Genomic DNA, 50331 nt, shown 5'->3' with positions numbered 1-50331 from the left:
GAACACGGAGGCGGGGGGCACGCGCAACACGCCCTGCCACATCGACATCCCGCTGCGCCGCTGCACCGTGCGCCTCGACGGCACCCCCGTGACCCGGGACGGCAAGGTTCTTGATGAGGCCCCATTGGCAGCCGAATGAACACGGGAACCGGGCCCCGGCAGGCGCCGGGGCCATGGTTTTCTTCCCCACCCAGAAGGCCTGAACCGGAACTTCCATGCATCGTCCACTTCGCGTCGGGATCATCGGCGGCGGCATCGGCGGACTGGCCCTTGCGGCTTCCCTTCGGCAGCAGGGGAGCGAGGTGCGCATCTTCGAGCGCGCCCCCGCCTTCGGCGAGGTCGGGGCGGGCATCCAGATGACGCCGAACGCCGTGAAGGTCATGCGCGCCCTCGGGTTGTTCGATGAGCTGAGGTCGGTCAGCTTCCTGCCGCAGAACATCATCGGGCGGAACTGGCGCAGCGGGCGGGTGATGTGGCGCACGCCGCTGGCGGAGGATTGCCCGCGCCTCTACGGCGCTCCCTTCTTCCACGTCCATCGCGCCGACCTGCACCGCATCCTCGCCTCGCAGGTCCGGGACGGCGAGGCCACCCTCGCCAGCCCCTGCACCGGAATCCGCCAGGCCGGGAGGACGGCCATGGCAAGCTTCGCCGACGGCAGCGAGTACGAGGCGGATGTCATCGTCGGCGCCGACGGCATCCACTCCACCGTGCGGCGCGAGCTCTTCGGGGACGAGCCGCCGCGCTACACCGGCAACATGTGCTGGCGCGCGGTGGTGCCTTTCGAGACGCAGCCGCTGGACTTCGTCAGCCCGGACAGCAGCTTCTGGCTCGGCCCGAACGGGCATGTGGTGACCTACTACGTCTCCGGCGGGCGGGCCGTGAACATCGTGGCCGTGCTGGAGCACAAGGAGTGGGTGGCCGAATCCTGGACCACCCCGAGCACGCGCGAGGAGCTGATGGCCGGCTATGCCGGCTGGCATCCGAACCTGCAGAAGCTCTTCTCCAACGTCACCGAGACCTACAAGTGGGGGTTGTTCGACCGCGACCCCATGCCGGCCTGGACGAGGGGCCGTGTCACCCTGCTGGGCGATGCGGCACATCCCATGCTGCCCTTCCTCTCCCAGGGCGCGGCCATGGCGATCGAGGACGGCTTCGTGCTGGCCCGCAGCCTGGCCGAGGAGGCCACGCCGGAGGTCGGGCTCGCCCGCTACGAGGCGCGCCGCCGCCCGCGCACCAGCCGCGTGCAGCTGGAGGCCCGCGAGCGCGGCAAGACCTATCACCTCTCCTCCCGCCTCGCGCAGATCAAGCGGGACGTGAAGTACTTCGTCCGCAGCGTCATCAACCCGCAGACCACCGGCCTCGGCGCCAACTGGGTCTATGAGTACGACGCGACGGCGAAGAGCCTGGATCCGCAGCCCGCCTGATGGCCGTGCCTCAGCCCCCGACGAGGCGCGGCGCGGCCCTGGACCGGGCGGGGGAAGGCTTGCGCGCTGGCTGCGAGGGGCGTGACACGGCCTCGAAGCCGCCCGTCAGGAAGGCAACGGTCTCGGCCATGAGATCGGCGCCGCCGACGACGGTGCCGGACTCGTCGGACAGTTCGTTCAGCCGGTTGGTGTCGGAAACCGCGTAGAGATAGGCGCCGACCATGAGCACGAAGCGGGTATAGGCCTGCGCCTCCGTCAGCCCCGGGACGCAGCGCCGGATTTCCTGCACATAGGCGTGGCTCGAGCGGTCGTAGCTGTCGCGCCGCAGGCGAAGCGCCGTGCGGCCCGTCTCGATGTTCAGCCGCGCCTGCAGGCGGATGAAGGCGCGCCCTGCAGGCGAGCCGCGCAGGGCCATGATGCCGGCGATGAAGGCCTCGATCAGCTCCGGCAGGGTCGGCGGCGTCTCGCGCGCCCGCAGCGCCTCTAGACGCCGCAGGCGATCCTGGCCGATCAGCTCCGCGCGCCGGGTATAGGCCTCCTCGAACAGGTTCTGCTTGGAGTGGAAGTAGTAGTTCACCAGCGCCTGGGTGACGCCGACCTCCCCCGCGATGTCGCGCAGCGAGGCGCCTTCGAAGCCCAGCGTGCCGAACTTCCTCTCGGCTGCGTCGAGGATGCGGTCCCGCAGGTCGCTCGGGCCTTCCGGGCGCCCGGGCCCGACCCGCCGGCGGACCGGCCGCTTCCGCGGTTCCGTCATGCGGACACCGGATCGCCGGACCGGATCGCCGGGCCGCGCGCCCCGATGGCCTCACCGCCGGCGAGAAGGGCGCCCTTCCGGTAGCGGGGACCGACGATCTCGTTCAGCGCCGGGACGACCGCATCCAGCCGCGCGAGGGCGCCGGCCGTCACATTCCCGGCCGAGGCGTCGCGCCGGCGGGCGAGGACGACGATTTCGGCGGCGGAAAGGCGCCAGAACTCCATGGACCAGATTCCCCCAGAGGGAGGAGGCGATAACAGGAAAGATGCGCGGCGTGAACGCCGGGCCGGGGGAATTTCAGGAGGGGCAATCTCTCCGCACAGGGGAAGGGCAAGGTGCCTCCGGCGCAATCGGTCCTTGACCGCATCCGGCTCCTGTCAATTAATTGGCCGACCAAATACAGAATTGCCCGCCATGGCATCTGGCTTGCTTTCCAACGGGCAGATGCCGGCCTCCATGGCGAGGAAGGTGCGGCCATCACCATCCAGCGGTTCACCGCGTCGCGGACGCAAGGAGAATTGGGAATGTTGAACCTTCGTCGACTCCTCGCCGGGCTCGCGCTCCTGGGTGCCACGGGCGCCACGGCGGTCGCGCAGCCGCAGCCCGTCCGCATCGGCCTGATCGAGCCGCAGACCGGGCCCGTGGCCTTCGACGGCACCAGCGTCATCCGCGGCGCGCGCCTGGCGGCGGAGGAAATCAACAAGGCCGGCGGCGTGCTGGGCCGCCCGCTGGAGCTGGTGATCGCCGACGGTGCCTGCCGCCCGGCCGATTCCGTCGCCGCCGCCGAGCGCCTGATCACCGCCGAGAAGGTCTCGGTGCTGATGGGCGCCTTCTGCAGCGGCGCCACCCAGGCCGTGATGCCGATCGCCGAGCGCAACCGCCTGCCGCTCGTCACCGGCGTCTCCTCGCTGCCCACGCTGACCGAGGCCGGCAACCGCTGGTTCTTCCGCAACGCTGAGACGGACGCGATGATCGCGGCCGCCTTCGCCCATGGTCTGGTCGAGCAGACGAAGGCCAAGACCGTCGCCTTCCTCGCCGTGAACGACGACTGGGGCCGGGGCACCGTTGCCTCCTTCCGCGGCGTTTTCGACAAGATGAACGTGACGACCTCGGTTTCCGAGTTCTTCGACCACAGCGCGAGCGACTTCTACACGCCGCTCACCCGCCTCCGCAGCGCGCGGCCCGACCTGATCATCGTGGTGGCTGAGACGCAGGCGGCCGCGACGTTGGTGAAGCAGGCGCGGGAGCTTCGCATCCCCTCCCGGATCTTCGGCGTCGGTGCCTGGACGACGCCCACCTTCCTGAACCTGGTAGGCCCCGCCGCCAATGGATTGCTGGCCGGCGTCGCCTATACCGCCGCCGCCCCGGGCGACCGCAACGCCGCCTTCGTGCGCGACTTCCGCGCCATGCACAACGAGGACCCTGGCAAGTACTCGGCCTCCGGCTACACCACGATGAATATCATCGCGCAGGCGATCCAGCGCGCCGGCTCCACTGACGCCGCCGCGATCCAGGCCGCGCTGGAGCAGACGGACTTCACTGGCCCGACCGGCAACCTGCGCTTCGACAACAAGCACCAGATCTACGGCCTGCAGCTCTACGTGGTCGAGATCGGGAATGGCCGGGCCGAGGTGCGCGGCACGGCCACCCTCGAGCGCAACGACTGACCGCAGGGAGGGGGAAAGGATCATGTTGCTCAGCGACTTCCTGCAATTCGCGCTGAACGGCTTGGTGACGGGGTGCTTCTACGCCCTGACGGCGCTGGGCCTTTCCCTCGTCTTCGGCCTGATGAACATCGTGAACTTCGCCCATGGCGCGCTCTTCGTGCTCGGCGGCATGCTGGCCAGCGTGGCGACCGAGCGGCTGGGCCTGCCCCTCTGGGCCGCCATCCCCGCCGTGCTGGCGATCATGTGGGGCCTGGGCGTGGTGATCGAGGCCGGGCTGCTCGCCCGCATGCGGGACGCCCACATCCTGCCCGTCACCCTCGTCACGATCGGGCTCTCGGTCTTTCTCGTGAACACCATGCTGATGCTGTTCGGCACGGAGCCAAAGAACGTGAAGACCGGGCTTGAGGGGGCGCCGATCTTCCTGGGCGATGTCATCATCTCCCAGTCCCGCATTCTGGCGATCGGCGTCTCCGTCGTCGCCATCATCGCCACCTGGCTGCTCATCTCCCATACCCGCGCCGGCCGGGCCATGCGGGCCGTGTTCCAGCAGCCCGAGGCGGCGGCGCTGGCGGGCATCCCGATCGCCCGCATCCACAGCTTCACCTTCGCCCTGGGAACCACGCTTGCCGGGCTGGCCGGCATCCTTCTCGGCGCCGTCTTCGTGGTGGACCCCAGCCGGGCGGAGCCGGCGGCGGTGAAGGCCTTCGTCGTCATCATCCTCGGCGGCATCGGCAGCCTGCCCGGCGCGGTGCTGGGCGGCCTCTTGCTCGGCCTGGCCGAAAGCCTCTGGGGCGGCTTCGTCTCCACGGGCTACATGGACGCGGTCGGCTTCGTCCTCGTGATCGCCATCCTCCTCTTCCGCCCGAGCGGCCTGCTCGGCGCCCCGGCCTCGCGGGTGGGCTGAGCATGACAGAGAACCGGATCGTCCTCCTCCTGCTCGCGCTCGCCGCGGTCCTGCCGGCCTTCGTCGGCGATCAGTACGTGATGCACCTGCTGATCATGACCTTCTTCTACGCCATGCTCTCGACCAGCCTGAACCTGATCGTGGGCTATGTCGGGGAGCTGTCGCTGGGTCACGCGGCCTTCCTCGGGCTTGGCGCCTATACCTCCGCCGTGCTCTCCACCGAGGCGGGGTTGCCCTTCTGGCTCTGCTTGCCCGCGGCCGGGATCGTCGCCGGTACCGCCGCCCTCGCGGTTGGCGCGATCACCTTGCGGCTGGAAGGGCACTTCTTCGTCCTCATCTCCCTCGCCTTCGCCGAGGTGCTCCGCTACGTCGTCATGAACTCGGTGGAGCTGCTGCGCGGGCCGCTGGGCTATCCCAACATCCCGGCCCCGAGCCTCTCCTTCGGCGGCACGGTCCTCGCCGACTTCGCCTCCAAGGCGCATTTCTACTATCTCGGCCTGGCTCTCCTGGCTGCCACCCTCTACGCCGCCTGGCGCTTTGCCCGCTCCAGCTTCGGCTTGGGCGCCCTGGCCGTCCGGGAGAACCGGCGGCTGGCCCGCGCCGTCGGCATCGATCCCTTCCGCCACGCCCTCGTCGCCTTCGTCGCAGGCGGCGTGCTGGCCGGGATCGCCGGGTCCTTCTACGCGCACTACCTCACCTTCGTGGGGCCGGAGGTGCTGGGCTTCAGCTTCACCCTCTCGGCCCTGATGATGGTGGTGATCGGCGGCCGCGGCACGCTGCTCGGGCCGCTGCTCGGCGCCGCCGTCGTCGGGATCACGCTGGAGCTGCTGCGCTCGGTGAACGAGGCGCGGTTGAGCATCTTCGGCATTCTCCTCGTCCTCGCGGTGATGTTCCTGCCGGACGGGCTTGTCAGCCTGCGCTGGCGGCGCCGGCCGGAGCCGGCGGAGGAGAGCCCCACAGAAGCCCTTGATTCCCCCTTGCGGTCCTGAACCATGGCGATGCTCGAGATCGACGGCGTTTCCAAGCGCTACGGCGGCCTGCAGGCCGTCAAGGACGTCACCCTCCGTGTCGGCAAAGGCGAGATCGTCAGCCTCATCGGCCCGAACGGGGCGGGCAAGACGACGCTGTTCAACCTCATCACCGGCTTCGCCCGACCGGATAGCGGCCGGGTGCGGCTGGAGGGCGAGGACGTGACGGGTCTGAGCCCCGAGGCGGTCGCGCGGCACGGCATGGTCCGCAGCTTCCAGATCACCAACGTCTTCGCGAACATGCCGGTGATCGAGAACCTGCGGCTGGCCAGCTACCTGCGGATGCGCAGCCCCCTCCTCAGCGATGTCTTCGGCCTCCGCAGCGCGCGGGACCGTGCCGCCCGGACCATGAAGGAGGCGAACGGCATCCTCGACCTCGTGGGGTTGGCGCGCTTTCGAGACACCCCGGCGAAGCGCCTCGCCTATGGACAGCTCCGCCTGCTGGAGATCGCCATCGCCCTTTGCGTCCGCCCGCGCCTGCTGCTGCTGGATGAGCCCGCGGCAGGGTTGAACAGCCGAGAGGGCGAGAAGCTGACGGAGCTGCTGCGCCGCCTGCGCGACGGGCGCGGCCTCACGGTCCTGCTGGTGGAGCACGACATGGACCTCGTCATGTCCGTCTCCGACCGCGTCGTCGTCCTCAACTTCGGCGAGAAGATCGCCGAGGGCACGCCCGCCGAGGTGAAGGAGAACCCGCAGGTGATCGAGGCCTATCTCGGCACCCCCTTCGAGGAGGAAGCGGCCTGATGCTCGAACTTCAGGGCGTGCGGAGCGGCTACGGCGCCGTCAACATCCTCCAGGGCGTCTCGCTCAAGGTCGGGGAGGGGGAGGTGGTGGCCCTCCTCGGCCCTAATGGCGCGGGCAAGACCACGACGCTCCGCACCATTTCCGCCCTGCTGCGCCCGCAGGCCGGCAGCATCACCTTCCAGGGCCAGGCGATCGGCCGCGCGCGGCCGGAGGGGGTGGTGCGCCAGGGCATCGCCCACTGCCCGGAGGAGCGAAAGGTCTGGCCGCGCATGACGGTGGCGGAGAACCTGGAGCTGGGCGCCTACACCGTCTCCGACCGCGCCATGATCCGGGCCCGGATGGAGGAGGTGTTCGAGAGCTTCCCCGTCCTGCGGGAACGCCGCACCGAGTATGCCGGCCGCCTCAGCGGCGGGCAGCAGCAGATGCTTGCCGTCGGGCGCGCGCTCATGTCCGCGCCGAAGCTCCTGCTGCTGGACGAGCCCTCGCTCGGCCTCAGCCCCGTGCTGATGCAGCAGGTGGCCGGGATCATCCGCGCCGTTCACGCGCGCGGCGTCTCCGTGCTGCTGGTGGAGCAGAACATCAGCCTCGCCCTCAGCCTCGCCTCGCGCGCCTACGTCCTGTCCTCCGGGCGGGTGGTGGCGGACAGCCCGACGCGGGCGCTGAAGGCCGACAAGGCGTTGCTGCAGGCCTATCTCGGGGGCTGAATCCCTCCTCACGCGCGGTGCCCGAAGGCGCCGGGAAGGACTTCTCATGCCACGTCCCGCCAGGGTCGTCGTCATCGGTGCCGGCATCGGGGGCCTCGCCGCCGCCTGTGCGCTCCGCCGTGCGGGTGCCGAAGTCTCGGTTCATGAGCAGGCACCCGCCATCCGCGAGGTGGGCGCGGGCATCCAGATCACGCCCAACGGCGTGAAGGCCCTGCGCGGCCTGGGGCTAGAGGAGGGCATCCTCCGGCTCGGCTTCCGCCCCAAGGCCATCTGGGGACTGGACGGGATCAGCGGCCGCGAGATGTTCCGCACGCCGCTGGAGGACAGCCCCCGCCTCTACGGCGCGCCCTACCTGCAGGTGCACCGCGCCGACCTGCAGGCGCTGCTGATGCAGGGCGCGGCGGGGGGGGCGATCAGCCTCGGGCAGCGCTGCGCGGGCATCCGCACGGAGGGCGCCGTGGCGGTTGCCCGCTTCGATGACGGCACCGAGGTGGAGGCGGACCTGGTGGTCGGAGCGGACGGCATCCACTCGGCCGTGCGCCGTGCCACGTTCGGCAACGAGCCCGCGCGCTACACCGGGACCATGTGCTGGCGCGGCATCGTGCCTTTCGAGCGGCCGGACTACGACCTCGTCGCACCCTGCACGACCGTGTGGAACGGCCCTCACGGCCATGTCGTCACCTACTGGATCCGCGGCGGGACGGGCGTGAACATCGTGGCGGTGCACGAGACGGCTGCCTGGCAGGACGAGAGCTGGAGCGCCCGCTCGACGCGGGAGGAGATGATGGCCGCCTATCCCGGCTGGAATCCGCGCATGCTCGCCCTGCTCGACAAGGCCGAGGACATCTTCAAGTGGGGCCTGTTCGACCGAGAGCCCATGCCGCGCTGGAGCAAGGGCCGGGTCACGCTGCTGGGCGACGCGGCCCACGCCATGCTCCCCTTCCTTTCCCAGGGTGCCGCCATGGCATTGGAGGACGGCTACGTCCTCGGCCGCGAGATCGGCCGCGCCGGCACCGAGGGGGTGGAGGCGGCCCTCGCGGCCTATGAGGCGGCGCGTGTTCCGCGCACCAGCCAAGTGCTGCTCCGTGCCCGTGCGCAGGGCCGCAAGAACCATCTCACCTCGCCGTCTGCCCGGCTCTGGCGCGACGCGGTCTATTTCATCAAGGGCGTGCTCAACCCGCAGAAGACGGGGCTCGGGGGCGATTGGCTTTACGAGCACGACGTCACCGCACATTCGTGAAGGCCTGCTGCTGCGACAGGTGAGCGAGGTGGACCCGCGCCATGCGGCTTCCTCAACGCCGACCTGGCCGAGTACGTGCTCCCAGTGCACGCGGTTATCGGCACGATTGAGATGGATGTTATGGACAAGCCCGACCCGCGGCTGAACGGCGCGGGCCTCGCGTGAAGCGCGGTGACGACGGAAGGATTTTCAGCGCGTCACGGGTCGGTGCACCGCGGCGCCCGCAAAGGATCTCCCTCCCGCAGCGGGAACCGGCCGCGGAACGCCTCCGTCAGCCACTCAGCGCCCGCGCGGCTTCCATGGCCAGCGGCGCCATGCGTTTGCGGAACGCCTCCACCTCCCACTCGGACAGGGATGCCGCGATATGGATGGCGGCCACTGGCCTGCCCCCTCCATCCGTGACCGCGGCGGCCAGCACGATCTCGCCGAGGAACCACTCCTCGATCGCGAGGGCATAGCCGAGCGCGCGCGCCTCCGTGACCTTCGCGCGAAGGCCGGGCAGATCCACCACGGTCTTTGGCGTCATGGCCCGCCGGTCGGACCGCCCGAGGATGCTCTCAACCTCTTCGTCGCTTCGATAGGCCAGCATGGCCCGGCCACCGGATGAGGCGAAGGCCGGGAGGCGGCGCCCGACGAGCGTGGCGGCAAAGGTCTCGCGCTTGCTCTGCAGGCGCACCGCATAGATGATCGAGAGGTCGTCCGGCAGGCTCAGGTCCACGCGCTCCTGCGTCGTCCGCCGCAGGTCCATCAGGGGACTTGTGGCGCGCTGCACCAGCGGGTGCATCCGCAGAAAGTCGTAGGACCGGTCCATCAGGCGCAGGCCCGGGACATGGCCACGCCCGTGCTCGTCGAGCGCGAGGTAGCCAAGGCGGCGCAGCGTGTAGCACATGCGCTGCGCGCCGCTCTTGTCCATCCCGGAGGCCTCCGCGATCTCCGCGAGGGAGAGCGGCCGTTGCAGCGTGCCGAAGACCTCCAGCACGCGGAACGCCTTCTCGACGGCTTGCACGTAGAGCCGTGGGTCGGCGTAGTCGGCCGCGGCCGATGCCGGCGGATTTCCCTTTGACACCGCGCCCCTCCCGTCCTTAGCATTCGTCTACAATTCGGTCGTATCGATGGTCAATACTTTATGGGTATTGGAGGGTAGATGCCCCGGCACGCCGCGTCTCATGAGAGCTGACCGCTTCACCGGCCGGGTGGCCGTGGTGACGGGCGCCGCCTCCGGCCTCGGCCGGGTGGCGGCGGAGGGATTGTCGGCGGAGGGCGCGCGCGTCCTCCTCTTCGACCGGGACGGGGCGGGACTGGCCGATACGGCGCGGAACTGTCCTGGGGCCGTCACCGTGACAGGCGACGTGACGAGCGCGGCCGACCAGGCGCGCCTGGCCGAGGAGGCCCGCCGCCTCGGTCCAGTGACCCTGCTGGCGACGGCCGCCGGAACCATCGGCGCCACCGTGCCGCTGACGGAGATGGCTGAGGAGGACTGGGACCGCCTCTTCGACATCAACGTGAAGGGCACCTGGCTGACGCTGCGCGCCGTGCTGCCGCTGCTGCGGGAGGCAGGCGGCGGCGCGGTCGTCACCTTCGCCTCGGCCGCAGGCCTCACCGGCTCCCCCGCGCTGCCGGCCTATTCGGCGAGCAAAGCGGCGGTAGTGATGATGAGCCGCAGCCTGGCGCGGGTGCACGCGCCGGAGGGCATCCGCGTGAACTGCGTCTGCCCGGGATCGATTGAGACGCCGATGCTGGAGGAGACCTTCGCTTCCGCCCCCAGCCCGGAAGCGCGGGCGCAGCGGGAAGCGGAGTTCCGCGCCCGCCACCCGCTCGGGCGCTTCGGCAAGGCAGGCGAGGTTGCCGCCTCCGTTCTCTTCCTTCTCAGCGATGACGCCGCCTTCACCACGGGCGTCGCACTTCCCGTCGATGGAGGCCGGCTTGCCTGATCTTCGCCTGGAGGGGCGCGCGGCGATCGTCACCGGCGCGGCGCGCGGGATCGGCGCCGCCACCGCCCGCCGCCTTGTCTCGGAGGGCGCGAGGGTGCTGCTGGCCGACCGCATCCCGGAGGTTGCGGCGACGGCGGCGGGGATCGGGGCGCCCTTCCTGGAACTGGACATCGCCGCCAAGGGCGCCGGCGAGGCGTTGGCACGCGCGGCGCTCGCCGCCTTCGGACGCATCGACATCCTCGTGAACAATGCGGGGATCGGAGGCTCCAGGTCGCTGGCGGAGTCGGATGATGATCTGATCGACCGATTCATCGACACCAACCTAAAGGCCGTGCTGAGGGTCACGCGCGGCGTTGCGCCGCACCTGTCCCGTCCCGGCGGGCGGATCATCAATCTCTCCTCCACCCTGGCCCTGTCCGGCTATCCCGGCACCACCGCCTACGCCGTGGCAAAAGCGGGGGTGGCGCAGTTCACGCGGCAGCTCGCCTCGGAGCTCGGGCCGGAAGGCATTCTCGTGAACGCCGTCGCGCCCGGCGTCATCGAGACGGCGATGACCGAGAAGCACCTGACGAAGCCGTACTACATCAAGGCCATCGTGGAGCCGACGCCGCTGCGGCGCGCGGGCAAGCCGGAGGAGATCGCCTCGGTCATCGCCTTCCTGGCCTCCGACGACGCCTCTTTCGTGGCGGGCCAGGTCATCGCCGTCGATGGCGGCTGGACCACGGCTCGCAACCCGCCGCGCGCCCCCGGAGAGGACACCATGGGATGATCGACAAGAGTGTGAACTGGCCCGGCGGCGCGCGCATCGCCGTCATGCTGACCTTCGACTTCGACGCGGAGACCCTCTGGACCTCCCGCGACCCCTCCAACGCCCGCCGGCCCGGCATCCTCAGCCAGGGCGTCTACGGAGCGAAGGTCGGCGTGCCGAAGATCCTGGAGACCCTGGCAGAGGAGGAGCTGAAGGCCACCTTCTTCGTCCCGGGCTGGACGGCGGAACACCACCCGCAGCGCACGGAGATGATCGTGGCTGGCGGGCACGAGGTGGCGCATCACAGCTACTCCCACAACTGGATCGATCCCGACTTCCCGGACAAGGAAGTGGAGGAGATGGAGAAGGGCCTGGACGCCCTGAAGCGCGTGGTGGGCGTGGTGCCGCGTGGTTATCGTTCCCCCGCCGGTGAATCCAGCGACAGCATGATCCGGCTGCTGCACAAGCACGGCTTCCTCTACGACAGTTCGCTCCTGGACGACGTGGTGCCCTACCGGCTGAAGCTGCCCGATGGCACCAAGGGGCCGGTGGAGCTGCCCTGGCACTGGAGCACGGACGACGCGCCGCACGCGCTGTTCTCCGTGAAGTCGCCGCGCCCGATCTTCCCCAACAGCCACATCCTCGAGATCTTCCAGGACGAGTTCCGGGAGATCTATCGCTGGGGCGGCCTCTACAACCTCGTCATGCACCCGCAGGTGATCGGGCGGCCCAGCCGCATCGCGCTGCTGCGGGAGATGATCGGCTTCATCAAGTCCTTCCCGAACGTCTGGTTCGCCACCGGCACCGAAGTGGCCGAAGCCTGGAGCGCCGCCCATGACGCCTGACACCCACATGACGGGTGCGGCCCGCGCCACGGGCTACGACCCCGCCACCTTCCGCCCGCTGACCTTCCACGACGCCGTGCCGCGCTTCCAGGATGGCACGGACACGCCCCGCGCCTATCTGGAGCGCTGCCTGGAGGTGATCGCGGCGCGAGAGCCGGTGGTGCGCGCCTGGGTGACGCTGAACCAGGCCGGTGCGCGGGAGGCGGCCGATACGGCCACGGCCCGCTACAAGGCCGGGCGCGCGCTCTCGGCCATCGACGGCATGCCGATCGGCATCAAGGACATGCTGCAGACGAAGGACATGCCGACAGAGCAGGGAACTCCCCTGTTCAAGGGCGCGCAGACAAAGATGGACAGCGCGAGCGTGCTGGCACTGCGCCAGGCCGGCGCGGTCATCCTCGGCAAGACCGTGACGACAGAGCTGGGCATGTCCCATCCCGGCCCCACCACCAACCCCTTTAACCCCGACCACACGCCCGGTGGCTCCTCCTCCGGCTCCGCCGCCGTGATCGGGGCGGGGATGGTGCCGGCGGCGCTGGGCACGCAGGTGGTGGGCTCCATCATCCGCCCGGCGGGCTTCTGCGCGAACACCGCGATCAAGCCGAGCTTCGGCGCCATCCATCGCGGCGAGCGGCTGGCCTTCAGCCAGAGCCATATCGGCGTGCACGCGGGCGACCTGACGGATATGTGGCAGGTTCTCTACGAGATGGGCAGCCGCTCCGGCGGCGATCCCGGCCAGCCCGGGCTCTACGGGGAAGTGACGCCGCGCCCGGCGACGAAGCCCGGCCGCCTGATCGTGATGGAGAGCGAGGGCTGGGCGGTGACGGACCCGGCCACGGCTGCCGCCTTCGACCGGCTCCTCGGCCAGCTGCGCGACGCGGGCGTGATGTTGCTGCGCCGCGGCGACAACCCGCTGATCGAGAACTTCGAGCGTGCCATCGGCGACAGCCTGGCGATCTGCCGCGATGTTTGTGGCTATGAGTTGCGCTGGACGCTGGAGAACCTCGTCGAGCGTTTTCCCACCGGGCTCAGCGAGAGCATGATGTCGCGCCTCGGCCTCGCCCGCAGCATGACGCTCCAGGACTACCGCCTGGTCCTGATGCAGCGGGAGGCCGCGCGCCGCGCCTTCGAGGCGATCGGGCCGCTGGCCGATGGGCTGATCAGCCTCTCCTCCGTCGGCCCCGCGCCACTTATCGAGAACAAGGCCAAGGACTCCGGCGTGACACACACGACGGGCCTGCCCGCCTACAATGCCGCCACTTCCGTGCTCGGCTCGCCCGCCATCACCCTGCCGCTCCTTTCCGTCGCCGGAATGCCGCTGGGCGTGCAGGTGATCGGCCAGCTTCACACGGACGCCGCCCTGGCCGGGCTGGCGCGCTGGGTGGTGGACAGCGTGAAGCCGGTCGTCGCGTGATGGCCGGCGCGGCGCCCCCCAACGCGGCCCGGCGGCGGAACCCGCTGCTCGGCGGCAACCGGATGAAGCTCGGCATCTTCGGGACGAACGGGAAGGGCGCCGCGCAGACCCTGGTGCCGGAGGCCTACCGCCCGAGCTGGAAGGCCTCCGTCGAGACCGCGCAACTCGCCGACGCGCTGGGATTCGAGGCCGTGCTCGCCTACGCAAGGTGGAAGGGCTACATCAAGGGCGAGCCGGCGCATCCGAGCGGCGTTACCCTCGATCCCTTCACCTGGTGCGCTGGGATCGCGCAGGCCACGCGCCACATGGCCGTCATCGCCACCTCCCACGCGCCCACGCTGCACCCCGTCACGGCCGCGAAGCAGTGCGCGACGATCGACATCATCGCGGATGGCCGCTTTGCCCTGAACGTGGTGGGCGGGTGGAACAAGCCGGAGTTGGAGATGTTCGGCGCTGCCATGGCGGAGCATGACGCGCGCTACGACCACCTCGAGGAATGGCTGGATATCATCCAGCGCCTCTGGCGGGAGGAGGCGGAGTTCGACCACGAGGGGCGGTTCTTCCGCATCCTCCGCGGCTCCTCTATGCCCAAGCCGCTGCAGCAGCCCGGGCCGCCGATCGTCAATGCGGGCGGGTCCGACCGGGGGCAGCGCTTTGCTTGCGAGCACGCGGATATCTGCTTCCTCATCCTCCGTTCCGAGGACACCGCCGAGATCGCCGCGCAGATCGCCGTCTATAAGGACATGGCCCGGCGCGATTACGGGCGGGAGGTGCAGGTCTGGACCTATGCCTACTGCGTGCAGCGGGGGACGCGGGCGGAGGCCGAGGACTACCTGGAGCATTTCGCGGTGCGCCAGGAGGACGGGCCGAGCCTGGATGCCTGGAGCGCGGGCGTGGGATCGCAGACGAAGATTCTGCAGTCGGCCGAGGCCGTGCGCGCCTTCCGCAAGCGCTTCGCGGCAGGGGCGGGCGGTTCCGGCCTCGTCGGCACGGCCGGTGACATCGCCCTGCGGCTGGAACAGCTCTCGGATGCGGGCCTCGACGGCGTCCTCCTGACCTGGGTGGACTTCGCGGACGGCCTCCGCCGCTTCGAGGAGGCGATGCCCCTACTGGAAGGCCGGGGCCTGCGGGACCGCTTCAGACCGGCGGAACGGGTGCCGGCCTGCTGACAGCCATCGGCCGGGCGCTCGGCCCGGCAAAGGGCGGCCCCGGCGGGGCGCGCCAGTGATCACACGGTGTCTCTCGGAAAAGGACGACGTCGATGGGAATCAGGACAGGATTGCGCAACGCCATGGCGGCCGCCCTGCTCGCGGCCGCGCCGCTTACGGCGCCGGCAGTGGCGCAGGAGCGGCCGCTGCGGCTGGTGCTGAATGTCGGGCTGCAGACGCTGGACCCGATCGCGGGTCCCTCCTTCGTCACGCGCAACTTCTCCTACATGGTCTTCGATACGCTGATCGCCATGGACAGCAAGGGCGAGTACCGCCCGCAGATGCTGGAGGGCTGGAAGGTCAGCGAGGACGGGCTGACCTATACCTTCACCCTGCGTGACGGGTTGGAGTTCAGCGATGGCGCGCCGGTCACGGCGGAGGACTGCGTCGCGTCGCTGAAGCGCTGGGGCCTGCGGGACTCCCTGGGGCGCCGGCTGATGGCGGCGACGAAGGAGCTGCGCAGCACCGATGCCAAGACCTTTACCCTGGAGCTGTCCCGCCCCTTCGGCCTGGTGATCGAGGCGCTGGGCAAACCGAGCGTGCAGGTGCCCTTCATCATGCCCGCGCGCCTGGCCGCCAACACGCCCCCGACGACGCCGGTGGCCGAGGTGGTGGGCTCCGGCCCTTTCCTGTTCCTGCGGGACCAGTGGATCCCCGGCGAGCGCACGGTCTTCGCCCGCAATCCCCGCTACCGGCCGCGCAGCGAGCCGGCGGACGGGCTGGCCGGCGGCAAGGTGGCCAGGGTGGAGCGCGTCGAGTTCGTCAACATGGGCGATCCCGGCCTGCGCGCCGCGGCGGTCCAGCGGGGCGAGGTCGACTACCTGGAATACGCGCCGATCGACTACATCCGCACCATGCAGCGCGACCGCAACCTGGTGCTGGCCCGCGCCCGCGGCTACGCCGAGATCGTTGGCGGCATCAGCATCAACCATCACCAGCCGCCCTTCGACAACGTGCTGGTGCGCCGCGCCGTGCAGCAGATCATGGACCGGCGCGAGATCATCGCGGCGGAAGGCGTGCCGGAAAACCTTTCCCAGCCCGACTGCCTCAGCCTCTATGCCTGCGGCACCTTCTACGCCGGCCCGGCGGGCACGGAGCCGGTCCGGGAGACGGGCATCGCCCGCGCGCGGGAGCTGCTCCAGCAGGCCGGCTACAAGGGGGAGCGCGTGGTGTTCCTGCAGCCCGCGGATTCGGCGCTGATCAATCCCATCGGCCTGGTGATGCTGGACCGGCTGAAGCAGGCCGGCATGAACCTGGATGTCCAAACCTCCGACTGGTCCTCCCACGCGCAGCGCTGGATCCAGCGCCAGCCGCTGGACCAGGGCGGGTGGAGCCTGCTGCCGGTGATCTATACGGGCTTCGACCTGGCAAACCCTCTCAGCAACCCCGGCATCGGCTACAACTGCACGAACAACCAGCCCTGGGGCTACTGCGACGCCGCCATGACCCCGGTGATCGAGCGCTTCGAGGCCGAGGGCGATCCGGCAAAGCGGCGCGAGATCGCGGGCGAGCTGCAGCGCCTTTCCATTCAGGGCGCTAACTTTCCGCTGGCCGGGCAGTTCGCCAGCCCAGCCGTATGGCGGGCTGAGCTCAAGGGGGTCATCGACTTCGGCTTCCCGATCCTCTGGAACATCGAGCGGGGCGGCCGCTGAACCGGAGAGGTGCGGCGATGCCGATGGTCCGCATCGCCGCCCTGACCTCCGAACCTGACGCATGCGCGGCGAGGGAGGATCGCTGAGGCCCATCGGACTGTCCTGTTGCACCGCTCAATATAAAATGCATTATCTCCCAATCCTGTCGGCTGTCGTGCCGTAGGCAAGAAGGAAGGGGAGGGACGGGCAGCATGGCCTTCGCCGCGGATCGGCCCGGCGCCGCAAGCCGAAGGACGCTCATGCTGGCCGCGGCGGCAGGGCTCCTCCCCGCGGCTGCCGCGCGTGCCGGCATCCAGGAATCCGGCCAAGCCTATCCGAACCGCCCCATCCGGCTCGTCGTGCCCTATGGCGCGGGAACGAGCACCGACACGATGGCCCGGCTCGTCGCCCCGGCCATGGCCCGGACCCTCGGGCAGCCCATCGTCGTGGAGAACCGGCCCGGGGCTAGCGGTGCCGTCGGCAGCGAAGTCATCTCGCGATCCCCGCCCGACGGCTACTCACTTCTCATGGGGGCCGTCGCGTCCCACGCGGTCCTGCCCTCCCTGATGCCTCGGCTGCCCTATGATCCCGTGCGGGACTTCACGCAGATCTCCCTCGTCACCAACGCTCCGAACCTGCTGGTGGTGAACCCGAGCGTTCCCGCGACGACGCTGCCGCAATTCCTGGAATGGGCCCGGCGCCAGCCCAATAAGGTGGCCTATGCCTCCGCCGGCAACGGCACCTCCAGCCATCTGGCGGGGGAGCTGCTCGTCCTGAGAACGGGGGCGCCGCTGGAGCACGTTCCCTACGGCAGCGGCGCCCAGGCCGTGACGGACGTGATGTCGGGCACGGTGCCGATGCTGGTGTACCAGGTCACGGCGGTCCTGCCCTTCATCCGCGACGGCAAGCTCCGCGCGCTGGCCACCACCTCCAACACGCGGCTGAGCTGGACGCCCGACGTGCCCACCGTGGAGGAGGCGGGGATCCCCGACTTCGACGTGGCGGCCTGGCACGGGCTGTTCGGCCCGGCCGGCCTTCCGGCGCCGATCGTCACGGCCCTCTACGCGGCACTCCAGGCCGCGCTCGGCGACGCGGCGCTGCGGCCGAGAATCCAGGATCTCGGCCTTGTGCCGGTCGGGATGCCGCCCGTGGAGTTCAGCGCTTTCCTCAAAACGGACATCCTTCGGTGGCGGGAGGTGATCCAGGCCGCCAACATCCGGGCGGACTGAAGGGGGCACCGGATTCGTCAGGAACCCCGGGGCATTTTATAAACTTGGCCCTTCGCCGCCGAGCGGCCAGGCCAGAAGGGATCACGACACCCGTGGAGTATCGCACCAAAGAGGAGCAGGTCGCCGACTATCTGCGCGAGGCCATCCTTGCCGGTCACTTTCCACGCGGCACCCGCCTGAAGCAGGCCGAGATCGCGAAGACCCTCCAGATCAGCATCACGCCTGTCCGGGAAGCCCTGAAGCTGCTGGAGGCCGAGGGCTACATTAGCGGCAGCTCCTACAAGGGTGCCGTCGTGGCGCCGCTCGACGTCGCCGCCTCGGTCGAGACGCTGAATCTGCGCATTCTCCTCGAGGGCCAACTCATTCGCCACGCCGTCGAGAAGGCGACGACTGACGACCTGCGCCTCATCCGCCGCTCCGCCGATGAGTTCGCCGAGGCGGTCAACAAGCGCGACAGTGCCGAGGCAAGGGCTGCCAACTACCGCTTCCACAAGCAGATGTATGTGGCCGCCGACCTGCCGCAGACACTTCACTTCGTGCAGATCCTCTGGGCCCGCTACCCGTTCGACGTGATCAATCGCGTCGAGGGGCGCGCCTTCCAGGCGGTCGAGGAGCACGAGGCGCTCCTGCGGCCGATGATCGAGGGCGACCTCACCGGAGCGATGCTCGCCCTGCGGCGGCATATCGAGGCCGGATGGGCCACCGTGAACGAGGCGATGGAGCGAAAGCCCGCTGCGCCCGCGGATCCCGGCGCCCAACCCAGGCGCAAATCAAACAAGGAAACCGGGCAAGATGAGCGAAGCCGTGCTGCTGGTCATGGACATGATGAACGACCTGATCCACCCGGAGGGACCGAACGCCAAGACCTACGCACCGATCATCGAAAGCCGCGGCGTGGTCGCGCGGACACGCGCACTGATCGCTAAGGCACGCGCCGCGGGATGCCGCGTCGGCTTCGTGCGGGTCGGCTTCTCCCCCGACTACGTGCAGTGCCCGCCGAACTCGCCGGTCTTCTCGGCGGCACGGGAAAGGGGACTCTTCAAGCTCGGTGGATGGGGCACCGAGGTCTACGCCCCGCTGGAACCCAGGCCGGATGATCTCGACATCGTCAAGCACCGGGTCAGCCCCTTCTACGGAACCTCGCTCCAGCCGACGCTGAGCGCACTCGGCACCAAGCGCCTGTTCCTGACGGGCGTCTCGACCAACGGCGTGGTGCATACGGGCGTGAGGGAAGGGCACGATCGCGACTACGCCTGCGTCGTCGTCGAGGATTGCTGCGCCGGCGCCTCCGAGGAGGAGCACCGGAACGCGATCTTCTGCATGCAGCGCTTCGCCAAGATTCAGACGGTGGACGAGGTCAGCTTCGCCGACTGAGGGCGCGTCCGGTCTGAGCCTGTCCCAATCTTTCACCGGCGGTCTGTCCCGGGGAGAGGAAGAAGGAATTCTTCCTCTCCCCAGACCCCTCACCATCATCTTCTTCTAGGCTTTGGGACTCCCCGGCTGACGGTGCGCCTCGGCTCGTGGAGCCGAGGCGACTGCAGGGGCAGGATCGAGCCCGATCGTAGAGTGCTGACAGATCAGGTCAGTTCCGCGGCAGCCCGATGCAGGTCCAGGGTTGGACCTTAGGTCCAACCAGGCTCCCGGCTCGGGACAAACGCTTCGCGTTTGCCCGGGCGTGCCAGGGGGCGGCGCCCCCTAGTCCCGGACAGGCCAGATTGAAATTCCTGTCGTTCCCGGCCTTCCGGGGATTTTGTGCAGCCACCAGCTTGCCCCCTGCTAAAGAATGCATTATGCATCCGTTTAAGAGGGAGGGGAGTGCTCGATGTGCCTGGTGCGGCTCTACCGCGACCCGGCGCCTCGTGCGGGGGACCGGGAACCGGTGCCCCTTCCTGGCCGGGCGCGGCCGGGCGGAAGGTGTTCCGGCCGCGGCGGCCCCATTCGCGGTCCGCTTCCCAGGCGGACGCAAGGCGAAGTCGGAGGATGACCATGACGGTCACACATCGCCGGAACCCTTTCCTGGAGACGCAGCCATGAACATCATCACGCGGCAGCTCACTGCCCAGCCCATCGCTGGCGCGCTCGGGGCCGAGATCCACGGGACCGGCCCGCTCGCCCAGGCCTCGGATGCCCTCATCGCGGAAATCCGCGATCTGTGGCTGGAGCACTCCGTGATCTTCTTCCGCGATCAGCCGCTGGAGCCGAAGGATTTCGTCGCCTTCGCGCGCCGCTTCGGGGACGTCGTGCACTATCCCTTCCTCAAGGGGCTGGAGGAGGCGCCGGAGGTCATCACCGTCGCCAAGCGGGAGGACGAGCGGGTGAATTTCGGTGGCCTCTGGCACACCGACACCGCCTATCTCGAGCAGCCGCCGATGGCGACGATCCTGGTGGCACGGGAGATCCCGCCCTATGGCGGCGACACGCTCTTCGCCAGTGGCTACGCGGCCTACGAGGCGCTGTCGGATGGCATGAAGCGAATGCTGGAACCGCTGCGCGCCGTGAACAGCTCCGCCAAGGCGGAGAAGACGCGGACGCGCGAGGATCGCAAGGCCGGCGAGGAGCGCAAGGTGCTCGAGGCGTCGCACCCGGTGGTGCGGACGCATCCGGAGACCGGGCGCAAGGCCCTCTACGTCAACGGCGGCCACACGCTCCGCTTCGAGGGCATGTCGGAGGAGGAGAGCACGGGGCTGCTGGAATTCCTGTTCCAGCACCAGGTCCGGCCGGAGTTCACCTGCCGCTTCCGCTGGGAACCGGGTTCCATCGCCTTCTGGGACAATCGCTGCGCGCTGCACAACCCGGTCAACGATTACCACGGTTTCCGGCGGATCATGCACCGCGTGACCCTGGCCGGGGATCGCCCGGCGTGAGCTCCGCCGTCCGGGCGTCGCGGCGTGGGGCGCTGGCAGGGCTCCTCTCCCTGCCGGCGCTCGCACGGGCTCAGTCGCCCTGGTCCGCATCGCGACCCATCTCGCTCGTCGTGCCCTTCGCGGCGGGCGGCACGACGGACGTGATGGCTCGGATCCTGGCGGAACCCATGGGCGCGCGGCTCGGGCAATCCGTGGTGGTGGAGAACGTCACCGGCGCCGGCGGCAATATCGGGGCGGAGCGCGTGGCCCGCGCGGCGGGGGACGGCCACGCCGCGCTCTTCGCCCATGTCGGGGTCTTCTCGGTCAACGGCCACCTCTACCGCCGCCCTGGCTTCGATGCCGCCCGGGACTTCGCGCCCGTCGGGCTGGTTTGCACGAACCCGATGGTGCTGCTGGCCTCGGCCCGGTCCGGCATCGCCGACGTGGAGGAGCTGGTGAGCCGGGCCCGGCGCGGCGATCTGCGGATCGCCACCTCCGGCGCCGGCTCGACGATGCACCTTGCGGCACTGCAGTTCCTGGACGCCGCGCATGGGCGCGCGGACCTCATCCCCTACCGCGGCGGGGCACCGGCGGTGAACGACCTGCTGGCCGGGCAGGTGGACGTGCTGGTCGAGCAGGCCTTCAGCGCCGTGCCGAATTCGCGTGGCGGCCTGGCAAGGGCGCTTCTCGTCACGGGCGGGCGGCGTCTTCCCGTGCTGCCGGACGTACCGACCGCGGCGGAGGTGGGGCTGGGCGGCCTGGACCTGGAGATCTGGAACGCCCTGGCGCTGCCCGTCGCCGCGCCCGCGCCCGTGCGGGCCGCTTGGGAGGCGGCGCTGGCCGCCGGGCTGCAGGACCCGGAGGTGCAGCGCCGTTACGAGGGGCTGATGGGCCGCATCCCGGCCGGCGACGAGGCCACGGCCGCGCACCTGGGCCGGCTGATCGAGACAGATGCCCGGCGATGGGGCGAGTTGCTGCGCCACAGCAGCGCGGCGAGGATGGAATGAGCGGCATGCGGATCCTGGTTCTCCCGGGCGATGGGGTCGGCCCCGAGATCACCGCGGCCACCCTGGCCGTGCTGGAGGCGGCGCGGGGCCGCTTTTCCCTCCCCCTGGACCTGCGGCACGACGTGGTGGGGCGGGAGAGCCACCGCCTGCACGGCAGCACGGCACGGGGCGAGCTGCTGGAGGCGGCGCGCGGGGTGGACGGGGTGATCCTCGGCCCGGCGGATATCCTGGAGAGCGATGACGAGCGGCGGGGGGAGATCAACCCCTCCAAGTTCTTCCGCAAGGGCCTGGACCTCTTCGCGAACATCCGTCCGTGCCGGACCTATGCGGGGCTTCCCGGAAAGGTGGGCGAGTTCGACCTCGTCGTGGTGCGGGAGAACACGGAGGGCTTCTACGCCGACCGCAACATGGAGGCGGGGAACGGCGAGATCCTGGTGACCCCGGAGGTGGCCATTTCCTTGAGGCGGATCACCCGCGCCTGCAGCCTCCGCATCGCGGAGGCGGCCTGTGAACTGGCCATGCGCCGTGGCCGCCGGCTGACGGTGGTGCACAAGGCGAACGTGCTGAAGGTGACCGACGGGCTCTTCCTCGGCGCGTGCCGCGATGTGGTCGCCGGCTTTCCGGAGATCGCGATGGAAACCGTGCTGGTCGATTCCATGATGGCCCATGTCGTGCGCGATCCCCGCCGCTTCGATGTGGTGGTGACCACGAACATGTTCGGCGACATCCTTTCCGACCTTACGGCGGAGCTGTCGGGCAGCCTCGGGCTCGGCGGGTCGCTCAATGCGGGGAAGGAGCACGCGATGGCGCAGGCCGCGCACGGCTCCGCGCCGGATATCGCCGGAAAGGATGTGGCCAATCCCTTCTCGCTGGTGCTCTCGGCGGCGCTCCTCCTCTCCTGGCACGGGCGCCGGACCAGGCAGGCGGCCTTCGCGGCCGCCGGGGCAGCCATCGAGGACGCCGTCTCCGATGCCATCGGCGCGGGAGAGGCGACGCGGGATATCGGCGGCCGGCTCGGAACCGTGGCGACGGCGGAGGCTTTGGCGGCCCGGATCCGCGCGGGCTGAGCTGTCCTGCGTCCGGCGGCGGGATGAAATCCGCACCACATATTGATGCATGATGCATTATTCGTTGACGATGGCCTGCGAGGCCGGGATGATCTGAACAAAGCTTGCCCGGCCTCGAAACGGCGCCGGGCGGATAGAGGGATCGGCCGCCGCCAGAATGCGGCCACCGGAGGAACCGAGACCATGACGCTCAGCAGAGCCCAGTTCCTGTCCGCCGTGGCCGCCGCGGCTGTGGCACCCCTGGCGCGGCCCGCCCTGGCCCAGGGCGCCGCGCCGGGGATCGATGCCGCCTCGAAGACGATCACCGTCGGCGCCTTCACGCCCGTAACCGGCCCGGTGCCCTTCTACGCCATCCTCACCCGGGCGGCCGACGCCTTCTTCAAATACAAGAATGAGAATGGCGGGATCCGCGGCTGGCAGGTGCGCTACGCCACGATGGATGACGGCTACGAGCCGTCGCGCAGCGTCGCCGTGACCCGCCGGCTGGTGGAGGAGCAGGGCATCTTCGCCCTCGTCGCGCCGGTCGGCACCGCGACGAGCGTCGCGGTCATCCCCTACGCGCGGGAACAGGGCCTGCCGATGATCGGGCCGATCGGCGGCGCCTCGGCCTTCTTCACGGAGAAGCACGTCTTCCCGCTACTGCCGGATTACGGCTGGTCGGCGGCCGCCAATGCCGAGTACGCGCTGGACGGGTTGAAGCTCCAGCGCGTGGCGCTGCTCTGGGAGAATGACGAACTCGGCCGCTCGGCCAGGCGCGGCTTCGACAAGTACCTTGCCTCCCGCAAGATGGAGCCGGCGGAGTCGCAGTCCTTCGACGTGCGGGCCACCGACTTCACCCCGCAGATCCGCCGCCTGATCAGCGCACGGGCGGACGGGGTGGTGATGTTCGGCTCCAATGCGAACCTCGCCGCCGCCCTGCGCTCCGCCAATCGCGGGGGCTACAACGCCACCTGGTTCGCGCCCTTCTTCACCGCCGATCCCTCCACCTACCGTCTCGCCTCGGACCTGCTGGACGGGACCTATTTCTCCTCCTGGCTGCTCCCCGTCGGCGGGTCGGAGCCGGAGGTGGAGGCCTACCGGCAATCCGTCGGGAAATACGCGCCGAACGACCCGGTCGGCGTCTTCGGGCTGAACGGCTGGAGCAACGCCGCCCTCTTCGCCTCCGGCTTCGAGCGCCTGCTGGACAGCGGCAAGCCGCTGACGCGCGAGAACCTGATCGAGGCGATGGAAGGGCTGACCAATGCCGCCGTCGGCGGCGCGCGCAACGTGAGCTTCCAGCCGGGTGACCATCGCGGCACGCGGCAGGAAGGCATCATTCAGGCGAAGGGCGGGGCCTTCAACCTGGTCCGAGAATTCCGCCCCTATCCCGCCGCCGCCTTCGACCTGCCGACCTGAACTGCGCCGGCTTCCAACCGAACCTCCAAGACAGGACATCCATGACAAGCATCGCGATCAGCGCGCCCCCGCGCATGGACGGCCGGGTGGCCGTGGTGACCGGCGGGGCCGGCGGCATCGGGCGGGCTGTCTGCGCCGCGCTGGCGGAGGCCGGGGCGAAGGTGGTGGCGGCGGACCTGCACGCGCCGGCTCATGCGCTGGCGCCCGGCGTCACCTTCGCCCAATGCGACGTGACCTCGCGCGCCGGGACGGAGGCGATGATCGACGCCGTCCTGGCCGAGCACGGCCGGATCGACGCCCTGATCCTCTGCGCCGGCACGATCGCGAACACGCCCCTGCAGGACAGTGAGGATGACGAGTGGCGCTCCATCCTCGATGTGAACCTGATGGGCGTGGTGAACCCGCTTCGCAAGCTCTATCCCATCATGGTGGAAGCGGGCGGCGGGAAGATCGTCGCGCTCGGTTCCATCGCGGCGAAGATCGGCGGCGTGGCCTCCGGCCCCGCCTATGTCTCGGCCAAGTCGGCGGTGCACGGGCTGATGAAATGGGTGGCGAAGTCCGGCGCACAGCACGGCATCTTCGCCAACACCATCGCGCCCGGCCCGGTGGAGACGCCCATGTGGCAGACCGTGACCGGGCGTGCGCCGCCTTCCGCCAACGGCAGCGTCCCGCTCGGTCGCTTCGGCCAGCCCGAGGACATCGCCCAGGCTATCCTGTTTCTCTGCTCGCCCGCGTCGAACTGGATCACGGGAACCGTGCTCGACGTGAACGGCGGCATGTTGATGGATTGAGACGAGCATGACCGCAGCAGAGACCATCGGCTTCATCGGCCTCGGCGTCATGGGTGGCCCCATGTGCCGCAACACCGCCACCAAGCATGCCGGCGAGGTGCGCGCCTTCGACATGAGCCCGGCCGCGCGCGAGGCGCTGCGCGATGCCGGGGCGGTGCCCGTGGAAGGCGTGGCGGAGGCGGTGCGGGGGGCGGACATCGTCTTCCTCTCCCTGCCCGGCCCGCCGCAGGTGGAGGCGGTCTGCCTCGGCGAGGACGGCATCCTCCGGCATGGCAGGCCCGGCCTGCTCGTCGTGGACCTCAGCACCACGACGGTCTCCTCCGCCCGGGCGGTCGCGCGGCGGCTGGCCGAGGCCGGGATGGGCTTCGCCGACGCGCCCGTCGCCCGCACACGGGAGGCGGCGATCCGCGGCGAGCTCAGCATCATGGTCGGCGCCGACGACGCGACCTTCGCCCGGCTTCGCCCGCTCCTCGGCTACATGGCAACGGACGTGACGCATTGCGGCGGCACCGGCACGGGCCAGGCCGTGAAGCTCATCAACAACGCTCTCGTCTTCGAGCATGTCGCGGCCCTGGCCGAGATGATCGCCATCGGCGAGCGCGCGGGGGTGGAGCCGGCCCGGTTGCTGGACGCCGTCTCCCGCGGGTCTGGGGATAGCTTCGTGCTGCGCAACCACGGGATGAAGGCGATGCTGCCGCAGAGCTACCCCGAGCGCGCCTTCCCCTCCACCTACGTGCTGAAGGACCTGGCGGGCGCGCTGGAGCTGGCCGAGGATACCGGCGTGCGGGCGCGGGTGACGGAGACGGCGCGCGACTACTATGCCGAGCTCGTCCGCATGGGCGCGGGCAGCCAGTATTTCCCGATCCTGCTGGAGCTGGTGGCGGGGCGCCTAGGCGTTCCGCAGCCAGCCGCCACGGAGTCCGCCGGCGCATGAGCGACCTGCTGCAGGACCTCCTCCCCCTCGTCTGGACGGGGATCGTCACGGGCTGCCTCTACGCCATGGGCGCGCTGGGGCTGGTGATGATCTTTAAGGCGACGCGGGTGGTGAACTTCGCGCACGGCAACCTGGCCGCCCTGGCCGGCTTCGTCGTGTACGGGCTGACGCAGGCGGGGGGCGGCATCGGCTGGATCGCCGCCGTCCTCATCGCGCTCGCGATCGTGGTCCTGCTGGCACTCGTCGCCTATGGCCTCATCGCGCGGGTGTCGGAGGCCTCCGACCTGCGGGGAACCATTGCGACCCTCGGCATCAGCCTCGTCCTCCAAGGCGTGGTGCAGGTGGTGTTCGGCGCGGACATCGTCAATCTCGACCTGCCCGTGCCGAACTGGAGCGCGACTGTGGCCGGGCTCCGCGTCACCTCCTACGACATCACCGTGCTGGCCGTCTCCGGCATCGTGATCGCGGCCCTGTTCCTCGTGATCGAGCGGACGCGGGTCGGGATCGCCTTCCGCGCCGTCTCCACCAGCGCCTTCGCCAGCCGGGTCTGCGGGCTGAACATCCACGCCGTGCAGGGGCTTGCCTGGGGCGTGGCGGCGGGGCTCGGCGTCACGGCGGCGCTGCTCATCATCCCCAGCACCTTCCTGAGCTCGACGACGGTCGCGTCCTTCATGCTGCAATCCTTCGCCGCGGCGGTGCTCGGCGGCTTCTCCAGCCTGCCCGGCAGCATCGTCGGCGGGCTGATCGTGGGGGTCACGATGAATCTGTTCAGCTACTTCGTCACATCGGAGCTGAGCGCCACCTTCCTGCTCGTCCTCATGCTCGTGGCGCTGAACCTTTTCCCGGGCGGCATCCTGCCCCAGCGCGGCGGGGGATCCCGTGCCTGAGGCCGTGAGCGTGCTGGCCCCCAGGGCCACTGCCGAGACGCCGCCTCTGCCGCGCCGCCTGACGGTCTGGCTGCTGCTGGGCGTCCTCGCGCTCGTCCCCGCGGTGGCGGGCGGCTTCTGGACCTACAGCGTCGGGGTTTGCATGGCGAATGCGGTGGCCGTGCTCTCCGTCGGCTTCCTCCTCCGCTACGGCGGAGAGGTCTCGATCGGGCACAGCTTCTTCCTTGCCTTCGGCGCCTACTGCACGGCGATCGTGGAACGGGAGCTGGGCCTCTCCGTCGGCATTGGCCTGCCCGTGGCCGCCGCTGCCGGCGCGGTGCTCGGCATCGTCTTCGCCTGGCCGTCCCGGGCGCTGTCGGGCATCTATCTCGCCATCGCCACCATGGCGCTCGCGCTCTCGGTGCCGGAGCTGATCCTGCAGCTCGGCCCGATCGCCGGCGGGTATGAAGGGCTCTATGTCGCCCGCCCGCTCATCCCCGGCGTGTCGGTGGACCTGCAGCGCTACTACCTGCCCCTGGTCGTGCTTGCCCTGGTCGTGCTGCTGCTTGCCCGCTTCCGGCGCTCCCGGCAGGGGCTGGTGCTGCTGACGGCGCGGGACCATCCGCGGGCCGCCGAGGCCTTCGGCTTCTCCCGCGGCTATGCGCGCCTGGCCGCCTTCGCGATCAGTGCCTCCATCGCGTCCACCGCCGGGGCACTGCTCGCCTTCGCGGCCTCCACCGTCTCGCCGAACAGCTTCACCCTCTCCACCGCCATCTACCTGCTCGTCGGCACGGTGGTGAGCTTCGGGTCGCTCGGCCTCGCCGGCGCTCTGGCCGGCGGGGCCTTCATCACCCTCGTGCCCCAGCTCTTCGCGGCCTGGGGGGACTGGGTGCCGATTATCTACGGCGCGGCGCTGCTGGCCGTCGTCACCCTGGGCCACCGCCCGGCAGAGGTCCTGGCCGCGCTGCGCGCCCGGCTCGGCGGAGGGCGGCGGGATGCTTGATGCCGTAACGGCCACGGCGGCGGAGTTGACGGTCGAGGCCGTCTCCCTCTCCTTCGGCGGGCACCGGGTGCTGAAGGAGGTCAGCATGGACTTCCGGCCCGGGCAGGTCACCGGGCTGATCGGCCCGAACGGGGCGGGCAAGACGAGCCTGTTCAACTGCCTCACCGGCCTCTACCGCCCGCAACAGGGAAGGATCGCCCTCGGCGGGCAGTCGCTGGAGCGGATGCCGCCCGCCCGGCGCGCCCGCGCCGGCCTCTCGCGCAGCTTCCAGCACGTGGCGCTCTGCCCCGAACTGGACGTGCTGGAGAACGTGATGTTTGGCCGCGCGCGGCTCGGGCGCTCGGGCTGGGCGGATGCCTTCCTGCCCCTGCCCGGCGGGCGGGCGGAGAGGGCGGAGGCGCGCGCGGCGGCGATGGACGTGCTGCGGCGGCTGGACCTCGCCGCCTTCAGCGATGTCACCCCCGCCGGCCTGCCGCCCGGCACGCAGCGCCTGGTGGAGATCGCCCGCGCCATCGCCTCCCGCCCGCGCGTCCTGCTGCTGGACGAGCCCGCGGCGGGGCTGAACCCCGCGGAGACGCGGCAGCTGACGGCCGTGCTGCGCGGCCTGGTCTCGCCGGAGCTGATCATCGTGGTGGTGGAGCACGACATGGACCTGATCATGCAGCTCTGCGACCGCATCCACGTGCTGAACTTCGGCCAGCGGATCGCGAGCGGGACGCCGGCGGAGATCCGTGCCGATCCCGAGGTGATCCGCGTCTACCTGGGGGATTCCGATGACTGAGCTGCTCCGGGTCGAGGGGCTCGAGGTCCGCTACGGCGCCGCCACGGCGGTGCGCGGCATCGGGCTCGTGGTGACCCAGCGCGGCACGGTGGGCCTGCTGGGCGCCAATGGGGCGGGCAAGTCCACAGTGCTGAAGGCGATTGCGGGGCTGGTGCCGAAGTATGCCGGCCGCGTGCTGCTGGAGGGCGAGGACATCACGGTGCGGGACGCGCGGGCGCTGGTCCGCGCGGGCATCGTCTACGTGCCGGAGGGGCGGGAGATCGTGCCGAACCTCTCCGTGGACGAGAACCTCACCCTCGGCGGCTTCCACCTGGATGGCGCCACGCGGCGGCGGCGGCGCGACACCGTGCTCGGCATCTTCACGGAAATCGCTGGGCGGGCGGCAAGCCCGGCCTGGCGCCTGAGCGGCGGGGAGCAGCAGATGCTGGCCATCGGCCGCGCGCTGATGGCAGGACCCCGCCTGCTGCTGCTGGACGAGCCCTCGCTCGGCCTCGCGCCGCTGCTGGTGCGCCGGGTTTTCGAGAAGCTGGAGGCGGTGCGGGCCGAGACGGGCCTGGCGATGATCCTGGTGGAGCAGAACTTCCGCCTTACCGTCCGCGTGTCGGACGCGGTGCACTTCATGCGGGGCGGCCGGATGCTCGGCCGGCGGGAGGCGGCGGAGCTCCGGGAACCGGCCGCGATGGAGGAGGCCATCGCCGCCTATCTCGGGGCGGGCGAGGTGGTGGCGTGACGGCATTCGCGAAAGGGGGGCGGGATGGATCTGATAGGGCGCGAGGTGGCGCGCGGGCTGCGTTTCCCCGAGGGCCCGGTCTGGCTGCCCGATGGAAGCCTGCTGGTCGTCGAGATCGAGGGCGGAACCCTGACGCGGATCGCACCCTCCGGCCGCGCCGAGGTGGTGGCGCGCCTGGGCGGCGGCCCCAACGGGGCTGCGATCGGGCCGGACGGGGCCTGCTACGTCTGCAACAACGGCGGCTTCCGCTGGCTGGAGCAGGCCGACGGCTACCTCCGCCCTATCGGCATAGCGGAGGATTATGCGAGCGGCCGGATCGAGCGCGTGGACCTGGCGACCGGCAAGGCGGAGGTTCTCTACAGGGAATGCGACGGCAGGCCCCTGAGCGGCCCGAACGACATCGTCTTCGATGCCCATGGCGGCTTCTGGTTCACGGACCTGGGCAAGGTGCGGGCCCGCAGCATGGACCGTGGCGCCGTCTACTACGCGCGCTGTGACGGCAGCCTGATCCGGGAGGTGATCTTCCCCTCCATGACGCCGAACGGCGTCGGCCTCTCGCCCGATGGTGCCACGCTCTATGTCGCGGAGACGGAGACGAGCCGGCTCTGGGCCTATCCCGTCACGGCCCCCGGCGAGGTCGGGATGGAGCCATGGCCCTCCCCGAACGGTGGCCGGATCCTCTACGGGCCGCCCGGCTACCAGCGCTTCGACTCCCTGGCGGTGGAGGAGGACGGCAACATCTGCGTCGCGACGCTGGTCCGATCCGGCATCTCCGTCATTTCGCCGACGGGCGAGTTGGTGGAATTTCATTCTGCGCCGGAGTCGTACTGCACGAATATCTGCTTCGGCGGCGACGATATGCGGACAGCCTTCGTCACCCTGTCGGGGACTGGCCGCCTCATCGCGGTGGACTGGCCGAGGCGCGGATTTCGGCTGCACCAACCCGGGTGATCCCGGCCCTGGTGCCGGCGGCAGGGGGGGCTGCTGCTCGGGACCTGGGCTGACGGTCTGTTGCGCCCCCCGTCATTCTCTTGCGAGGCAGGTGCCGTTGCGGTTACTGGTCGGGACGATGCCCCTACGGCCCCGATCTTGCTCCAACAGCCCTGCGGAGAGCCGCGTGATCGACAAAGGCGCGCTGGCCGGCGATCTTCGAGTGGCGATGAAGGCAGCCCTCTCGGAGATGCTCCGGGGCCTGGACGACGCTGCGGTCGTTCGGCTTCGCGAGGAGCTCGCCAGCCAGCTCGACCGGGTCCTGACCCACGCGCCCATGCCCGAGCATGCCGTGCAGAGCATGTCCGGCCGCGCCGCGATCGCGGCGCTGTGCGCCGAGGTGCTGCGGGAGAGGACGGGATCGGCGGGCCGTCCCTGGAGCGTCGTCCAGGATAAGTCCTGAATGTCCGGCCCTTTTTCAGAGTACCGACTGCATGTCCGCCAGCCCCTATCCTGACCAAGACGCGACCCGCAGAGAGGCCGCCCTGGCCGAGTACGCCGTGATGGACACGCCGGCCGAGCCCGCCTTCGACAGGCTGGTCCAGGAGGCCGCCGGGTTCTGCCAGACCCCGATCGCCGTGATGAGCCTGCTCGACCGGAGACGGCAGTGGTTCAAGGCGCGGGTCGGGGTCGACCTGACGGAAACGCCCATCGAGCACGCCGTCTGCGCCCTGGCATCCGGCGACGAGAAGCTGCTGGTGATCTCTGACCTGACGAAGGACCCGCGCACGGCGGGGAACCCCCTCGTCACGGGCGAGCCGCGTGTCCGCTTCTACGCCGGGGCACCGATCCGGCTGGCCGATGGCCTGCGGGTTGGATCGCTCTGCGTCGTGGACACCGTTCCCCGCCCGCAGGGGCTGAGTTCCTCGCAGGGGGACCGGATGCTGCAACTCGCCGGCCGTGCCGAGGTGCTGCTCGACGAGCGGAAGGGGCGGCAGGCGCCCGCCAGCCCCGCGGCGCCGGCCCGCCACGCGCCGGGGCACTTTGACGAGAAAGGCCTTCTGGATCTCCACGCCCATGCGCGGGCACAAGGCCTCAGCGCCGCCGAGGCCTTCTTCCGCCTGACGATCGAGGCGTTGGCCAAGCGCAAGGAGTAGGCCCGCTCCACCTCCCAGTCTCGCAAGGACCCGGTGGCGCACCCCGGCCGAACCGGGGCGGGAGTCCGCCCTTTACCCCGCCCGGGATGTGGCCCGCCCGCCGCACCTGCCCGGAGATGCGGTCCCCCTGCCTGGACGCCGTGCCCCCGGCTCGCATAGTTTCGCCCTCATGCGCCGGTGGCCCGGAAGGGCTGAAACGGGAATGCGTGACGCGGCCGATCCTGCCGCCGATCCGCAGCTGCCCCCGCAACTGTAGGCGACGACGACGGTCCCTCACGCCATTGCGCCGGAAACGGCGCGAGAAGGCGGGGTCGTCAGGCCGGCATTCGCCGGCCACGTCGCGAGCCAGGAGACCGGCCGGCGCAGATGTTGTCTCGCGCGTGCCGGGCGGGGAGCACCGGCGCAAACGGACCCATGGCGTGCCAATGAACCGGCGCGCCTCCGTCATGCGAGCACGACGCAAGCCCGTTCCGGCCAGTCATCGGCCGGGGCGAACCGCGGACCGTGCAACGGAGGCCCACCGGATGAAGCGCCGGATCCTTGCCTTGATCGTACTTGCCCCGATGGGACCAGCCATCGCGCAGGACCTCACAACAACCAACCCAGCCACCGTGCCCGAGGTGGTGGTGACCGCGACGCGCGTCCCGACGCCGCAGGACCGCATCCCCGCTTCCGTCACGGTGATCGACCGCCGGACGATCCAGGAGAACGGATACACCACCCTGGCCGAGGCCCTGGCGATCGTGCCGGGCTTCCGGCTTGTGCAGTCCGGCGGCCTCGGCCAGCAGGCCTCCGGCTTCGCGCGCGGGACCAATGCGCGCCAGGTGCTGGTGCTGCTGAACGGCGTGCCGATCAACGACCCTTCGGACCCCAACGGCGCCTTCAACTTCGGCAACGAGCTGCTGGGCGACATCGAGCGCATCGAGGTGGTGCGCGGCCCCGTCTCCGCGGTCTATGGATCGGCCGCGATCGGCGGCGTGGTGAACCTCATCACCCGCTCCGCCCCGGCCGACCGCGCCGCGGTGCCTTATTTCGAGGCTGCCGGCGGGAGCAACTCGACCGTGCGCGGCTTCGCCGGCATGGGCGGGACCGTCGGCGCCTTCGACTACCAGGTCACCGGCCAGAGCCTGTCCACCCGCGGGTCGAACGCGGTGGCGCCCCGCTTCACCTCGAATCTCGGGGAGCGGGACGGGCTGCGCTCCGCGATCGGGACCGTGCGGCTCGGCCTGAACATCGGCGAGACAGTGCCGGGCGAGGTGCTGGGCCGCACCCGGATCGAGGGCCTGGTGCGGGGGCGCGAGAACACCCTCGGCCTCGACAACGTACCGAACGACGACCCCAACTACACTGCCCAGGACCGGTCCTGGTTTGGCTACCTGCGCAGCACGACGGACCTGTTCGGCGGCGCCTGGAGCACCCGCCTGACGCTCAACGGCAGCCAGAACCGGCGGCGCTACACCAACCTGCCGGACGTGGCGAACCCCACAGCCACGGCGGACGACCTCTATCGTGCCGACCGGCGGGCCCTGTTCTGGGACAACACCGTGCGCCTCCCCAGCGCCGGCCCCCTGACGGACATGGCGGTCCTGTTCGGTGGCCAGTGGGAGAAGGAGACCGCCGACAGTGCCAACGGTTCGGCCTTCTTCCGCACGACCGTGGATGCCTCGCAGAGGGCCGCCGCAGGCTACGCCTCCGTCCAGGGCAGGCTGTACGAGCGCCTGGATTTGACCGCGGGGCTGCGGCACGACGCGCCTGAGAACTATGACGGCTTCACGAGCTGGCGGGTCGGCGGCGTGCTCGCCCTGCCCGAGATCTCCTCCCGCCTGCGGAGCGCGGCCGGCACCGCCTTCAAGGCCCCCTCGCTCTTCCAGCGCTTCGGTACTATCACCGGCTTCTTCCAGGGCAACCCGGACCTGAAGCCGGAGGAGAGCTTCTCCTGGGAGGCCGGGATCGAGACGGACGTGACGTCCTGGGCGACGGTCTCGGCGCTGTACTTCGACAACCGGCTGAGAAACCTGATCAACTACGACGCGAGCTTCACCACGCTGCTCAATGTCGAGCGCGCGCGGATCCGCGGCGGGGAGTTCGCCCTGACGGTGCGGCCGGCCGACTGGCTCTCCTTCACCGGCACCTGGACCGTGCAGGAGGCGCGCGACACCACCAACGACCAGCCGCTGGCCCGGCGGGCCCGCAACCTCGCCAGCCTGACGGCGCGCCTCTCTGCGCCCGTGCCGTGGGAGGCGCCGCAGGCCGCGCGCATCACCGTGGTTCCGGAACTGGTCTATACCGGGCCCTCGCCCGAAGGCGCCTTCGCCCGCTACAACGACGACGGCAGCTCCATCGGCACGCCTGGCAAGAACCGCGGCGGCACAGTGTTCAACCTGACCGCGACGGTGCCGGTGGTCGAGAAGGTCGCCGGCTTCGTGGAAATCCGGAACCTCGGCAATTCCCGCTATGAGCCGGCGAACGGCTTCGTTATCCCCGGCCGGAGCGCGCTTGCGGGGATCCGCGGGACGTTCTGACGGGGGGGCGCCACCTGGCGCCCTGATCCCGCCATCTCTCCTTTGCTGTTGATCTGTCCTGGGGAGAGCAGGAAGGAATTCTTCCTCTCCCCGGGCCGCTCACCATCATCTTTTTCTCCGCTTTGGGCTTACCCGGCTGACGGTGCGCCTCGGCTCATAGAGCCGGGGCGACTTTAGGGGCCGGCTGGACTCCATCGCGGGAGGGTGTCCCCTGGTCCCAGACAGGGCAGGACGGCGCAGCACCTCCGAACTGCCGGGCACATGGCACTGGACATAAGGATATCTTTAAGAGAGTATGCGAGGTGAAAAGGCCCGGTGGTCGGCATCCGTTCGCTCCCCGACCGGCCCCGCCTTCTCTGCCGGAGGATTTCGTGCCCCGCCTTGCGGCCGCCTAGGACCAACCCTTCCGCGGTTCTCTTCGGACGGCGCCGGCCGCCCGGGTTGCCGGCCTCCGTCCACCACCGTCGCCCAGGATCATCGAGTCATGTCCCGCCCGCATCTCCTCGACGCTCTTCGTGACCGCGTGCTGCTCTGCGACGGCGGGATGGGCAGCCGCGTGCAGGTTATGGATCTCGAGATCGAGCGGGACTACTGGGGCCGGGAGAACTGCACCGATGTTCTCGTCCTCTCCCGCCCCGACATCGTGCGGGAGATCCACCGGGGCTACTACGAGGCTGGCGCCGACATGGTGCTGACCAACACCTTCGGCGGCTCCCCTATCACGCTCGGGGAGTTCGACCTGGAGGACCGGGCCTTCGAGCTGAACAAAGTGGCGGTGGAGCTGGCGCGCGAGGCGGCGGAAGGCTTCGCCGATGGCCGCCACCGCTGGGTGATCGGCGATATCGGGCCGGGCACCAAGCTGCCCTCGCTCGGCAACGTCACCTACGACGCGCTGGAGGCGGCGCTCCTCACCCAGTGCCGCGGCCTGATCGCGGGCGGGGCGGACGCGCTGCTGACCGAGACGAACCAGGACACGCTGTTCATCAAGGCCGCGGTGAACGCCGCGAAGATCGCGCGCGCGGAGATGAAGTCGGACATCCCGATCTTCGTGCAGGTGACGGTGGAAACGACGGGCACGCTTCTGGTCGGCCCGGATATCGGCGCCGCCGCGGCGGTCGTGCACTCGCTCGATGCGGACCTGATGGGGCTGAACTGCGCGACCGGGCCGCAGGAGATGGCGGAACACGTCCGCTGGCTGTCGCAGAACTGGCCGGGCCTGCTCTCCTGCCAGCCCAATGCCGGCCTGCCGGAGCTGGTGGACGGCAAGACCCATTACCCGCTCGGCCCGTCCGAGCTGGCGAGCTGGATGGAGCGCTTCGTCACCGAGGACGGGCTGAACCTCATCGGCGGCTGCTGCGGCACCTCCACACCGCATATCGCGGCGCTGGACGCGATGCTGCGCAAGCTGGGCGGCAGCGCGCACCGGCCGGCGCCGGCACGGCGCAAGCCGGTCTGGGTGCCCTCCGTCGCCTCTCTCTACGCCCCGGTCGCGCTGCGGCAGGAGAACAGCTACTTCTCCATCGGCGAGCGCTGCAACGCGAACGGCTCCAAGGCCTGGCGGGAGCGGCAGGCGGCGCATGACTGGGACGGCTGCGTCACCATGGGCCGGGATCAGATCGGCGAAGGCTCCAACTCTCTCGATATCTGCACCGCCTTCGTTGGCCGCAACGAGATGCAGGAGATGAACGAGGTGATCCGGCGCTTCACGAGCAGCGTGAACGCGCCGCTGGTGATCGATTCGACCGAGACGCCGGTGATCGAGGCGGCGCTGAAGCTGCATGGCGGCAAGCCGATCATCAACTCCATCAACTTCGAGGACGGCGAGGGCCATGCGACCGACCGCATGATCCTCGCGAAGAAGTTCGGCGCCGCCGTGATCGCCCTGACCATCGACGAGGTGGGCATGGCGAAGACGGCGGAGGACAAGCTGCGTATCGCCACCCGCCTGGTGGAGTTCGCCTGCGACAAGCACGGGCTGCCGCAGTCCGACCTGATGATCGACCCCCTGACCTTCACCATCGCCACGGGGAACGAGGACGACCGCAAGCTCGGGCTCTGGACGCTGGACGGCATCCGCATGATCCGGGAGCGCTTCCCCGATATCCAGATCATGCTCGGCCTGTCCAACATCTCCTTCGGCTTGAACCCGGCCGCCCGGCACGTGCTGAACTCGGTCTTCCTCGACCACGCCGTCAAGGCGGGCATGACGGGGGCGATCGTCCACGTCTCCAAGATCAAGCCCCTGCACCAGATCCCGCCCGAGGAGGCGAAGGTCGCCGAAGACCTGATCTTCGATCGCCGCAGCGAGGGCTACGACCCCCTGCAGAAGCTGCTGGAGATCTTTGCCGGCCGGAAGGCCGCGGACACGGGCGCGAAGAAGAAGGCCGAGACGGTCGAGGGACGCCTCAAGGACCGCATCGTCGAGGGGGACCGCAAAGGGCTGGACGACGAGCTGGCCGACGCGCTGGCCAAGGGCCTCGCCCCGCTCGACATCGTCAACAACATCCTGCTCGACGGGATGAAGGTGGTGGGGGAGCTGTTCGGCGCCGGCAAGATGCAGCTTCCCTTCGTGCTGCAGAGCGCCGAGACGATGAAGGCCGCGGTCGCCTACCTGGAGCCGCACATGGAGCGGGCCGAGGGGCAGGAGAAGGGGACGATCGTGCTCGCCACCGTGAAGGGCGATGTGCACGACATCGGCAAGAACCTCGTGGACATCATCCTCACCAACAACGGCTACCGGGTGGTCAACCTCGGGATCAAGGTGCCGCTGGCGGACATGGTGGCGGCGGCGAAGGAGCATCGCGCGCACGCCATCGGAATGTCCGGCCTGCTGGTGAAGTCCACCGTCGTGATGCGCGAGAACCTGGAGGAGATGACGCGCATCGGCCTCGACATCCCCGTGATGCTCGGCGGCGCGGCGCTGACGCGGAACTACGTCGAGGACGACTGCGTGAAGGCCTATGCCTCCGGCCGCGTCGCCTATGCGCGCGATGCCTTCGACGGGCTTCACCTAATGGACAAGGTCGTCGGCAACGGCTTCGACGACTACCTGGCCGCGCTGCAGACCAAGCGGGTGGACAAGTCGCGCAAGGAGCGGCGCACCCTTGGCACCGCGGACCCTCGCGGCTTCGCGCCGGTCGACGTGGACTATGCCCAGGCGCGCCGGCGCCGGCTTGCGGCCGATACGCAGACCCCGACCCCGCCGTTCTGGGGTGCGCGCGTGATCGAGGCCGCGCCGAAGGCCGTGGTGCCCTTCATCAACGAGCGGAGCCTGTACCAGTTCCAGTGGGGCTTCCGGAAACAGGGCCGCTCGCTGGACGACTTCCTGGGCTGGGCGAAGCAGGAGCTCCGGCCCGTGCTGCAGCGGATGCTGCGGATCACGGCGGAGCAGGAAATCCTGCGGCCGCAGGCGATCTACGGCTACTGGAAATGCGCCGGGCAGGGAAACGACCTCATCCTGTTCGAGCAGGACGGGGTCACCGAGGCGGTGCGCTTCAACCTGCCGCGCCAGCCGAAGGAGGACGGGGACTGCATCGCGGACCTCGTCACCGACGTGGAGGACGGCCGCGACGTGATCGGCCTGCAGGTGGTCACGGTCGGCCAGAAGGCCTCCGACATCGCGCGGGAGTGGTTCGAGGACAACCGCTATCAGGACTACCTCTACCTCCACGGCCTGAGTGTCGAAATGGCGGAGGCGATGGCGGAGTACGTGCACAAGCGCATCCGCGCCGAGCTCGGCTTTGCCGGGGAGGACGACCGCGACATGGACCGCATGCTGCAGCAGGGCTATCGCGGCGGCCGCTACTCCTTCGGCTATCCCGCCTGCCCGCGGCTGGAGGACCAGGTGCCGCTCCTGCGACTTCTCGGCGCGGATCGGATCGGCGTCTCCATCAGCGACGAGTGGCAGCTGCACCCCGAGCAGTCCACGAGCGCGATCGTCCTGCACCACCCGCGGGCGAAGTACTTCATGGTCTAGGGGCCGGGTCATGGTGAAGCTGGACGTGATCACGACGCGTGGCGGCGATGCCGGGCAGACATCGCTCGGCGATGGCACGCGCCTGAGCAAGGACGCGCCGCGCGTAGAGGCGATGGGCACGGTGGACGAGGCCAATGCCGCGATCGGCCTCCTCCGGCTGCACTGCGACGAGGAGGCGGACGCCATGCTCGGCCGCATCCAGAACGAGATGTTCGACATCGGCGCCGATCTTGCGGTTCCCGGCACCGCGGGGGAGCGGCTGCGGGTCTCGGACGCGCAATCCGCGCGGCTGGAGGGCGAGATCACCGGCATGAACGCCGCCCTGCCGCCGCTGCGGTCCTTCGTGCTGCCCGCGGGCAGCGCCGGCGCGGTTCATGCCCACCTGGCGCGGACGGCCGTGCGGCGGGCGGAGCGCGCGGCCGTCTCTCTCTCAGCATCGGAGGAGGTGAACCCCGCCGTGATCCGTTACCTCAACAGGCTGTCGGACCATCTTTTCGTGCTGTCCCGCTGCCTCAACCTCGCCGCCGGCCGAGAGGTGCTCTGGGAACCGGGGGCCACGCGGTAGGCATCCTCCGCGGCCGGGTAGGGGGGGCACGCCGCCGTGCCGCAAGGTGACGGAAAGGTGGCACAGGGCGTCAAACGGACGCCGGGATCCTGGCGCTCCATCATCGTACCGGGGCCGGATGCTCCTGGTGCGAGGCATGAGATGAAGAACGCAGTTTACGGGGCGCTGATGATCATGGTGGGGGCCCTGGCGGCACCTGCCGCACAGGCCCAGGGCTATGGGTATGGCTATGCCCCGCCGCCCCCTCCGCCCTCCGCCTGGGAGCGGGAAGCCTGGCAGGAGCACATGGCCCGCCGCGAGTACCGCCGGGAGTTCTGGCGCCAGCAGCGCGAGCTGAGCGAGCGCCGGGCCTATGAGGCCGGCCAGCGCGACGCTTACCGCCACGGGCAGCCGGCCTGGGCCTACCGCTGAACGGCTGAGAAAGGTCTATCGGCTGGTTCGCAGGGCGGGCCCTGTGTCGCAAGGTCCGCCCGACGATCGCCGGGAAAAGCGGCAATTGGGCGAGGCCCGGCGATCCCAGCGCCGGTGAGCGGGTGGTTCAGGGGTCTCGGAGGCGGTCGCCGTCGATCCTCGCCTTTGCCGGAGCGACCGGGCGAAAGGTCCGGGTCTCAGCGATCCCCCGACTTGCGGGAACTCTGGGTCGCGCTGCTCACGCCGCCCTGCTTGCCGCCGCTGCCAGCCGCGCCCGCCCGGGCGTCCTTGGGATTGGCCTTGCCGCCCGTGGCGTTCTTGCCGCCCTGCGGGGCGCGCCCGGCGGGCGGGAGGGGAGGGAGGTTGGCCATGGGAGTCTCCTCGGGATCATGAAGCTGCGACAGGGATCGGCGTAGCGGGGCGAATGGCACGGCATCGTCAGGCCGGGGATCGCTATGCCTGTGGCCCGGGGCTTAGCGCGTGATCGGGCCAGGAGTTCGACCGCCCATGAGGAGGAACGCCAACTCTCGGCGGAACCTACCGGAGAAGAGAACGCGATGACAAGGCGCCGGGCGATCGGGGTTCCCATCGCCCAGGCGCCCCTGGCCCTGCCGTCCGATCAGGCCAGGGTCGTGAGATCCTGGAACCAGTGCTGTGCCTGGGTGTAGCCGCGCACACCCTTCCCCAGAACATGCGGGTTGGTGTCGTGCACCACGAAGACCAGCAGCGCCTGGTCCACCACGCGCTCATGCACGCGGGCCATGAGGCGATCCTGCTCCGCAGGATCGAAGGACTGGACGGCCTGCCCGATCAGCCTGTCCGTCTCCTCGTCCTTGTAGTGGGACCAGTTCACCCCGACCGGCGCCACCTGCCGGGATTCGAAGAAGCGCACCAGGGCGTAGAGCGGGTCGGAGGTGACGTAGGCGACGTTGTTCGCGGTGATGCCGCGCATGGACTCATGCGCCGCGCCGTTGCGCCAGGCCGTGTAGAGCACCTCCAGCTCCACCGGCTGGAAATCGACCTCGATGCCGACCTCTTTCCAGGCCTGCTGGATGTACTCGTTCATCGGCATGGACAGCATCTGGCCGGACCCGCCTGTCGCGATGAGGAACTTCGTCCTCAGCGGGTTGCGCGGGGAGAAGCCGGCGGCCTGGACCAGCTTGCGCGCCTCGTTCGGGTCATGGCGCACCTTGAAGGTGGGATTGCCGAACCAGGGGGATGCCGGATCGACCACGCCCGTGGCCGGCTTGGCGAGGCCGCCGAGCAGCTGGACGATCTCGTCCCGGTTGATTGCGAGGTTGGCGGCCTGTCGCAGCCGCAGGTCGCGCCAGGGCGATCCCTCCAGCAGTGAGAGGTGGTAGTTCCAGACATGGGGGGTGACGTTCTCCACCACCCGGTTCCCGGCGGCCTTGAGCTGGTCCACCATGTCCAGCGCCGGCGTCTCGATCAGGTCCACCTGGCCCGAGAGGAGCGCGTTGCTGCGCGTGACCGCATCCGGCGCGCAGACCAGCACCAGCCGGTCCACCTTCGGTATCCGCTTCGGGTCCCAGTAGGACGCGTTCTTCACCAATTCCGCCCGCTCCCGCGGGACGAGCCGGGCGAGGCGGAAGGGGCCGGTGCCCGAGGGTTCCGCGGCGAAGCGGTCCCAGGAGCGGCCGAGCTTCTCGTACTGCGCCGGGGAGGAGACGAGGAACCAGAGGAGCTGGTAGGGGAAAAGGCTGTCCACCGCCTTGGTGGTCAGCTCCACCGTCATCGCGTCCAGCTTCTTCCAGGCGGCGAGCGAGGGCAGGCGCGGGCGGACCTGGGCGGCCTGCCGGTTGTCGAAATGCGGCGCCTGCGGGTTCATCACCTTCTCGAAGTTCCAGATCACTGCGTCGGCGTCGAAGGCCGAGCCGTCGTGGAACTTCACTCCGTCCCGCAGCTTCAGGGTCCAGCGGCGGCGGTCGGCGGGATCGGCCTCCCAGGACGTGGCGAGGCCCGGGACGAGCTTGCCCGGCCGGTCCGCCACGTCCATCTCCCAGGCGACCAGCGGGTCGTAGAGGGTGTAGCCCGTGAACTGGTAGGCGCCCGCGCCCCGGTCCGGCTGGCCGGCGGTCAGCGGGATGTCGGCCATGGAGATGCCGTAGCGCAGCACGCGCTCCGCCTGGGCGGCGGCCGGCGGCGCCATCAGGCCGGAAGGGAGCGTGGCAAGGCCGGTGGCGCCCAGCAGGGCGCGGCGCGACATGGTCATGGGTGGCTCCGGTGAGAGGTCCGGAGCCACCAAGCAACGCGCGTGCCGAAGGCTACCCCCGCACGTCCATCGCGGTGCGCAGCCCGTCGCTGACCATGTTGAAGCACATGCTCGTCAGGAAGATGCAGAGTCCCGGCAGCATGGCGATCAGCGGCTGGGTATAGATGGCCGTGCGCAGCGTGTTCAGCATCAGCCCCCATTCCGGCTCCGGCGGCTTCGTGCCGAGGCCGAGGAAGGAGAGGCCGGAGGCCAGGATCATGGCGACGCTGATAAGGCTGGTGGAATAGACGAAGACCGGCCCGAGCACGTTCGGCAGCACGTGCACCCGCACGATCGTCATCGGCCCGGCGCCGCTGGCGCGCGCGGATTCCACGTAGTCCAGGTTGCGGACCGCGGTGGTGGTGCTCTCCGCCACGCGGATGATCTGCGGGATAAAGACGAGGGTGAGCGAGAGCATCGCGTTGGAGACCCCCGGCCCCAGCGCGCCGGAGATGGCGACGGCCAGCAGCACGGAGGGAAAGGCGTAGAACACGTCCGTGGTCCGCATGATCAGCATGTTGACCCAGCCGCCGGCGAAACCCGCGACCACGCCCAGCGTGCCGCCGATGGCGAAGGCGATCAGCACCGGCGTGATGCCGAGGAACCAGGAGAGGCGGCCGCCGTAGAGAAGCCGCGTCAGCATGTCCCGTCCCAGCTCGTCCGTGCCCAGCGGGTAGCGGCCGTCCTGGAACCAGATCGGGCGCAGGCGGCGGATCATGCTGGTCTGGTAGGGATCGTGCGGCGCGATCAGGGGCGCAAGGAGGATGGCCAGGGCCATCAGCAGCAGCAAGGCCCCGAAGAACAAGGTCACCGGATCGCGCGAGAGGCGGCGGGCCACGCCGGCCCAGTAGCCGCGGCTGGGCGCGGGCTGCGGCACGGCGATGGCGGCGGGTGCGATGGCGGTGCTCATGCGCGGCGGATCCGGGGGTCGAGCGCGGTCTGGACCAGGTCAACCGCGAGGTTCAGCACCACGAAGAAGATGGCGAGCACGAGGATGGTGCCCTGGAGCACGGGCAGGTCCCGCTGGAAGATGGCACTGTTCAGCAGGAACCCCGTGCCCGGCCAGGAGAACACCGTCTCCACCAGGATCGAGCCGCCCATGAGGTAGCCGAGCTGGAGGCCCATGACGGCAAGGACGGAGGGCGCGGCGTTCTTCAGCACGTGCAGCGCGATCCCGCCCCGCCGCAGCCCCTTGCCGCGCAGGGTGGTGACGAAATCCTGGGCCAAAAGCTCCATCACCACGCCGCGCACGGTCCGGGTGACGATGCCCATGGGAATGACGGAGAGGGTGACCGCGGGCAGGACGAGAAACTGCACATGCGCCCAGTTCCATTCCCAGTCGCCGGAGCCGCCTGGGCCCGCGCCCATGGCTGGAAGCCAGTTCAGCGTCACGCTGAAGAACACCACCAGCACCATGCCCAGCCAGTAGTGCGGGATGGAGACGCCGGCGGCCGCGAGGCCCACCGCGAGCTTGTCCAGCACGGTCCCCCGGAACACTGCCGCGACCGTGCCGAGGATGGAGCCCATGACGAAGCCGATGAAGGCGGCTACCAGCGCCAGCATCAGCGTGTTGCCCACGGCCGAGCGCAGGTCCGCCGTGACCGGCCGGCCGGTGGCGAGCGACCGGCCGAGGTCGCCCTGCACCACGCGCCCGAGCCAGAGGACGAACTGCACGGGCAACGGCTTGTCCAGCCCGTAGTCGCGGCGCACCTGCTCCACCACCTCCGCCGGGGCATCGGCGGGCACGATGGCGTTGATCGGGTCGCCCGGCGCGATCTGGACGAGCATGAAGCAGACCAGCCCCACGGCCAGCGCGATGGGGATGGCGTAGAGGATGCGCCGGATCAGATAGAAGAACATGGGTTCAGGCCGCCTGGGACATGGCATCCGGCACCAGCACGCAGCGCGCGGCGTGGCCGGGGACGGGGCTGCGGAAATCCGGCACCTCTGGCAGGCACTCCTCCCGCACATGGGCGCAGCGGGGCGCGAAGGCGCATCCCTGGGGCACGCGCTCCAGGTTGGGCGGGGCGCCGGGGATGGTGGTCAGCCGCTCGCCGCGCATCCCGGCATGGACCGTGGCGCCGAGCAGGCCCTGGGCATAGGGGTGCAGCGGGCCCTGCATCAGGCCGCGCACCGGCCCCTGCTCGATGAACTTGCCGGCGTACATCACGGCCACGCGGTCCGCGACCTCCCCGGCAACGCCGAGGTCGTGGGTCACGAAGATCACGCCCATGCCCATCTCCTGCTGCAGGCGGCGCAGCAGGAGCAGGATCTGGATCTGCACCGTGGCGTCCAGTGCCGTGGTCGGCTCGTCCGCCAGCAGCAGCTTCGGGCGGCAGGAGAGGGCGATGGCGATCATGGCGCGCTGGCGCAGCCCGCCGGAGAGCTCGTGCGGATAGGCGGCGAGGCGGCGCTTCGCGCTGGGGATCTGCACGAGCTCCAGCAACTCCAGCGCGCGGGCATCGGCGGCGGCGCGGCTGGTCCCCTCATGCCGCATCACCGTCTCGGCGATCTGGCGGCCGATGGTGAAGACCGGGTCCAGCGCCGTCATCGGCTCCTGGAAGATCATGGAGACGGTGCTGCCGCGGATATCCGCCATCTTCCGCTCGGACGCGGCGATGATGTCGTGCCCGCCCACGCGCACCGTGCCGGAGAGCTTCGTGCGGCGCGGCGGGTTCAGCGCCATCAGGGCGCGCAGGGTGACGGACTTGCCCGATCCGCTCTCGCCGAGGATGCAGAGGGATTCCCGCTCGGCGAGGTCGAAGGACACGCCGTTGACGGCGTGCACGGTGGCGTCACGAGAGACGAAGCGCACATACAGGTCGCGGACCTGGACGAGAGGCTCGTTCATGCCGCCACCTTCGGAGCGTGGCTGTGCCCGCTGCCCGGCACCACCATGAGGCAGGCCGCCTGCTGGCCCGCCGGGGCGGCGTGCAGGGGCGGCACGGTGGCGGAGCAGAGCGGCTCCGCGAAGCCGCAGCGCGTATGGAAGCGGCAGCCGGCGGGCGGGTTGATGGGGTTGGGCGGATCGCCCGTCAGCGGCGGCTCCGTGCGGCGCAGGTCCGGGTCCATGGAGGGGCGGCTGGCCAGCAGGGCGGCAGTGTAGGGATGGGCGGCGGCGGCGTAGATGGCCTCCACCGGTCCGACCTCCGCCACCTTGCCCAGGTACATCACCAACACGCGGTCCGACATGTACTGCACCACGTTCAGGTCGTGGCTGATGAAGATGAAGGTCAGGCCGAACTCCGCCTTCAGGTCCTGGAGGAGATTCAGCACCTGCGCCTCCACCGACTTGTCCAGCGCCGAGACAGGCTCGTCCAGGATCACCAGCCGCGGTCGCAGGGCCAGGGCGCGGGCGATGTTGATGCGCTGGCGCTGGCCGCCGGAGAGTTCGTGCGGGTAGCGCCGCGCGAAGCCGTCGGGGTTCAGCCCCACCGCCGCCAGCAGGTCCCGCGCGCGGGCCCGGGCATCCTTGCGCGCCAGCCCGTGCACCTCCGGGGAGAAGGCAATGGATTCCTCGATCGTCAGCCGCGGGTTGAGCGAGGCGTAGCTGTCCTGGAACACCATCTGCACCTGGCGGCGATACTCCTTCAGCGGCAGCTCGCGCCCGCCGACCACCCGCCCGTCGAAGACCACCTCCCCCGCCGTCGGCGCCATCAGCGCCATGACGAGGCGGGAGGTGGTGGACTTGCCGCAGCCGGATTCCCCGACGATGCCGAGCGTCTCCCCCTTGCGGACCTCGAAATCCAGCCCGTCCACCGCCTGCACCACCCCGGCCCCGCGCCCGAAGAAGCCGGACTTCAGCGGGAAGTGCTTCGTGAGCCCGCGCACCGTGAGCAGGGGCTGCGCGGGGCCGCCGATATCCGGCAGGGGTTCCAGGGAGGCGGCCACGTTCATCGTGCCGCGCCTGAGGGAGTGCCGCCCATGGCCAGCATGGCCGGCATGGCCGGCCCGCCATCCGGCTGGGAAGCTCGGCCTGTGATCACTTCCGGTCCTCCTCCTGGCCTCACCCATCGTCCGGGCGGCCTGTGGGGGTTGGGGCAGCAAGCCCCGTGCCATGACCGTTCCGTAATCATTGGCATCGAATTTGCCTTTCCCCGGCGAAGCAGCACTCACGAAGGGGATGCGGAATGAGGAAGTCGACGCGACGGGCCCTGCTGATGGCCGGCGCCCTGCTTGCCGGCCTGGTGGGCCCCGCCGCCACGAAGGGGGCGATGGCGCAGGAGAAGGTGTTGCGGATCGGCATGACCGCCGCCGACATCCCCCGCACCTCCGGCCAGCCGGACCAGGGCTTCGAGGGCAACCGCTTCACCGGCATCCCGATGTACGACGCGCTGGTGAACTGGGACCTGTCCGCCGCCGACAAGCCCTCCGTCATCATCCCCGGCCTCGCCACGGAATGGCGCGTGGACGAGGCGGACAGGACGAAGTGGCGCTTCATCCTGCGCCAGGGTGTGCGGTTCCACGACGGCAGTCCCTTCAACGCCGCCGCCGTGGTGTGGAACGTGCAGAAGGTGCTGGACCAGTCCGCGCCCCACTACGATCCGGCGCAGGTGGGGCTGACCGCCAGCCGCATGCCGACCCTGCGCTCCGCCCGTGCCATCTCCGAGTACGAGGTGGAGCTGACGACGAGCGAGCCGGACAGCTTCCTGCCGATCAATCTCACCAACCTCTTCATGGCCTCCCCGGCACACTGGGCGGCGAAGCTGGCGGCGGTGCCGGCGGGCGTGACGGATGCCAGGGCGCGCTCCAACCAGGCCTGGGCCGCCTTCGCCGCCGAGCCCTCTGGCACCGGCCCCTTCCGCGGCGTGCGGCTGGTCCCGCGCGAGCGCTTCGAGATGGTGGCGAACCGGGACTATTGGGATCCGGCGCGCCGCCCGAAGGTGGACCGCGTGGTGCTGCTGCCGATCCCGGAGGCCAATACCCGCACCGCCGCCCTTCTCGGGAACCAGGTGGACTGGATCGAGGCGCCGGCGCCGGACGCCCTGCCGCAGATCACCGGCCGCGGCTTCCGCATCTACCAGAACGCCCAGCCGCATGTCTGGCCCTGGCAGTTCTCCTTCGTCGAGGGCTCGCCCTGGACCGACCGGCGGGTGCGGCAGGCCGCGAACCTCTGCGTGAACCGGGAGGAGCTGAAGACCCTCCTTGCCGGGCAGATGGAGATTCCCAAGGGCACCTACCCGCCGGGGCATCCCTGGTGGGGCAACCCCTCCTTCGACATCCGCTACGACCTCGCCGAGGCGCAGCGGCTTATGCGGGAGGCAGGCTACGGCCCGAACCGGCGCGCCGCCGTGAAGGTGCTGACCTCCGCCTCCGGCTCCGGCCAGATGCAGCCCCTGCCGATGAACGAGTTCCTGCAGGAGGCGCTGAAGGCCTGCCACTTCGACGTCCAGCTGGAGGTCGGCGAGTGGAACGCCATCTTCAACGGCTGGCGCGAGGGGGCGCGCGCGCCCTCCGCCCGCGGGGCGAATGCCACCAATATCAGCTTCGCCGCCATGGACCCCTATTTCGGCATGGTCCGCTTCGTGGCGACGAGCGCGCTGCCCCCGGCTTCCAACAACTGGGGCTACTTCACCAGCCCGGAGTTCGACGGCCTGGTGCAGACCGCGCGCACGAGCTTCGACGCGGCCCAGCGGGACGCGGCGCTGGCCCAGCTGCACAAGCGGATCGTGGAGGAAGCGCCCTTCCTCTGGGTGGCGCATGATGTCGGCCCCCGCGCCATCTCTCCCCGCGTCACGGGTGTCGTGCAGCCGCGCAGCTGGTTCATCGACATCGCGACCATGGCGCTGAACTAGCCGGCCCTCGCGGGCATGCGGGCCGTCCTCCGGGGCGGCCCGCCCCAGGCTCCTTCGTCCGCAAGGCGGGAGGTTGGGCCGGCTCACCGGTCCCGCACTGGTGGCGGCCCGGGAGAGGGGGCATATCCCGGCCTGTCCGGTGACGCCCGGCAGGCGCCGCGTCGGGGCCGGACGGAACGGGAGATCCAGGATGAAGCTCTATTACTCGCCCGGCGCGTGCAGCCTCGCCGACCATATCGCCCTGCACCAGGCCGGGCTCTCCTTCGAGCACGAGAAGGTGGACCTGAAGGCGAAGCGCACGGCGGAAGGCAGCGACTTCACCGCCATCAACCCCAAGGGCTACGTCCCCACCCTGACCCTCGATTCCGGCGAGACCCTCACGGAGAACGTCGCGATCCTCGACTGGATCGCCCATCAGGACGGCGCGCTGAAGCCCTCCGGTCCGATGGGACACACCCGCCTGCTCGAGGCGCTCGCCTTCATCTCGACCGAGATCCACAAGAGCTTCAAGCCGTTCTTCGCCGGTGCCGGTGAGGAGGAGAAGCGCAAGGCGGGCGAGATGATCCTGAAGCGGATGGGATATCTCGCCGACACCATGAAGGGCGACTACCTGTTCGGCAGCGAGGTCAGCGCCGCCGACTGCTACCTTTTCGTCATGCTCCTCTGGGCCGGCAAGAACGAACTCGCCGTGCCCGCGAAGCTGGTCGCCTACCGGGACCGGATGATGGAGCTTCCCTCCGTGCGGACGGCGATGACGCATGAGGGGCTGATCTAGGGCCTGTTCATTCCCGCCAGGCGTCGTGGCGGCGTCCATGACCCTGGCGGGGCATCCCTGAACGCGGCGTCAGGGATCGAACCGCCTCCGTAGGTCAGCGATCATCGGCTCCGAGAAGACGATGCTGCCCCGCCTGCCATGCTCCGTTGCCTCTGCCAGCAGGCGCTGCGCCTCGGCCGGTTCGCCCGGTAGCAGAAGCTCCGCCAGGAGCGCGAGGCCGAGCGGGCGGAGCAGCCCGGCCCCCATCTCCTCATAGGCCCGGAGGCCGCGGCGCAGTTCCGCCTCGCCGGCGGCCCGGTCGCCCAGCCGCCCGCGCGCCCATCCCCCGAGGATGGCGGCCCAGGCCGACCAGTAGGCGAAATCCTGCGCGGCCGCGACCGCCCGCAGCTCCGCCGCCGCCGCCAGCGTGGCCTCCGGCCGGCCTGAGAGCTGGGTCAGGACGCAGCGGAAGGCCAGGGCGAAGCAGAGGCTGTGCGCGTGCCCCATCCCCCGCGCCGCGGCCACGGCCGCCTCGTCCATGGCGACAGCCGCCGCCGCCTCCCCCTGGAACCACAGCACCCAGGCCAGGTGCGCCCGCGCCAGGACGGCGGGGTCCGAGCCGTAGTCGAAGCGGTGCGGCTCGTCCCGCGCGGGATCATAGAGGGCGAGCACCTGCTCCAGGTGCCGGCGCGCCTCCGCGTGGCGGCCGAGATAGAGCAGGCCGAGCCCGAAGGGGCGGTGCGCCTGGAGGAGCGCGGCCTCGTCCCGCTCGCCCTCCATCAGCGCCATGATGCGCTCCCCGATCGCGTGACCCTCCGCCACGGCGCCGCGGACGAGATGGAAGGTCTGCAGGCCGCGCAGGGTGCGCAGCAGCAGCGGCCGGTCGTCGAGGCGCAGGGCGGCGGCATGGGCGGTGGCGAAGGCCTCGCCCACCTGCGGGGCCGCGTTGCCGCGCACCAGCGTCGCCTGCGCCGCCAGCCCGATGTGCAGCCGCGCCTCCAGCGCATCCCGCGCCAGGCCCTCCGGCATGTTCGGCAGCTGCGCGATGGCGGCCCCGAAATGCCCGGTGGCCTCGCCATGTGCCCCGGCGCGGCCGGCGCGGATCGCGGCCCGCTCATAGGCGGAGATCGCCTCGGCGGCGGCCCCGCCGGCGGCCAAGTGGCGCGCCAGCAGCTCCGGCCGGGCCGCGACCGTCTCGGCGAAGCGCTCCGGCAGGAGGCGGCCGAGCGCCAGGTGCAGGCTGGCGCGGCGGCTCCGCAACAGGGTTTCGTAGGCCATGTCGCGCATCAGCTCGTGCCGGAAGGCGTAGCCGGTGGGGGCCTCGGGCGGGCCCTCCGGCTCCATGAGCCCGGCCTCCACCAGGCGGCGCAACGGCCGCCGGGTGGCGGGCAGCCCCACCGCCTCGGCCAGGGCCGTCAGCATGTCCTCCCGGAAGGAGCGCCCGATCACGGCCGCGAGCTGGGCGACGGCCTTGGCCTCCGGCAGGGCATCGAGCCGGGCGGTGAGGCCGGCGCGAAGGCTGAGCGGAAGCTCGGCATCCGCCTGCACGTCCCGCGCGGCCTCCACCAGGAAGATCGGCACGCCGCCCGCCCGCGCGATGATGCGGGCGAGAAGGGCGGGGTCCGCCCCCTCGGGCGCGGCCGCGGCCGCGAGATGGCGCGCCGCCGCCTCGCCCAGAGGCGGCAGGCGCAGGGTGAGGGGGGCGGGGCCGGGCAGGCCCTTGCCCTCCGGGCGCCGGGTCAGAAGCAGCAGCCCCGGCGTGTCCGGGGCGGCCACGCTCTCGGCAAGGCTGCGGAGCACCGAGAGGGTGCTGTCATCGGCCCAGTGGATGTCCTCCGCGACAAAGAGGGGCACCGGGCCGGCGGCGGCGTGGAGCACGGCGAGGAGGGCCGCCATGTTGCGCCGCCGGCGCCGGCGCCCGGCCGCCTCCATCTCTGCCACCTGCGTGGGCGAGGCGAGGTCCAGCAGCACGGCCAGGGGCGCCGCGTGGTCGGTGCCGGCCAGGCCGTGGAGCGCCAGCCAGTTTCCCAGGGCGGCGCGGGCCTCGGCGGGGGCGGCGCGGGGCGGGATCCCGGCGGCGGCGGCGATCCAGGCCAGCAGAGGGCGGAAGGCGCTGGCCTCCTCCTGCGCGTTGCAGGCGATCGTTACCGCCCCCTCGCCTGGGGGGCCGAGCCGGGCGCGGAACTCCTCGACCAGCCGGCTTTTCCCATGGCCGGGCTCGGCCTCGATGAGCACCGTGGTGCCGGCGCCGGCCTCCGCGTCCCGCCAGGCGGAGAACAGGCTCCGAAGCTCGTTCTCCCGCCCGATCAGGGGCAGGGCCGCGGCGGGCGGCGCCTGGGCGGATCCGGCGGGAAGCTCCGCCTCCACCCGGTGGGCGAGGACGGGCCGGGGTAGGCCGGGCAGGGCGATCTCCCCGCGGGAGACGTAGCGGAACCGGCGCGGCGCGAGGCGGCGGGTGGCCTCGCTCGCCAGCACTTCCCCCGGGGCGGCCGCGTGCTGCAGGCGGGCGGCAACGGTGGTCGCCTCGCCGACCATGGCGCCGGGCTCCCCCGCCGCCCCGTGGCCGAGGGTGGCGACGACGAGGATGCCGCTGTGCACGGCCACCCGTACGCGCAGGGCGATTCCGAGGCGGCCGCGAAGCGCCTCCACCTCCGAGACGAGTTCCAGCCCGGCCCGCAGGGCCCGGGCGGCATCGTCCTCCCGCGCGGTGGGGAAGCCGAAGCGTGCCAGCAGCCCGTCCCCCTGGTGCTGGGCAAGGCTGCCGCCCTGCCGCATCACGGCCGCGCCAGCCGCCTCCCTGTAGGTGAGGAGGACGGATCGCAGGTCCTCGGGATCCAGCCGGGCCGTCAGGGCGCTGGACTCGACCAGATCGGCGAAGAGGACGGTGACGGGCCGGCGCTCCCCGGCCTCGGCCGCGATGGCCTCGGCCGGTGGGCGCAGCCGCTCCCCGCAGGCGCCGCAGAACCGCATGCCCTGGGGGTTGTCGAAGCCGCAGGCGGGGCAGGGAAGGACCGGGGTCAGGCGAATCTCTCCGGCGATGCGGCAACACGGCGTGATCGTGATC

46 protein-coding genes and 1 riboswitch are annotated in these 50331 nt (G+C 70.4%); of the genes, 36 read left to right on the top strand and 10 right to left on the bottom strand.

Going from position 1 to position 50331, the window contains the following annotated elements:
* Both J5Y10_RS29035 and J5Y10_RS25100 read left to right on the top strand, forming a co-directional pair.
* Nucleotides 1–139 (top strand): 2,5-dihydroxypyridine 5,6-dioxygenase NicX family protein (locus J5Y10_RS29035; RefSeq protein WP_490384332.1); only part of this gene is annotated, 139 nt, incomplete at its 5' end.
* A gap of 76 nt (nt 140–215) precedes the next feature.
* The gene (locus J5Y10_RS25100) at nt 216–1424 is read left to right on the top strand and encodes an FAD-dependent monooxygenase (protein WP_209376875.1); all 1209 of its coding nucleotides are present in this window, start codon (nt 216–218) and stop codon (nt 1422–1424) included.
* Between the two features lie 10 nt (nt 1425–1434).
* Here the strand turns inward: J5Y10_RS25100 and J5Y10_RS25095 are convergent, their stop codons facing one another.
* Nucleotides 1435–2178, bottom strand: coding sequence for a TetR/AcrR family transcriptional regulator (locus J5Y10_RS25095; RefSeq protein ID WP_209376874.1), 744 nt, complete (start codon nt 2176–2178; stop codon nt 1435–1437).
* Nucleotides 2175–2402 (bottom strand): hypothetical protein, encoded by a 228-nt coding sequence (locus tag J5Y10_RS25090; RefSeq protein WP_209376873.1) that lies wholly within the window; start codon nt 2400–2402, stop codon nt 2175–2177. The genes J5Y10_RS25095 and J5Y10_RS25090 overlap by 4 nt, the downstream gene beginning before the upstream one ends.
* 300 nt (nt 2403–2702) lie before the next feature.
* Between J5Y10_RS25090 and J5Y10_RS25085 the strand changes: the two genes are divergently transcribed.
* The 6 genes from J5Y10_RS25085 to J5Y10_RS25060 are packed head-to-tail and all read left to right on the top strand — an operon-like array spanning nt 2703 to nt 8465.
* A complete protein-coding gene (locus J5Y10_RS25085; RefSeq protein WP_209376872.1) occupies nt 2703–3845 on the top strand; it encodes an ABC transporter substrate-binding protein in 1143 nt (380 codons plus the stop codon).
* A gap of 22 nt (nt 3846–3867) precedes the next feature.
* Nucleotides 3868–4749 carry a branched-chain amino acid ABC transporter permease gene (locus J5Y10_RS25080; RefSeq protein ID WP_209376871.1) on the top strand — a complete coding sequence of 294 codons (882 nt, stop codon included), beginning with the start codon at nt 3868–3870 and terminating at the stop codon, nt 4747–4749.
* Nucleotides 4750–4751: 2 nt separating this feature from the next.
* Nucleotides 4752–5738, top strand: coding sequence for a branched-chain amino acid ABC transporter permease (locus J5Y10_RS25075; RefSeq protein WP_209376870.1), 987 nt, complete (start codon nt 4752–4754; stop codon nt 5736–5738).
* Between the two features lie 9 nt (nt 5739–5747).
* Nucleotides 5748–6521 carry an ABC transporter ATP-binding protein gene (locus J5Y10_RS25070; protein WP_245215081.1) on the top strand — a complete coding sequence of 258 codons (774 nt, stop codon included), beginning with the start codon at nt 5748–5750 and terminating at the stop codon, nt 6519–6521.
* Nucleotides 6521–7225 (top strand): ABC transporter ATP-binding protein, encoded by a 705-nt coding sequence (locus tag J5Y10_RS25065; RefSeq protein WP_209376868.1) that lies wholly within the window; start codon nt 6521–6523, stop codon nt 7223–7225. Before J5Y10_RS25070 ends, J5Y10_RS25065 begins: the two co-directional genes overlap by 1 nt.
* A gap of 46 nt (nt 7226–7271) precedes the next feature.
* Nucleotides 7272–8465 carry an FAD-dependent monooxygenase gene (locus J5Y10_RS25060; RefSeq protein ID WP_209376867.1) on the top strand — a complete coding sequence of 398 codons (1194 nt, stop codon included), beginning with the start codon at nt 7272–7274 and terminating at the stop codon, nt 8463–8465.
* 271 nt (nt 8466–8736) lie between these two features.
* Here the strand turns inward: J5Y10_RS25060 and J5Y10_RS28835 are convergent, their stop codons facing one another.
* Nucleotides 8737–9531 carry an IclR family transcriptional regulator gene (locus tag J5Y10_RS28835; RefSeq protein WP_209376866.1) on the bottom strand — a complete coding sequence of 265 codons (795 nt, stop codon included), beginning with the start codon at nt 9529–9531 and terminating at the stop codon, nt 8737–8739.
* Nucleotides 9532–9631: 100 nt separating this feature from the next.
* Here J5Y10_RS28835 and J5Y10_RS25050 point away from each other — a divergent pair, with 100 nt between their 5' ends.
* The 26 genes from J5Y10_RS25050 (at nt 9632) to J5Y10_RS24930 (ending at nt 38449) form a co-directional block, all read left to right on the top strand.
* Complete coding sequence (locus tag J5Y10_RS25050; RefSeq protein WP_209376865.1) at nt 9632–10396, top strand: SDR family NAD(P)-dependent oxidoreductase; 765 nt, start codon at nt 9632–9634, stop codon at nt 10394–10396.
* Complete coding sequence (locus tag J5Y10_RS25045) at nt 10389–11165, top strand: SDR family NAD(P)-dependent oxidoreductase (RefSeq protein WP_209376864.1); 777 nt, start codon at nt 10389–10391, stop codon at nt 11163–11165. The genes J5Y10_RS25050 and J5Y10_RS25045 overlap by 8 nt, the downstream gene beginning before the upstream one ends.
* Nucleotides 11162–11989 (top strand): polysaccharide deacetylase family protein, encoded by an 828-nt coding sequence (locus J5Y10_RS25040; protein WP_209376863.1) that lies wholly within the window; start codon nt 11162–11164, stop codon nt 11987–11989. Before J5Y10_RS25045 ends, J5Y10_RS25040 begins: the two co-directional genes overlap by 4 nt.
* Nucleotides 11979–13403 carry an amidase gene (locus J5Y10_RS25035; protein WP_245215080.1) on the top strand — a complete coding sequence of 475 codons (1425 nt, stop codon included), beginning with the start codon at nt 11979–11981 and terminating at the stop codon, nt 13401–13403. The genes J5Y10_RS25040 and J5Y10_RS25035 overlap by 11 nt, the downstream gene beginning before the upstream one ends.
* Nucleotides 13403–14572: an LLM class flavin-dependent oxidoreductase gene (locus tag J5Y10_RS25030; protein WP_209376862.1), complete on the top strand. Its 1170-nt coding sequence runs from the start codon at nt 13403–13405 to the stop codon at nt 14570–14572. The genes J5Y10_RS25035 and J5Y10_RS25030 overlap by 1 nt, the downstream gene beginning before the upstream one ends.
* Nucleotides 14573–14664: 92 nt before the next feature.
* Nucleotides 14665–16263, top strand: coding sequence for an ABC transporter substrate-binding protein (locus J5Y10_RS25025; RefSeq protein ID WP_209376861.1), 1599 nt, complete (start codon nt 14665–14667; stop codon nt 16261–16263).
* Between the two features lie 191 nt (nt 16264–16454).
* On the top strand, nt 16455–17471 hold the full coding sequence (locus J5Y10_RS25020) for a Bug family tripartite tricarboxylate transporter substrate binding protein (RefSeq protein ID WP_245215079.1): 1017 nt from the start codon (nt 16455–16457) through the stop codon (nt 17469–17471).
* A gap of 92 nt (nt 17472–17563) precedes the next feature.
* Complete coding sequence (locus tag J5Y10_RS28180; protein WP_209376860.1) at nt 17564–18397, top strand: GntR family transcriptional regulator; 834 nt, start codon at nt 17564–17566, stop codon at nt 18395–18397.
* Nucleotides 18288–18845 (top strand): cysteine hydrolase family protein, encoded by a 558-nt coding sequence (locus tag J5Y10_RS28175; RefSeq protein WP_342453015.1) that lies wholly within the window; start codon nt 18288–18290, stop codon nt 18843–18845. Before J5Y10_RS28180 ends, J5Y10_RS28175 begins: the two co-directional genes overlap by 110 nt.
* Before the next feature lie 656 nt (nt 18846–19501).
* Nucleotides 19502–20335, top strand: a complete 834-nt coding sequence (locus J5Y10_RS25010; protein WP_209376859.1) for a TauD/TfdA dioxygenase family protein — start codon at nt 19502–19504, stop codon at nt 20333–20335.
* Nucleotides 20332–21321, top strand: a complete 990-nt coding sequence (locus J5Y10_RS25005; RefSeq protein WP_209376858.1) for a Bug family tripartite tricarboxylate transporter substrate binding protein — start codon at nt 20332–20334, stop codon at nt 21319–21321. Before J5Y10_RS25010 ends, J5Y10_RS25005 begins: the two co-directional genes overlap by 4 nt.
* A gap of 5 nt (nt 21322–21326) precedes the next feature.
* Complete coding sequence (locus tag J5Y10_RS25000; RefSeq protein WP_209376857.1) at nt 21327–22388, top strand: isocitrate/isopropylmalate dehydrogenase family protein; 1062 nt, start codon at nt 21327–21329, stop codon at nt 22386–22388.
* A 183-nt stretch (nt 22389–22571) separates the two neighbouring features.
* Nucleotides 22572–23783, top strand: a complete 1212-nt coding sequence (locus J5Y10_RS24995; protein ID WP_209376856.1) for an ABC transporter substrate-binding protein — start codon at nt 22572–22574, stop codon at nt 23781–23783.
* Between the two features lie 41 nt (nt 23784–23824).
* Nucleotides 23825–24574, top strand: a complete 750-nt coding sequence (locus J5Y10_RS24990; RefSeq protein WP_209376855.1) for an SDR family NAD(P)-dependent oxidoreductase — start codon at nt 23825–23827, stop codon at nt 24572–24574.
* A 7-nt stretch (nt 24575–24581) separates the two neighbouring features.
* On the top strand, nt 24582–25508 hold the full coding sequence (locus J5Y10_RS24985) for an NAD(P)-dependent oxidoreductase (RefSeq protein WP_209376854.1): 927 nt from the start codon (nt 24582–24584) through the stop codon (nt 25506–25508).
* Nucleotides 25505–26395 carry a branched-chain amino acid ABC transporter permease gene (locus tag J5Y10_RS24980; RefSeq protein WP_209376853.1) on the top strand — a complete coding sequence of 297 codons (891 nt, stop codon included), beginning with the start codon at nt 25505–25507 and terminating at the stop codon, nt 26393–26395. Before J5Y10_RS24985 ends, J5Y10_RS24980 begins: the two co-directional genes overlap by 4 nt.
* Nucleotides 26388–27377, top strand: a complete 990-nt coding sequence (locus J5Y10_RS24975) for a branched-chain amino acid ABC transporter permease (protein ID WP_209376852.1) — start codon at nt 26388–26390, stop codon at nt 27375–27377. Before J5Y10_RS24980 ends, J5Y10_RS24975 begins: the two co-directional genes overlap by 8 nt.
* Nucleotides 27370–28158 carry an ABC transporter ATP-binding protein gene (locus J5Y10_RS24970; protein WP_209376851.1) on the top strand — a complete coding sequence of 263 codons (789 nt, stop codon included), beginning with the start codon at nt 27370–27372 and terminating at the stop codon, nt 28156–28158. The genes J5Y10_RS24975 and J5Y10_RS24970 overlap by 8 nt, the downstream gene beginning before the upstream one ends.
* A complete protein-coding gene (locus tag J5Y10_RS24965) occupies nt 28151–28888 on the top strand; it encodes an ABC transporter ATP-binding protein (protein WP_209376850.1) in 738 nt (245 codons plus the stop codon). Before J5Y10_RS24970 ends, J5Y10_RS24965 begins: the two co-directional genes overlap by 8 nt.
* Before the next feature lie 24 nt (nt 28889–28912).
* The gene (locus J5Y10_RS24960; RefSeq protein WP_209376849.1) at nt 28913–29839 is read left to right on the top strand and encodes an SMP-30/gluconolactonase/LRE family protein; all 927 of its coding nucleotides are present in this window, start codon (nt 28913–28915) and stop codon (nt 29837–29839) included.
* 166 nt (nt 29840–30005) lie between these two features.
* Nucleotides 30006–30281, top strand: a complete 276-nt coding sequence (locus J5Y10_RS24955; protein ID WP_209376848.1) for a hypothetical protein — start codon at nt 30006–30008, stop codon at nt 30279–30281.
* Between the two features lie 31 nt (nt 30282–30312).
* Entirely contained in the window at nt 30313–30975 is a 663-nt protein-coding gene (locus J5Y10_RS24950; protein WP_209376847.1) for a GAF domain-containing protein, read from the top strand.
* A 158-nt stretch (nt 30976–31133) separates the two neighbouring features.
* Nucleotides 31134–31351, top strand: a riboswitch (cobalamin riboswitch).
* 169 nt (nt 31352–31520) lie between these two features.
* The gene (locus J5Y10_RS24945; protein WP_209376846.1) at nt 31521–33497 is read left to right on the top strand and encodes a TonB-dependent receptor plug domain-containing protein; all 1977 of its coding nucleotides are present in this window, start codon (nt 31521–31523) and stop codon (nt 33495–33497) included.
* Nucleotides 33498–33981: 484 nt separating this feature from the next.
* Complete coding sequence (gene metH / locus J5Y10_RS24940; RefSeq protein WP_209376845.1) at nt 33982–37473, top strand: methionine synthase; 3492 nt, start codon at nt 33982–33984, stop codon at nt 37471–37473.
* A 10-nt stretch (nt 37474–37483) separates the two neighbouring features.
* Nucleotides 37484–38038 (top strand): cob(I)yrinic acid a,c-diamide adenosyltransferase, encoded by a 555-nt coding sequence (locus tag J5Y10_RS24935; RefSeq protein ID WP_209376844.1) that lies wholly within the window; start codon nt 37484–37486, stop codon nt 38036–38038.
* Between the two features lie 141 nt (nt 38039–38179).
* Entirely contained in the window at nt 38180–38449 is a 270-nt protein-coding gene (locus tag J5Y10_RS24930; RefSeq protein WP_209376843.1) for a hypothetical protein, read from the top strand.
* Between the two features lie 197 nt (nt 38450–38646).
* Here J5Y10_RS24930 and J5Y10_RS24925 read toward each other — a convergent pair whose 3' ends face one another.
* The 6 genes from J5Y10_RS24925 to J5Y10_RS24900 form a co-directional block, all read right to left on the bottom strand.
* Nucleotides 38647–38820 (bottom strand): hypothetical protein, encoded by a 174-nt coding sequence (locus J5Y10_RS24925; RefSeq protein ID WP_209376842.1) that lies wholly within the window; start codon nt 38818–38820, stop codon nt 38647–38649.
* A 248-nt stretch (nt 38821–39068) separates the two neighbouring features.
* Entirely contained in the window at nt 39069–40679 is a 1611-nt protein-coding gene (locus J5Y10_RS24920; RefSeq protein ID WP_209376841.1) for an ABC transporter substrate-binding protein, read from the bottom strand.
* A 52-nt stretch (nt 40680–40731) separates the two neighbouring features.
* Complete coding sequence (locus J5Y10_RS24915) at nt 40732–41628, bottom strand: ABC transporter permease (RefSeq protein ID WP_209376840.1); 897 nt, start codon at nt 41626–41628, stop codon at nt 40732–40734.
* Nucleotides 41625–42578: an ABC transporter permease gene (locus tag J5Y10_RS24910; protein ID WP_209376839.1), complete on the bottom strand. Its 954-nt coding sequence runs from the start codon at nt 42576–42578 to the stop codon at nt 41625–41627. The genes J5Y10_RS24915 and J5Y10_RS24910 overlap by 4 nt, the downstream gene beginning before the upstream one ends.
* A gap of 4 nt (nt 42579–42582) precedes the next feature.
* Nucleotides 42583–43569 carry an ABC transporter ATP-binding protein gene (locus tag J5Y10_RS24905; protein WP_209376838.1) on the bottom strand — a complete coding sequence of 329 codons (987 nt, stop codon included), beginning with the start codon at nt 43567–43569 and terminating at the stop codon, nt 42583–42585.
* Complete coding sequence (locus J5Y10_RS24900) at nt 43566–44615, bottom strand: ABC transporter ATP-binding protein (protein WP_209376837.1); 1050 nt, start codon at nt 44613–44615, stop codon at nt 43566–43568. Before J5Y10_RS24900 ends, J5Y10_RS24905 begins: the two co-directional genes overlap by 4 nt.
* Before the next feature lie 233 nt (nt 44616–44848).
* On the opposite strand from J5Y10_RS24900, the gene J5Y10_RS24895 reads away from it, so the two are divergent.
* Nucleotides 44849–46513, top strand: coding sequence for an ABC transporter substrate-binding protein (locus tag J5Y10_RS24895; protein ID WP_245215077.1), 1665 nt, complete (start codon nt 44849–44851; stop codon nt 46511–46513).
* A 190-nt stretch (nt 46514–46703) separates the two neighbouring features.
* The gene (locus J5Y10_RS24890; protein ID WP_209376836.1) at nt 46704–47288 is read left to right on the top strand and encodes a glutathione S-transferase N-terminal domain-containing protein; all 585 of its coding nucleotides are present in this window, start codon (nt 46704–46706) and stop codon (nt 47286–47288) included.
* 69 nt (nt 47289–47357) lie between these two features.
* Here J5Y10_RS24890 and J5Y10_RS28615 read toward each other — a convergent pair.
* Nucleotides 47358–50331, bottom strand: a 2974-nt coding sequence (locus J5Y10_RS28615; protein ID WP_209376835.1) for an adenylate/guanylate cyclase domain-containing protein, incomplete at its 5' end; no start/stop codon positions are given.

The organism is Roseomonas indoligenes, assembly GCF_017813365.1.
GTDB lineage: Bacteria > Pseudomonadota > Alphaproteobacteria > Acetobacterales > Acetobacteraceae > Roseomonas > Roseomonas indoligenes.
Note: the sequence above shows the minus strand (reverse complement) of the source record. Positions and strands in the feature narration are given on the sequence as shown.

Excerpts from the sequence above, each read along its gene's own strand:
- J5Y10_RS25100 (WP_209376875.1), top strand. The coding sequence starts at position 216 with ATGCATCGTCCACTTCGCGTCGGGATCATCGGCGGCGGCATCGGCGGA.
- J5Y10_RS25095 (WP_209376874.1), bottom strand. The coding sequence starts at position 2,178 with ATGACGGAACCGCGGAAGCGGCCGGTCCGCCGGCGGGTCGGGCCCGGG.
- J5Y10_RS25090 (WP_209376873.1), bottom strand. The coding sequence starts at position 2,402 with ATGGAGTTCTGGCGCCTTTCCGCCGCCGAAATCGTCGTCCTCGCCCGC.
- J5Y10_RS25085 (WP_209376872.1), top strand. The coding sequence starts at position 2,703 with ATGTTGAACCTTCGTCGACTCCTCGCCGGGCTCGCGCTCCTGGGTGCC.
- J5Y10_RS25080 (WP_209376871.1), top strand. The coding sequence starts at position 3,868 with ATGTTGCTCAGCGACTTCCTGCAATTCGCGCTGAACGGCTTGGTGACG.
- J5Y10_RS25075 (WP_209376870.1), top strand. The coding sequence starts at position 4,752 with ATGACAGAGAACCGGATCGTCCTCCTCCTGCTCGCGCTCGCCGCGGTC.
- J5Y10_RS25070 (WP_245215081.1), top strand. The coding sequence starts at position 5,748 with ATGCTCGAGATCGACGGCGTTTCCAAGCGCTACGGCGGCCTGCAGGCC.
- J5Y10_RS25065 (WP_209376868.1), top strand. The coding sequence starts at position 6,521 with ATGCTCGAACTTCAGGGCGTGCGGAGCGGCTACGGCGCCGTCAACATC.
- J5Y10_RS25060 (WP_209376867.1), top strand. The coding sequence starts at position 7,272 with ATGCCACGTCCCGCCAGGGTCGTCGTCATCGGTGCCGGCATCGGGGGC.
- J5Y10_RS25050 (WP_209376865.1), top strand. The coding sequence starts at position 9,632 with ATGAGAGCTGACCGCTTCACCGGCCGGGTGGCCGTGGTGACGGGCGCC.
- J5Y10_RS25040 (WP_209376863.1), top strand. The coding sequence starts at position 11,162 with ATGATCGACAAGAGTGTGAACTGGCCCGGCGGCGCGCGCATCGCCGTC.
- J5Y10_RS25035 (WP_245215080.1), top strand. The coding sequence starts at position 11,979 with ATGACGCCTGACACCCACATGACGGGTGCGGCCCGCGCCACGGGCTAC.
- J5Y10_RS25030 (WP_209376862.1), top strand. The coding sequence starts at position 13,403 with ATGGCCGGCGCGGCGCCCCCCAACGCGGCCCGGCGGCGGAACCCGCTG.
- J5Y10_RS25025 (WP_209376861.1), top strand. The coding sequence starts at position 14,665 with ATGGGAATCAGGACAGGATTGCGCAACGCCATGGCGGCCGCCCTGCTC.
- J5Y10_RS25020 (WP_245215079.1), top strand. The coding sequence starts at position 16,455 with ATGGCCTTCGCCGCGGATCGGCCCGGCGCCGCAAGCCGAAGGACGCTC.
- J5Y10_RS28175 (WP_342453015.1), top strand. The coding sequence starts at position 18,288 with ATGGACATGATGAACGACCTGATCCACCCGGAGGGACCGAACGCCAAG.
- J5Y10_RS25010 (WP_209376859.1), top strand. The coding sequence starts at position 19,502 with ATGAACATCATCACGCGGCAGCTCACTGCCCAGCCCATCGCTGGCGCG.
- J5Y10_RS25000 (WP_209376857.1), top strand. The coding sequence starts at position 21,327 with ATGCGGATCCTGGTTCTCCCGGGCGATGGGGTCGGCCCCGAGATCACC.
- J5Y10_RS24995 (WP_209376856.1), top strand. The coding sequence starts at position 22,572 with ATGACGCTCAGCAGAGCCCAGTTCCTGTCCGCCGTGGCCGCCGCGGCT.
- J5Y10_RS24990 (WP_209376855.1), top strand. The coding sequence starts at position 23,825 with ATGACAAGCATCGCGATCAGCGCGCCCCCGCGCATGGACGGCCGGGTG.
- J5Y10_RS24985 (WP_209376854.1), top strand. The coding sequence starts at position 24,582 with ATGACCGCAGCAGAGACCATCGGCTTCATCGGCCTCGGCGTCATGGGT.
- J5Y10_RS24980 (WP_209376853.1), top strand. The coding sequence starts at position 25,505 with ATGAGCGACCTGCTGCAGGACCTCCTCCCCCTCGTCTGGACGGGGATC.
- J5Y10_RS24970 (WP_209376851.1), top strand. The coding sequence starts at position 27,370 with ATGCTTGATGCCGTAACGGCCACGGCGGCGGAGTTGACGGTCGAGGCC.
- J5Y10_RS24965 (WP_209376850.1), top strand. The coding sequence starts at position 28,151 with ATGACTGAGCTGCTCCGGGTCGAGGGGCTCGAGGTCCGCTACGGCGCC.
- J5Y10_RS24960 (WP_209376849.1), top strand. The coding sequence starts at position 28,913 with ATGGATCTGATAGGGCGCGAGGTGGCGCGCGGGCTGCGTTTCCCCGAG.
- J5Y10_RS24950 (WP_209376847.1), top strand. The coding sequence starts at position 30,313 with ATGTCCGCCAGCCCCTATCCTGACCAAGACGCGACCCGCAGAGAGGCC.
- metH (WP_209376845.1), top strand. The coding sequence starts at position 33,982 with ATGTCCCGCCCGCATCTCCTCGACGCTCTTCGTGACCGCGTGCTGCTC.
- J5Y10_RS24935 (WP_209376844.1), top strand. The coding sequence starts at position 37,484 with ATGGTGAAGCTGGACGTGATCACGACGCGTGGCGGCGATGCCGGGCAG.
- J5Y10_RS24930 (WP_209376843.1), top strand. The coding sequence starts at position 38,180 with ATGAAGAACGCAGTTTACGGGGCGCTGATGATCATGGTGGGGGCCCTG.
- J5Y10_RS24925 (WP_209376842.1), bottom strand. The coding sequence starts at position 38,820 with ATGGCCAACCTCCCTCCCCTCCCGCCCGCCGGGCGCGCCCCGCAGGGC.
- J5Y10_RS24920 (WP_209376841.1), bottom strand. The coding sequence starts at position 40,679 with ATGACCATGTCGCGCCGCGCCCTGCTGGGCGCCACCGGCCTTGCCACG.
- J5Y10_RS24915 (WP_209376840.1), bottom strand. The coding sequence starts at position 41,628 with ATGAGCACCGCCATCGCACCCGCCGCCATCGCCGTGCCGCAGCCCGCG.
- J5Y10_RS24910 (WP_209376839.1), bottom strand. The coding sequence starts at position 42,578 with ATGTTCTTCTATCTGATCCGGCGCATCCTCTACGCCATCCCCATCGCG.
- J5Y10_RS24905 (WP_209376838.1), bottom strand. The coding sequence starts at position 43,569 with ATGAACGAGCCTCTCGTCCAGGTCCGCGACCTGTATGTGCGCTTCGTC.
- J5Y10_RS24900 (WP_209376837.1), bottom strand. The coding sequence starts at position 44,615 with ATGAACGTGGCCGCCTCCCTGGAACCCCTGCCGGATATCGGCGGCCCC.
- J5Y10_RS24895 (WP_245215077.1), top strand. The coding sequence starts at position 44,849 with ATGAGGAAGTCGACGCGACGGGCCCTGCTGATGGCCGGCGCCCTGCTT.
- J5Y10_RS24890 (WP_209376836.1), top strand. The coding sequence starts at position 46,704 with ATGAAGCTCTATTACTCGCCCGGCGCGTGCAGCCTCGCCGACCATATC.